The following is a 56,737-nucleotide window of genomic DNA, read 5'->3' on the forward strand; positions in this document are numbered from 1 at the left end:
TTTAGAGCCTCTTTTTCAAAAACAAGCTCTAAACGGATCTCCTTCTTAAGGAAAGAACGTCTTGTTTTCGCGAACCATTTTCCGGAGGAGCGGGCTGGCGCGGTAACGGTCTTCGTGGTACTCTTTGTACAGGGCATCCAGATTGGCCAGCACGTGCTCCGCTCCCAGTTCATCGGCCCAGGCTAGCAATCCTTTGGGGTAATTCACGCCTTTGGTCATGGCCAGTTCCAGGTCTTCTTTGGAAGCGACGTTCATGGCCAGCGCTTCAATCGCCTCGTTGATGAGCATGACCAAGATGCGGTTGAGGATGTAGTTACCCAGTTCCTCGTCTTTGGTGGGTTCCGGCGGCACGGCCCCTTCCTGGTAATTGAAAAAGCCCCTGCCCGATTTCCGGCCGAAGTACCCGGCCTCAAAAAGGCGCTTCTGGGTGAACGAGGGCTTGTAGCGGGGATCGAAGAAGAACGAAGCGAACACCGATTCGGTAACGCGGTAATTGACATCGTGCCCGATGAAGTCCATCAAGGTGAACGGTCCCATTTTGAAGCCGCCCAGCTCGGTCATGGCCCAGTCAATGGTGGCGGGATCGGCGATGCCTTCTTCGTACATCCGGATGGCCTCGCCGTAGTACGGACGCGCGACGCGGTTCACGATGAAACCCGGCGTGTCTTTGGTGATGACCGGCACCTTGCCCCAGGACTGCACCATCTGCTTGATTTCCTCCGCCAGGCCCTCGCGGGTCTGCACCGCCGGGATGATCTCCACCAGCGGCATCAACGGGGCCGGATTGAAAAAGTGAATGCCGATGCATCGCTCGGGCTTCTCACAGGCCGCCGCAATAGAGGCAATGGAGAGCGAGGACGTGTTGGTAGCGAGAATACAGTCCTCCGTCACCATCAATTCCAACTCTTTGAATAACTGCTGTTTCACCTGCAGGTCTTCTACCACCGCTTCCAGTAGCAGGTCACAGTTCCCGAACTCCTGGTTGTTCTCGGTGAAGTTCAGGCGGTCCAGAATGTCAGCCGCTTCGTTTTCGGAGATCCTGCCTTTTGAGGCCATTTTCCGCAACGTGTCCTTAATGGATTTGGCGGCCCGTTCCAGCGCCTGCGTGTTATTGTCCAGCAGATGCACTTTGTGTCCCGCCGTGGCGATGACCTGCGCAATGCCCGAGCCCATGGCTCCGCTCCCGATGATTCCTACAATCATTGTCCCGTGAAATTAGGTTTCCGCTTCTGAATAAAGGCTTCTACACCTTCCTTGAAATCAGTTGTCTGGCCGGCTTGTTGCTGGTACACGGCCTCCTGATCCAGCTGCTCGGCCAGGGTATGCTGAAACGAGACGTTCAGCAGTTGTTTGGTGTACGCTAGTCCTTTGGTGGGCATCTGCGCCATTCTCTGGGCCAGGGCCGCTACTTCGGCTTGGAAGGAATCATCCGTGAAAGTTTTGTAGATCATGCCCATCTGCACGGCTTCAGCGGCGCTTACCTTGTCGCCGGTCATCATCAAGGCCGAGGCGCGTTGCAGGCCGATGAGCCGCGGCAGGAAGAACGTTCCCGCGCTATCTGGAATCAGGCCGATTTTGCTGAACGCCTGGATAAACGATGCCGATTCCTTGGCAACTACCAGGTCACAGGCAAGAGCCAGGTTGGCGCCGGCTCCGGCGGCTACGCCGTTCACGGCCGCAATCACGGGCTTGTTCAGCTCGCGCAGCAGCAGCACGATGGGGTTGTAATGCTCCACCACAATCCGGGAGATTTCCATGCTCTCGGGGGCGGTGGCTTCGGCCAGGTCCTGGCCGGCGCAGAAAGCTTTCCCCTCGCCGGTGAGCACCACTGCGCGTACTTCGTCATTCTGGGCGCAGGCCCGCAGGTGTTCCTGCAACGCCAGGGCCATCTCGCGGTTGAAGCTATTGAAAACGGAAGGACGGTTCAAAGTAAGCGTCGCGACGCCGTTTTCCAGCGAATAAGTGATGTAGGTCGTTTGGGTCATAGGTTTATTTGAGGCACTTGAAATAGTCAAACGGCTCCAGGCAGTTCTCGCACTGGTAATGCGCCTTGCAGGATGTGGACCCGAATTGGCTGATCAGTTTCGTGTTTTCAGAGGTACAGAGCGGGCAGCGCACCACGGTATCCCGCCCGAAAAGCGCGTGAATATCTCCTTCCGGTTCTACGGGCGGCGCAATGCCGTAATCCTCCAGCTTCCGCTTTCCCTCAGGCGTGAGCCAATCAGTGGTCCAGGCGGGGCTGAGCTGCAGATTGACGGCAACGTCAGGGTACCCTTCTGCCAGGAGCTTCAGCTTGATGTCAGCGGCAATGGTGTTCATGGCCGGACAACCCGAGTACGTGGGCGTGATGGTGACCTGCACCTTGCCGTTTTCCTGCACCTGCACCTTTTTGAGCACGCCCAGATCCAGGATGCTCAGCACCGGGATCTCCGGGTCAGAGACCTCTTCCAGCAGTTTCCAGATGTTTTCTTCGGCAGTCACTTTGGTAGTATCAAGTAGCACGTATCAGGTAGCAAGACGAAGGATATTCTTGTGCTTGTTTTAGTAAGTTCTTCTAATAGCCTCTCCCCTTCTTGTCATCTTGGAAAGATCTTGTGGGCGAACTAGATTGGCTTTCATTCACCGCACCTGCCGTTCGCCCCTAAGATCCTTTTAGGATGAAAAAACGAGTTGAATTCAGTAGCTGTTTTAAAGCCGATTTTAGAAAAACAAGCCCAAAACAACCAGTTAATTTACCACTCCAGCCCCGGATAAGCGCGTTGCAGGTACTGCAGTTCGGTTAAGAGATAGCCCAGGTGTTCCGTGTGACGGCCGGTTTTACCGCCTTGCTGCATGAACACGTTTTGCGGCACCTCCAGGGTCGCTTCGGCGAAGACCCGGGCGACGTGCGCGTCCCATTGCGGTTGTAGCGTCGCGTAATCCGGGATGAATTCGGACTGGGCCAACTGCTGCTCGGTCTGAGTCATGGTGTAGAGCTCGCCGGAGTAGCGCCATAGATTCGCCAAGGCTTTCTGGATGCGGCGTTTGCTCTCCTCAGTGCCGTCTCCTAAACGAATGATCCATTCCGAGCTCCACTTGAGGTGGTAGCTGGCTTCTTTGAAGGATTTGGCTGCGATGGCGGCCAAGCCCGGATCAGGGCTGTTCTGGAGCTCTTTTAGCAAAAAGAGGTGAAAACCATCAAAGAGAAACTGGCGCATGACCGTATCCCCGAAATCGCCGTTGGGGAGTTCCACCAGCAGCGGGTTCTTGTAGTCCACGGCCTCGCGCAGGTACGCCAGATCATCTTCAGAGTGGCCTTTCCCTTCCAGCTCGGCGGCGTATTGGTACAGGCTGCGGGTCTCGCCTATCAGATCAAGGGCGATGTTGGCCATGGCCAGGTCCTGTTCCAGAATGGGCCCGTGCCCGCACCACTCAGACAGCCGATGCCCCAGAATGAGGCTGGTGTCGGCGAGTTGCAGGGTGTAGCCAAACAGCAGCGCCCGGAGCTCCGGCGAGTACGTCTGGACGGCGGCCGTGGGGGTATGGTGTAGATCCATGGCACTTACATATTTTTGATTTCGGCAGGAACCTCGTAAAAGGTTGGGTGCCGGTACACTTTGTCGTTGGCGGGGTCAAAGAAAGCGGCGGCCTCGTCTGGATTGGACGCGTGCACGTTCCTGGACTCCACCACCCAGATGCTCACCCCTTCCATGCGGCGGGTGTACACATCACGGGCGTTCTGGATCGCCATTTCGGCATCGGCGGCGTGCAGGCTGCCTACGTGTTTATGGTCAAGGCCCTGCTTGCTTCGGATGAAGACTTCCCACAGTGGCCATTCTTTCTGCTGACTCATAGTTGGTATTTTGATGGGGTGAATGAAAGAATCGTTTAGTTTAACTGCCCTGCTTTTCAGCTTCGCGCTGGGCACGTTTTTGGGCGTGGGCCAGTGCGGCTTCGCGCACCCAGGCGCCTTCTTCGTGCGCTTTCACGCGGGTACTGATGCGGTCTTTGTTGCAAGGCCCGTTGCCTTTCACAACGTTCCAGAACTCCTCCCAGTCCACATCCCCAAAGTCATAGCCGTTTTTGGCTTCGTTCCATTTCAAGTCTTTGTCGGGCACGGTTAAGCCCAGGAACTCAGCTTGTGGCACCATCATGTCCACGAAGCGTTGGCGCAGCTCATCGTTGGTGAACCGCTTGATTTTCCAGCGCATGGACTGCTCAGTGTTGGGCGATTCCTCGTCCTTCGGCCCGAACATCATGAGTGTAGGCCACCACCAGCGGTTGAACGCCTCCTGGGCCATTTTCTTCTGCGCCGGAGCGCCGTTGCACAAGGTCATCATGATCTCGAAGCCCTGGCGCTGGTGGAAACTTTCCTCTTTGCAGACCCGCACCATGGCGCGCGCATACGGGCCGTAGGAGGTCCTGATTAAAGGCACCTGGTTCATGATGGCCGCGCCGTCCACAAGCCAGCCAATCGCCCCTATATCGGCCCAGGACAGGGTTGGGTAGTTGAAAATGCTGGAGTATTTGGCTTTGCCCGAGTGCAGGTCCGCGATCATCTGGTCGCGCGAGGTGCCCAGCGTTTCGGCGGCGCTATAGAGGTACAAGCCGTGCCCGGCCTCGTCCTGCACTTTGGAGAGCAGAATGGCTTTGCGCTTGAGCGATGGGGCGCGGGTGATCCAGTTGCCTTCGGGCAGCATGCCTACAATCTCAGAATGGGCGTGCTGCGAGATCTGGCGCACCAGCGTTTTGCGGTACTGCTCCGGCATCCAGTCTTTGGGCTCTATCCGGACCTCGTTCGCGATCTTCTCCTCAAATGCTTCTTCCAGTGATTTTTCTATGATCGTTTCCATACCCTTTTAACAGTTGTGCTGATACTTACGTTTCAAATTCGCCCTGCGGCCGATGTTTCTGTTTTTCGCCTATTTCCTGAAAAATGGCTCTAAAACAGATTATTCCTTTGTAGGGGCAATCCCTTGTGGTTGCCCTTTACGATGGTTAGCTGTATGAGGGCAACCACAAGGGATTGCCCCTACGGTTTACTGATCAAAATCTACCACCACCCGCTCAGATAATGGCCGGGCCTGGCAGGTGAGAATGTAGCCGGCGGCCACTTCCTCGGGTTCCAGGGAGTAGTTCACGTCCATTTCCACTTCGCCTTCCAGCACTTTGGCGCGACAGGTGCTGCACACGCCGCCTTTGCAGGAATAAGGCACATCGGCTCCGGTCTCGGCGGCGGCGTCCAGAATGGTGTTGCCGTAGTACGACATCTCCAGGTTGAGGTAATTGCCGTCTAGCCGCACCTGCACCTGGCTTTTTTTGTCTTCAGAACCAATGGTGTTTTCGGCCCGTTTTTGGGATTTCTGCCCCGAATCAGCGGTGGTGAAAAGCTCGAAATGGATGCGCTCGCGGGACACACCTGCCTCTTCCAGCGCTTCCTTGGCGCCGAAGATCATTTCCTCAGGTCCGCACAGGAAGCATTCATCCACTTCCTCGGCTTTGATAAGTTTCTGGAGGAATAACTGGGTTTTCGGCTTGTCAATGCGCCCGAAGAGCAGGTCGGTGTCGCCGTGCTCTCTGCTTAAGATGTGGTAGACGCTGAACCGATCTAGGAATTTGTTTTTGAGGCCTTCGATCTCCTCCTTGAACATGATGGAGTTGCGGCCTCGGTTCCCGTAGAGTAGCAGCACCTGGCTTTTAGGCTCGGCCAGCAGCACCGTTTTGATGATGGACAAAATGGGCGTGATGCCGCTTCCGGCCGCCACCATCACGTAGCTCTTCTGACGTTCCGGGTGCAGATCGGTATAGAATCTTCCCATGGGCGGCATGACTTCCAGTTCTTCGCCGGGCTGCAGAGCCTCGTTGGCGAAAGAGGAGAAACGTCCTTCGGGCACTTTCTTGATGGCCACCTTCCAGATGTTCTCCAGGGGGCTGGAGCAGATGGAATACGACCTTCTGAGCTCCTCGCCGTTGTGGTGCCGCCGGAACGTGAGGTACTGCCCCTGGGTGTAGCGAAAAGTGTCTTTCAACTCCTCGGGCACATCCAGGGTGACGGTCACGCTGTCGTGCGTTTCGCGGTGCACTTGCTTTATCTTTACTTTATGGAATCTGCTCATGGTTGTTTTTTCTCCAGACCATTAAAAAGGATCGTTAGGATGGTGTTTTCCAGTTCCTCCAGCGTGATGCCCCGGTTGGGTTTCCACCACAGCTCCACCCACCTCACCGCCGAAAGAAGCGTGAACAAGGCCACGGATCGGTTCACTTCCTGTAATTCGCCCGCCTGAATGCCTTCCTCTATGAGACTGGCAAACCGTTTCTCGTAGTGGCTACGCAGGTCTTTGAACTCCTGCAGGGCTTCGGGTGACAAGTATTTCCAGTCATTGTTGGCCACCGACACCTCCGCGCCTTTGGTGGTCATCAGGTGCAGATGCAGCCGGACCAGGGCCTTCAGTTTCTCTATATAAGAGCTATCGGAACTTTCAATCTCCCCCAGTTGGGTGATGTAGGTAGTAGCAATGCCAAAGCAGATGGTTTTCAGAATCTCGTCCTTGGAACTGATGTAGTGGTACATGGTAGCCGCATCCATCCCGACTTGCTCCGCCAGATCCCGCATAGACGTACCGCTAAAGCCTTTCTGTTTGAAAAGCTGGGCCGCTATTTCTATGATGTTCTCCCGCCGGAGGTCTTTCTTTTTCTTGGCCATTAAACCGATGTCATCACAATGGCGCTGCCTTGTAAGCTTTGCTTCTGGTGGGCAGCAGCCGTTCATTGGTAGATCAATCTAACAAGTATACGAAGCTTCAAAGAATTTATCAAATGTTTGTTTGACTTTTAGCAAAATTAGGAAGGCATAGAAAAGCCCTGTGTCTTCTACTTATCAGCAGAAGACACAGGGCTTTCTTAAATGATTTAAATTAATGATTAACGGCCAGAGGTCCGCTTAGTCATTCTTCACCAGGAACTCGTAGCGCTTGTTTTCTTTCTCGTCTAACACGCACACAAAGTCACCGGTTTTCAGGGGTTGGGCTAACACGAGTTTACCTGAGGTTTTAAAGCCGGAAACTCCCGCCACAATGGCTGGTGTCACCACTCCTTCTAATTTGGTTCTCATCTTCTCAGCACCGGAAGGATCTAACACCAGAATGGTGAAGAGCTTGGCATCGGCTGAAGCGGCCGTGTACCGGGAAATGTCAAACTGCAACACTCCGCCCGCGGGCACTTTGGCAAGTTCTTCTTTTTTCATCGCCTCGTTCCACTTTTTCGCAAACGCGTCTTTTTTAACGAGGGCCTGCAGTTCTTTGGGTGTATTGTAGACCACGGCGGTGGTTCGGTTAGAAGTCACATCCAGGATGTTCACGTCTTTGGTAGGCTGTGGCTGGTGGTGTTTCTTTACCTCCTGCGCAGCTACGAACAAGGGCATCAGGAAAGCAATGGTGAGTAGAGTTCTTTTCATAAAGGGTTGGTTTAGGCTGGGATTCAAAATAGTATAGTTTTCTCATTCAAAAATAAGCAATAAAGCAGATAACTACAATTTAATGCAATCAGAAAAGCTGCTTAAGATATAAATGTCAATAATTGCACTATAATACTATAGATCTTAAGCTTGCTGTAAACAAGTTTTATGAACTAGCCAAGTAATAAAGATCGATTTTGCTTGTTTGTAGAAAAAATGGAGCACTTTTATTTTAACTCACCTTAAGTATCTTAATATTCCTTACTCTTGGAAGTGGCAAGTTTAAATAAGATTAAATTTTCTTTCTTACAAATAGATAAGCAAAAGCACCTGTAATATATTATTATCCTTTGTTTTCAGCTTCATCAAAGTAACAAGCAAAGAGGTTAAAATTGGCTTAAAGCAAAGCCATCTCTCAGGTAGAATACTGCAACAATATCAGGTGCCATGAACGCCCAGAGAATTGAAAAGACGGGACCTAAATCTATAGTTAGAGCTTTGTCACGACTGAAGCACAAAGCAGCGCCCGCCGGACGCTGGAAGTGGCTTCGTTCAGAAGCGTTACCCACCTAAAATGAAGTGGTTAAGATCATTCTACGCCCCCTCTAAATTGGTAAAGCGCCCGCAGACAGCTTTTTACAAAGTACTGCCTCATTAATAAAAAATAATTTTTTCTTTTAATAGATACATTTGAACGATTTTTTTACTTACTTGGTAGTACCTGTATAATCAAAAAACAATATGAACAACGGTAAAGTAAAATTCTTTAACACCGAAAAAGGCTTCGGATTCATTAAAGACAGCAATTCAAACCAAGAGTATTTCGTGCACGTGTCTGGTCTGGTAGACGAAATCAGAGAGAACGACGAAGTTACTTTTGAACTCAAAGAAGGCAAAAAAGGGCTAAACGCAGTAAACGTTAGACTCGCTTAGTCTTTGTAATAAAGACTTTTTGAAAAAAAGCCTCACCGTTTGGTGGGGCTTTTTTTATGGTGTTCCATTATGTTTTCGGCCTACTTTCTTGAAAACGCCCCTAAAACACGTGAAAGCCTTCTCTCTACATACTAATCAATAAATCACACGCCCCGTCTTCTTACCTCTTTGATCACGGCTACCATCTATGGCGCAACTTTTACCTGGCACGTGTTCAAAAGGGCTACTTTCCAGTGATCTTGCCTACCTTTGCCTAACAATTTAAATTACGCATTACACCCACAACCAACGTGCAGCACACCAAAGACAAAGAAGGCCTTCTTCATCTCTACAACAAAATTCTGCCGCAGCTGGCCGAGCGGATTCACCAGAACCTCACCGAGGTTTTCCCCCTGTTTGATGATTACCAACTGGAAAAGGTAGCGGACACCTGGACAAAAGACCCGCACTCTTCCTCAGACAAAGAGATCAGCCTGGAGAACGGAAACGTGCAACAGTTGGGGCTTAAGTTAAGGCTCTCGGGCTTTCAACGGGCGGGCACCCAAACCTTCGACCTGAACAAAGATCTGGTGTGTGTGCTGGAATATACGTCTTATGCTGTTGGCCCTGACAAGAACACACCTTGGCTAGAAAAGGCCTATCTGGCCCCTTGGACCAACCAAGAACTGGAGCAAATAGCCGAGCGCTGGAGTGAAGATCTAATTGAGGAGATTACCATGAAGGTGCAAACCCTGGGAAAATAATTTTAAAATCGCTCTGATTTATAACTATTTATGGCTATCTTTTTGCCTGCAGATTGGTTTGTGCTGTTAATAGGCCGCTGAAGCGGTGCTAACTCGTTTTAGATTCCTGCTTTTGAGAAAGGCTTTATAAAGTCTGTTGCCGTGTTTGATTCACTAAAAGGATTATGTCAAGTAGCTGATCTTCATATAAATACAAATAACCTAAAAAAACCATCATCATTTCTTTGAATCCTTATCTTTAATTTAGTATTTTCCGTATTGAGAAAAAGTATAAAACCATCCCCCCTCTGGATTTTACTAGATCATGTATGGAGCACATTTATGGTAGCAATTTAAAGGCGCATCAGTACTTCGGACCCACAGAACAAATGTCGGTTGCCAACCTGGTGCTTGCCATGCGTTTGAAAAAAATGGGGTACACCCCAGATTATATCACAGATTTCGTGACCGGCTCGTGGAGTCCCATGCCTTCTACCTCTCAGATGCAGGCTCCCTGTCCCGAACTTACCTTACCGGCCCGGAATAAACCTTAACTCCTCCTTCGGGAGTGCATCCAGAAGCCATCTTAGCTCCTGTCCCAGGGCGCAGCAGGATGGCGTTCACTTTCATCGTAACGCATCGGCACTTTTACGGAAAGGGCGTTTTCAACGTGTTTCCGTAAAAGAGGGCAAAAACAGAAACGTCTGTCAACGAAGAACCTCAGAATGAAGAGGTATTTCTTTGTTCCGCTTCCTTCTTCATCCATAGATCAGGCGCTAATTTACCTCAATATTCCAGCAGATTCAGTCAGCTGTTATAAGACAGCCCCCTAGAGAAAGGCTAAATCTCTCAGTGCAAATAGGACCTGAAGATTGCCCTCGTTTCCTGATTCTTTGGTAGATTTACTAAAACGCAATCGCTTATGCTTCCTCCCGACGACGACGAAGGCTTCACGGTACCCGAAAAACTTCCGTTGTACCTCAAAGGACGGGAGGTGTTTACCCTGACCAAAAAGATAGCGGACCTGATTGACGAAGAAGACGAAATCCTGACGTCGCTGAAGGACTGTATGTTGTTGGACGCGGCGTTCCTGACCGTGAAAGTGGCCGGCGCGGAAGCCGCCGATTTGTATGATCTGCGCATGGAAAACGCGACCCTCATCCGGAAAGCGGCCCAGGACCTTCTCTCCCACTGCAAAAGCCTGGAGATGTTCGGCTACAAAGACGTGCAATACCTCAGGCTCCTGCGCGAAGCCATAGAAGAATACCGGTTTCTGTTCGTGGAATGGGTGCAGGGCTTCGATCCGTGGAACTTCGTGAATGACCGGTGGGGCTTGTTCAATCCGCCCGGCGTGCAGGCTCAGGAAGAAGATTCAGACTAACCTTTCTTGAACGCTGCCGAAACGCACTTGCTTGCCGTCTTTCTGCTTAGCTACATTCTGATCAACCTTCCTAAATGGTAGACTTCCATACAGCCACTTAGCTAGTTGATCTATCCTATAAGGGCGGTGAAAAGAAAATAGTTACGGCCACAGAAAGCCATGCAACCTTCGCGCGACTGGAGGGCTCTACCTAGTAAAGCACCCGTTGGCTTATTCTTGGTTGTTCCTTCACTTTAACGTACCCGTATGCAGAAAAAACGTTTACTCCAACAACAGCTGGCTTATCTATTCATGCTTGTACTCGCGGGGCTGTTTCTTGGCTCCTGCACAGATGACTGCCAGTCTACCATCACGTACACGACCTATGAACCGGTGTACATGACTAAAACCGAGCTAAGGAGCTCTGTGCAGGTTGAACCCGCCCGGGCGCTTCAAAAACCCGGCAAGATCTATTCGTACGGTCACTACCTTTTCGTGAACGAACAGCAAGCCGGCATCCACATCATTGACAACAGCAATCCGGCCGCTCCTCAGCGCCTCAGTTTCATCTCCATCCCCGGCAACGTAGACATGGCGGTGAAAGGAAACACGCTGTACGCCGACAATTACATTGACTTGTTGGTGCTGGACATCTCCAACCCAAAAGCCGTCACGCTGGTGAGACGGGTGGAAGATATCCTGTCCGTCAACAATACTCCGGCCGCCCTGCAAGCGGAGACGTTTATCGCCACGTATCAGGAGAAGGTAGTGACCGAACCGTATCAAGGAACTGATTGCGACGGAAATGCACAGCCCGTTTTGTTTGCGGACGGAATTGGAAACGGCGCTTTTCAGTCCAGTGCTGCCATGCCCCGGGGTGCCGCACCCAGCGGGAAAGGCGGCTCCATGGCCCGCTTCACCATCACCGAAGATCACCTCTACACCGTCAGCAACTCTTCCATGCAATTGTTTGACATTTCCCAGGAAACCAATCCGCAGAAAGGCGCGCTCATTCAGTTGGGCTGGGGCATTGAAACCATCTTCCCTTACCAGGACAAACTCTTCATCGGGTCAACCACCGGCATGCACATTTATGACAACCGCAACCCGGCTAACCCCGTCCGCTTATCAACCTATGCGCACGTGAGAAGCTGTGACCCGGTAGTGGTGGAAGGCAATTTAGCCTGGGTGACACTACGCTCGGGGAATGCCTGCGCCGGGTTTACAAACCAACTGGATGTCATTGACATCAGCAATCCCGCAAGTCCGCAACTGGTCAAAACCTACCCCATGCAGCACCCGCACGGGTTGGGCATAGACGCCTCCACGCTTTTCCTCTGCGAGGGAGCCTTCGGACTAAAGGTGTTTAACATCAAAGACCCGCTGAAAGTAGCGGATAACCTGTTGAAACACATCAAAGACATCCATGCCTATGACGTGATTCCGCTGGGCGACATTCTCCTGATGATTGGCGATGACGGGTTATACCAGTATGATTACTCCAACCCGGCGGCCCTGAAGTTAATCAGCAAAATTCCCGTTACCCCAGCGCAGACGTAGATGAAGAAATCGTTTACGCTGCTCTCGCTGTTGCTCATGGTTTCTTTGAGCGCCCTGGCCCAGGACAATTCCGCCCCTGGCAATACCGCGGCTGATGCGCCCGCCCGCGGGTACGTGGGTGCGGCAGAAATAGGCTATCTGTACCAGAGCAATAAAAACAGTGCCCTCAATGGCGCCGGCTCCTCTCCTACGTTGACGTTCTTCAACGGCTACCAATTGCACCGCCTCTTCAGTGTGGGCGCAACCATTGGCCTGGACTTTTACAGCCAGGTATTGGTGACGCCCCTGGCCCTGGGAATAAGAGGAACCCTGCTCAAGTCCCGCATCAGCCCCATCTACGGAGTAGACGCGGGTTACGGCAGCACTTTGTTAAGTGACGAGTCCAACAACAGAGAGAACGAAGGAGGTTGGATGATCAACCCGGCCGTGGGCATGCGGGTCAAAGCGGGGAACAACACTGCTTTCCTGATGAGTATAGGCTACAAGGTCCAGAAGGCCACCACCACCCAAACGCTCACCTGGAACAACAACAGCTTCATCACCCAGGAACACTCCTTTAAAAGACTCTCCGCCCGGCTCGGTTTCATGTTCTAGCAAACCAACCATTTCCCTCTATTAGACGTTTTCGTAACCCAGCCCGGAACAAGGCGGCGTTTTAAGGCGATTTTTCTAAAATCAGCTTTGAAACGCCGCCTTTCTTTTACTTGTATGTAACGATCTGTTTCCTCTATAAAGCTAATTGACTGCTCACTTGTCCGGTTGTGCTGTTTTAAGGCTGTTTTCGCCAAATCGATCCCAAATCAGTTTTACTATGATCTTAGACCGTTGACAGCCGTAATTTAAACAGGAGAAGAAACTAGGGAGACAGGAAAAGAGTAGAAGCGATATCTTCGTTCTGTCTTTGCAGAGGATCTGGCGATGATAGGTGTAAACAGCATTTATGAAAGAGATTCAGGATATCGTGCGGGCGTATAGCCGGCATACGGCGGAGGGGAAGCAAACGGCTCTGGCCACGGTGGTGCATGTGGAAGGCTCCTCGTACCGGAGACCCGGTGCGCGTATGTTGGTGTCAGAGGACGGGCAATTGACCGGCGCTATCAGCGGAGGCTGCCTGGAAGGCGATGCGCTACGCAAAGCCCGTTTGGCCATGAGCCAGGGAATTCCGGCCCTGGTCAAGTACGACACCATGGACGACGACGATGCCAAACTGGGCGTAGGGCTGGGCTGCAATGGCATCATCCACATCCTGATAGAACCCATCTCCCAGGACCAGGCCCAGCACCCGCTCACGTTTCTGCAAAAAATCATCAGTCGCCGTGAAGTAGCCGTGGTGGTGACCTTGTTTTGCCTCCAGGACCGGAAAGCGCCCCAGCCCGGCACCTGTCTGCTCTACCACGCCGATGAGGAAATTCTCACTCCCGCTTTGCCGGATGATTTTCTTGATCAAATCCAGGCAGATGTACGGGAGGCTAGACAAAATCAGGTTTCCAGCACCAAATCGTATAAACAGGCCGAAAACACCTACACCGCTTTTCTGGAAGTGATTCAGCCCGCCCCGGCGCTGGTCATCTGCGGAGCCGGCAATGACGTGATGCCCTTGGTAAACATGGCCGTTCTGCTGGGTTGGCCCACCACCGTTATAGACGGCCGAGGCAACTATGCCACCGTAGAGCGCTTTCCGCAGGCCCAGCAAGTGCTGGTAGCCAAGCCCGAACGGGTGCTGGAAAATCTCGCCGTGGACCAGAATACAATTTTCCTGCTCTTCACGCATAACTACAACTATGACCTGGCCATGCTGCGCCTGCTGTTGCCGTTGCCTTTGCCGTACGTGGGCGTTTTAGGGCCCAAAACGAAAATGGACCGCATGTTAGCCGAACTTCAGGAGGAAGGCTATCCACTCCCAGAAGCGCAACTGGAGAAAGTCTTCGGACCGGTAGGCTTGGATCTGGGCGGGGAAACCTCGGAGGAAATCGCGCTTTCGGTGTTGGCAGAAATCAAAGCGGTGTTGGCGCACCGGAACGCCGGTTTCCTGCGGGAAAAGCAAGACAGCATTCACGCCCACTCTCCCGCACCTGTCCCTGAAATCCTCTCAACTGAATAGACCGATGATCGGAATCATTCTACTGGCCGCCGGTTCCTCCAGCCGTTTAGGGCACGCCAAGCAGCAAGTCTACTTTCAGGGGCAGACCCTGCTGCAACGCGCTTTGCACGCCGCCGTCGCCTCGCAGGGGAATCCGGTAATAGTGGTGCTAGGGGCTAACGCCGAGGCCATACTTCCGCAGGTGGAGACCACCCCGGCGGAAATTGTGCTGAACGAGGCCTGGGCCGAGGGCATGGCTTCCTCCATCCGGGCGGGGTTAACGCACCTGCAAAAAACAGCTTCCGCTTGTACAGCGGCCCTGTTCATGCTCTGCGACCAACCATACGTAACCGCCGATCTCCTGAACCAGTTGATCCAAGCGCATGGAGCAGAGGACCAGCACATGGTGGCCTGCGCCTATGAAGACACGTTGGGGGCTCCGGTTCTTTTCCCGCGCAAATTCTTCCCAGCGCTACTGCAACTGCAAGGCCAGGAAGGTGCCAAAAAGCTGCTTTCCCGCTTTCCTGAGGAAGTTATTTCCATCCCTTTCCCCGCCGGTGCCATTGACATTGACACCCCCGCCGATGTGGCTGCCTTACAAGCAAACAAAACGTAGACAGCTCCAGTCTTCGGCTTTCCTTCTGGTTTTCACCTGAATACGTCCCCTGAATGTTCTGATGATATAGAAAGGTGATGTCAGGGCAGTGCTACGTTTTTGAGGTACTTTTCTGAAAAGAGGCTCAAAACAACGGTCCAGCGTTTCACTGGTTTCTTTTAACTTTTCTTTTTCTGCTAACGCAACAGCGTATAAACCGTAAGAAAGACAGTTAAACAGCTTACACGTTTTCTGCGGGGTTCTAGTGACGCGTGAAAACCCTTCAAGGGTTGAGCCGATTCCCTTCAGACGTGACCGGCACCGCTAAACGTATGTTCCACCCGTTCAACCAGAACCCATGCACACAGAAAATTCTCCCGGCACAGAGACGGCAGTTCGGCCCCTGTTGCCCGAGACCCGCACCGTCACCCTTCGGGTAAACGGCACCTCCCATCAACTCCAACTTGCCCCCTGGACCTCGGTGCTGGATGCGCTGCGGGAACACCTTCACTTAACCGGCACCAAGAAAGGCTGCGACCATGGCCAGTGCGGCGCCTGCACGGTGCTGCTGGACGGGAAACGAATCAACTCCTGCCTTACCCTGGCGGTGATGCAGGAAAACAAAGAAATCACTACCGTAGAGGGCCTCGCGCAAAACGGAGAACTGCACCCCGTGCAGCAGGCCTTCATTGACCATGACGCGTTTCAGTGCGGTTACTGCACGCCGGGCCAGATCTGCTCGGTGATTGGAATGGTGAACGAAGGCAAAGCCAAAACCCTGGACGACATCAAAGACCTCATGAGCGGGAATATCTGCCGGTGCGGGGCTTACGTGAACATTGTAAAAGTGGCGCAGGAGGCCCTGGAGAAAAACACCGGACTATGAGACCATTCACCTTTACCCAAGCCCAAAATGTAGACACCGCCGTGCGGGAAGTTTCCAGCGATGGTGCCAAGTTCATTGCCGGCGGCACCAATCTGCTGGATCTTATGAAAATAGATGTCATGCAACCCAGCCATTTGGTAGACATCACCCAGATTGCCCTGGACACCATTGAAGAAACCGAAGCGGGAGGCCTCCGGTTAGGAGCCCTGGTCAAAAATGCCGATACCGCGTATCATGAACTGGTGGAAACCCGCTACCCGCTGCTCTCGCACGCCATTCTGGCGGGAGCCACCGCGCAGCTGCGAAACATGGCCACCGACGGCGGCAACCTGCTGCAACGCACCCGCTGCTACTACTTCTATGACACCCACACGCCCTGCAACAAGCGGGAACCAGGCTCCGGCTGCTCGGCCATCAAAGGCTACAATCGTGATCTAGCCATTCTGGGCACCAGTGAACACTGCATCGCCACGCATCCTTCTGATATGTGTGTGGCCTTGGCCGCGCTGGAGGCAACCGTGCACGTCACCGGCAAGAGCGGCGAAAGAGCGATTCCGTTTGCTGATTTTCACCGGCTGCCCGGCGACACCCCGCACCTGGACTCGAACCTGCAACCCGATGAAATCATTACCTCCATTGAGTTGCCGGCCCAGGGCTTTGCCCGAAACTACACGTACCTGAAACTCCGGGACCGGGCTTCCTACGCATTTGCCCTGGTGTCTGTAGCCGCGGCGCTGGAGTTGGAAGGTAATACTGTCAAAGAAGCGCGTATTGCGTTAGGTGGCGTGGCGCACAAACCTTGGCGGGTGCCTGAGGCCGAGGCATTGCTGCAGGGGCAAACTGCCAGCCGGGAAAATTTCCAGAAAGTGGCTGAAGCGTACCTGCAAGGAGCCCAGGGTTTCGGGCACAATAATTTCAAGATAGAACTAGCCAAGCGGGCCATTGTGCGGGCGTTGGAAAAGGCTACTAAAATGGAGGCAACAGCATGAAAGAGCATTATACAGGCACGGCCACCAATCGGGTAGACGGTCGGGCCAAGGTTACCGGCGAGGCCAAGTATGCCGCTGAATTTGAAGTTCCTGATTTGCTGTATGGCGTGGTGGTGAACAGCGCCATCAGCAAAGGAAAGATCACGCGCATTGATACGTCCGCCGCCCTGGCTTTACCCGGCGTGCACCAGGTGTTCACGCACGAAAACCGCCCCGGCTACACCTGGCTGGACAGTCACTACCAGGACGAAGACTCACCGCCCGGCTCTCCTTTCCGGCCGCTGTACAACAATGAGATTAAGTTCAGCATGCAGCCCATCGCGTTGGTGGTGGCCGATACTTTTGAGCTGGCCCGCTACGCCGCCCTTCTGGTACACGCAGAATATGAAAGCCAGCCGCACGAGACCGATCTGGAGGCAAACTTACCCAAGGCCTACAAACCAAAAAAATACAAGTCGCCCCCACCCTCCGATCCGCGCGGTGATGCTCCGGGGGCTTTCGCGGCCGCCGAAGTGAAACTGGAGGAAGCGTACGCGCATCCGGCCCACCACCACAACCCCATGGAGATGCACGCCTCCATTGCCATCTGGCAGGAAAGCGGCAAGCTCACCATCTATGATAAGATTCAGGGTGTGCAGAACAGCCAGAAGTATATCTCCAACGCCTTCGGGGTACCCCAGGAAGACGTGCAGGTGATTTCTCCGTTCGTGGGCGGGGCGTTCGGCTCCGGACTTCGGCCGCAATACCAGTTATTCTTGGCGGTGTTAGCCGCGAAGGAACTCAAAAGAGCCGTAAAGGTGGTACTCACCCGGCAGCAGATGTTCTCCTTCGGCCACCGGCCGTTTACCATCCAACGGCTGGCCATTGGCGCTTCCGCTGATGGCAAACTAGAATCGATCAGCCACAACGCGTTTGCTGAAACCTCACGGTTCGAGGATTACAACGAGGATGTAGTGATCTGGCCCGGCGTGCTGTACAACTGCGAGAACGTGGAAGTGAGTCACCAGCTGGTGGGGCTGGATGTGTACACGCCGCTGGACATGCGGGCTCCCGGCGGAACCACCGGAACTTTCGCGCTAGAAATCGCCATGGATGAGATGGCCTATAAGCTGAACATGGACCCGGTGGAATTCCGCCTGAAGAACTACACAGACAAGGACCTGAACAAAGACAAGCCTCACTCCAGCAAGGAACTGAAGGAATGTTACCGGCAGGGAGCTGAGAGATTTGGCTGGGCCAAACGCAAAATGGAACCCCGCTCCATGAAAGAAGGCCACCAACTGATTGGCTGGGGAATGGCCCACGGGGCCTGGGAGGCGCAACAGCAGGAAGCTGCCGCCAAGGCGGTCTTGAGCCCAACCGGTAAACTGACCGTCTCCAGCGCCACCGCCGATATCGGGACGGGTACGTACACCGTCATGTCGCAGATTGCCGCCGAAACCATGGGCATTGCCCTGGAGGACGTGACCTTTGAACTGGGAGATTCTACCCAACCTAAATCTCCGCTGGAAGGCGGTTCCTGGACCGTTTCATCGGTGGGCTCGGCGGTAAAACTGGTGTGCGAGAAGCTCCAGGAACAGCTCCTGAAATTGGCCCAGAAAATGGAAAACAGCCCATTTTCAGACGCTAAAATAGAAGATGTTTCGTTTGAGAACGGACAGATGTTCCTGACCCAGGCTCCGGCCACTTCTATTTCCCTCCAAGCGATTCTAGCCCAAGATGAAGGCCAGCCGCTGGAAGCCGAAGCCTCTCAGAAACCCGATAAAAAGCAGAAGAACTACTCCAGCTACTCTCATTCAGCCACGTTTGTGGAGGTGAAGGTAGACGAAGACTTAGGCACGGTGAAAGTTACTCGCATTGTGAGCGCGGTGGCCGCCGGCCGGATCATCAACCCCAAAACCGGCCGCAGCCAGATTCTGGGCGGAGCCGTTTGGGGCATTGGGGTGGCCCTGGAGGAACATACCGTACTAGACCACACCATCGGTCGTTTTATGACCCATGACCTGGACAAGTACCACCTGCCCGTCAACGCCGATGTGCATGAGACCGACGTGATCTTTGTGGAGGAGAAAGACGAGATCGTGAACCCGCTGGGAGCCAAAGGGCTGGGCGAGATCGGGATTGTGAGTGTGGCCCCGGCCATTGCCAACGCCGTTTTCCATGCCACCGGCAAGAGAATACGGGAATTGCCCATCACCTTAGATAAACTGATGTAGTAGTTTTGGCCCTGTTTTAGGAAAACAGGGCCAAAACGTAATACCTATTTGGCCTTCGTCTATTTGTGACGTAAATTTAAAATCAAGGTCTATTACATTAGCAGACTGGCCTTGACCCAAATAAGATTAGAACCATGGAAATACTCCTTTTCGGGATTACCCGGGAGATAGTGGGAAGCGCAACGTTGAAAGTTCATCCCGAGCAGCCGATCCAGACGGTAGGTGCCCTGAAAGCTTGGCTGGCAAAACAATATCCGGCCATCGGCAAACTCAGTTCGCTGGCCGTAGCGGTAGACAGCGAGTACGCCGAGGATACCCAAGCCCTTGCCCCTGGTCAGGAAGTTGCCCTCATTCCGCCCGTGAGCGGAGGTTAATCTTTACCGTATGTTGATTAAGATAGTTGAAGAGGTGGACCTGCAGGAGGCCTACCATTACCTGCAAGACCCGGCTGCCGGCGGAATTGACCTTTTTGTGGGCACCGTTCGCAACAATGCCCAGGGAAAACACGTGGTAAAGCTGGTGTTTGAGGCGTATGCCCCCATGGCCCTGAAGGAGATGCAAAAATTGGCCGCCGCCGCCCAGCAGCAGTGGCCCATTGAGAAGTTGGTGATGCTGCACGCCGTGGGCGAGAAACTGGTGGGTGAACCGGTGGTGATCATCGGGGTAGCCTCGGCGCATAGAGAGGCCGCGTTTACTGCCTCCCGGTTCCTGATTGACGAACTGAAGAAAACGGTGCCCATCTGGAAGAAAGAATTTTACGAAGACAACAGCGTGTGGGTCAACGCCCATCCGTAACCTTGACATGAGCAAACCACTATTAATAGATAAATACGGGCGGCAACTAACCTACCTGCGGCTTTCGGTCACAGACCGGTGCAACTTCCGGTGCTACTACTGCATGCCGGAGGAAGGGATGGACTTTGCCGCCCGGAAGGAATTGCTGTCGTTTGAGGAGATGTACCAACTGTGCTCACTTTTCTGCGGCATGGGCGTGAACAAGATCCGGATTACCGGAGGCGAACCTTTCGTGCGGGCGGGCATCATCCCGTTCCTGCGCAAACTCAGCCAGATTCCGGGCCTGGAGGAAATCACCGTCACCAGCAACGGCTCCCTTACCCCGAAACAGATCGTGGCCTTGCAGGAAATCGGGATCCGGAAAATCAACATCAGCCTGGATTCTCTGGACCGAGAACGGTTTCACCGCATCACCCGGCGCGATCAGTTTGACAGCGTGTACGCCAGTATTTTTCAGCTGCTCACCTCGGGGTTTGAAGTGAAACTGAACTGCGTAGTGGCCGAGAACAAAAACATCCAAGACATTCTCCCCTTCGTGGAGCTCACCAAAGAGTATGACCTGGCGGTGCGCTTTCTGGAGGAAATGCCCTTTAATGGCAGCGATTCCTTTGAAACGCCGCTCTGGAGCCACCGCGAGATTTACCAGCACATCCAAGCCCATCATCCGGTTCTAGAGAAACTGCAGAGCGAACCCTCGTCCACCTCGGTGAATTATCAGGTGCCGGGCTACAAAGGAACGTTTGGGATCATCCCCTCCTTCAGCCGGACGTTCTGCGGCACCTGTAACCGCATCCGGTTAGGGGCCACTGGTGAACTTCGCACTTGCCTGTACGGCCCACCGGCCACCAACCTCCGCGACCTGATCCGGCTGGGCGCCTCTCCTACCCAGTTGGAGGAAGAAATTCTCTTCGCGGTAAGCACCCGGGAAAAGGACGGCTTTGCCGCCGAAGCCAGTTACTTCCACGCCAAACATGAATCCATGTCTGTATTGGGCGGGTAAACGGGGCTCGTGAAAGATAGACCGATACTCCCCTTGTTTTGAGAGCGTTTCACGAAAACAGGCTTAAAACGACTAAGTTCTGATTGCGATCAGCTTCTTGAATCTGACAGAAGAGCGATGGGTTTCTACCCAAGCCTCTATCGCTTTTTCAGTACATAACTAGATACCACGTCCGGAGCTGTTTTAAGGCTATTTTTCTGAAAACAGCCTTAAAACGACGAAAGCATAACCAATAACATGAGTTCACTTTCCCATATCGATGAGCAGGGGCAGCCCAGCATGGTAGATGTGTCCGCGAAAGCGGTGACGACCAGAACTGCCATTGCCGAGGGCTTTGTCCATTTCCCCGAGGCCGTATATGAGCAACTGGCGGGGCAGAATTTTCTCACCAAAAAAGGCGCGGTGTTCCAGACGGCGATCATTGCGGGCGTCATGGCGGCTAAAAAGACCTCGGATATCATTCCGCTGTGCCATCCGCTGGCGCTTTCTACCTGTAAGATTGACATTGAACCAGCCCCTGATTTTAGCCTAAAAGTCACCTGCCTGGTGCGGTGCGAAGGCAAAACCGGCGTGGAAATGGAGGCGTTGACCGGCGTGTCGGCTGCGGCCTTGACCATCTATGACATGTGCAAAGCGCTTACCCACGATATCTCCATCACAGACATCCGGCTGGTGCAGAAAACCGGCGGTAAATCAGACCAGTATGCAGCCCAGTAAAAACTTGTTCGGACTTGTGTTGAGCGGCGGGCAAAGCTCCCGCATGGGCCAGGACAAAGGCTTGCTTCAATACCACGGCGTAACGCAGCGGGCGCATCTGTACTCTTTGCTGCAGCAGGTGTGTGAGCGGGTGTATCTGAGTTTACGCCCCTGCCAGGAAGCCGAGTTGGAAGGAGATTTCCAGTACCTGCTGGACGAACTGGACGTGCGCGGTCCGTTGAACGGTATTTTAAGTGCCCTGCAGCAACACCCGCAGGCGGCTTGGTTGGTGGTGGCGTGTGACCTTCCGTTGGTCAACGCCAGTACTCTTGAAAAACTGGTGCGGGAACGCGACAGCTCTAAAATTGCAACGGCGTACGCCACCACCGGCTCCCATTTACCAGAACCCTTGGTAGCCATCTGGGAACCAGCGGCCTTTGCGCCCGCCCTGGCCTTCACAGAAACCGGCAAAACCTGCCCCCGTAAGTTTCTACTCCACACCGACATCAAACTGATCCATCCGGCCGACGATGAGGAACTGTACAATGCCAACAGCCCCGAGGAATTCGCTTACATCACCCAAAAACTACATCATGGACAACAGATATAGCCGCCAACTGCAACTCCCCGGTTTCGGGCCAGAGGCACAGCAAAAACTTCGGGCGGCCAGGGTGCTGGTCGTGGGCGCGGGCGGATTAGGCGTGCCGGTGCTACAGTATTTGGCTGGCATGGGCATAGGGACACTTGGCATCGTGGACGGTGACACCATCAGCCTGACCAACCTGCACCGCCAGGTTTTGTACGGTACAGCCGAAGTGGGGCAATTGAAAGTGACGGTGGCCGTTCAAAAGCTCTCTTTGCTCAACCCCGAGATCCGGTTAGTTCCTTATCCCACGCACCTCACCCCGCAGAACGCGCGGGAGATCCTGGAAAGCTACGACCTGGTCATTGACGCCACCGACAACTTTGAGGCGCGTTATCTCATCAACGATGCCTGTGTGCTGATGGGCAAACCGTTCGTGTATGGGGCGCTGCACCAGTTTGAGGGACAGGTGAGCGTCTTCAATTTTGCCGGCGGCCCCACCTACCGATGCCTCTATCCTACCCCTCCCTCGGCTCAGGAAATCCCGGACTGTAACACGGCGGGCGTGCTGGGCGTTGTGCCCGGTTTAATTGGCCTCCAGCAGGCGCTGGAGGCGGTGAAAGTGTTAACCGGCGTGGGCAAATCGCTCTCGGGGTACCTGCTCATGGTGGATTACCTGAACCAGACCCAACACAAAATAAAGCTGAAGGTTAATCCTGAAAACCAGCAGATCACCACCTTGCAGGGCTCCTATGCCGTGGCAAGTTGCACCAAGGTGCCGGAAGTAACGGCTACGGAGTTGTACGACTGGTTCAAGGAAGGCAAGAAAATGCTGCTGCTGGATGTCAGGGAACAGAATGAATACATGACGGGGCATTTGCAGAAATCGCTGCTCACGCCTTTGTCGGTGTTCAGGAAGCAGATGGATCAACTACCCCAGCACCTTCCCATCGTGACCATCTGCCAGAAGGGAAGCCGCAGCCTCAAAGCCGCTGAAATGCTCCTGGAGAAAGAAGCTTCCACGGAAGTCTACAGCCTGACAGGCGGCATGGAAGCCTGGCTCTCACAGTTGCCCAACAAACTGGTGGTGAAATAATACCCATGGACTGGAACTTCGTTTTGCTCATCCTCAGCTTCTTTGTGATTGCCACGCTGTATTCTTCGGTGGGTTTTGGCGGAGGCTCCAGTTACCTGGCGTTGCTCGCGCTTTTCCTGCCCAACTTTCTGGAGATCAAATCCACGGCCTTGCTGTGCAATCTGGTGGTGGTGAGCGGCGGCACGTACCTTTTCATCAAAGAAGGCTTATTCAATTTAAAGAAGTTTCTGCCGCTGGCCTTATGTAGCGTGCCCGCCGCCTTTCTGGGAGCCATGGTGCCCCTAAAGCAGGCTTCCTTTTTCATTTGCCTGGGCGGAGTCCTGGCCTTCTCGGGTTTTCTGCTGGTGCTGCAATTCTTCACGCAGCCGGTGGCCCAGCGAATCCAGTACGGCCATCACTCCCGTCTTTTCAACCTCCTGCTGGGAACCGGCTCCGGTTTTGTATCCGGTCTGGTGGGGATTGGCGGCGGCATTCTGCTTTCGCCGGTGCTGCACCTGCTGCGGTGGGCCGATGCCCGCACCATCGCCGCACTGGCCTCCTTTTTCATTCTGGTGAACTCCATAGCGGGTTTACTGGGGCAAGTGGCCGGCGGAAACTTCAAAGCAGACCTTTCCTTATTGGCTCCGCTCCTGCTGGCGGTGCTGGTGGGCGGACAGCTGGGTACGCGGATCAGCCTCCGGAGAATCAAACCGCAGGCGGTAAAAGGCCTCACCGGCGTCTTTGTGCTCTTCATCGGGCTGAAGCTGGTTTTTAGTTATCTTTAACGTTCCGAACTCCCCACTATGATCTCCGTTGCCCAAGCGTTACAGTTGGTGCTGCAGCACAAAATCAGCCCCCAGACAGAAGAAGTAGAGCTGCTTCAGTCGCTAGGGCGGACACTGGCGCAGGATGTCACCGCCGACCGTGACTTTCCGCCGTTTCACCGGGTCACCATGGATGGCATCGCGGTACGCGCCTCAGATTTTGTGGCGGGAATCAGGGCTTTTCCGATAGAAGAGATTCACGCGGCCGGTTCTCCCCAGAAGACGTTACATCACCCAGGGCATTGCCTGGAAGTCATGACCGGGGCCGTACTGCCACAGGGCACCGATGCGGTTGTTCCTTACGAGGAGTGTACGATGCACGAAAATGTGGCAACGGTACTGGCCGAAAAAGTAAGAGCCGGGCAGAACATCCATCCGCAAGGCTCCGATAAGAAAGCGGGCGAAGTGCTGCTCACCTCCGGGGTAAAGATTACGCCCGCCATTCTGGGTACATTGGCTTCGGTGGGATACGCGCAGGTCCCGGTGTTTCAGCTGCCAAGTGTGGCCATCTGCTCCACGGGAGATGAATTGGTGGAGGTGCAGCAACAGCCATTACCGCACCAGATCAGGCGCTCCAATGCCTACATGCTGGCCGGTGCCTTGCAACAGGAAAACATCCAGGCCAGCCTCTTTCACTTACCCGATGAACCCGCCATCATGCAAAAGCGCCTGGCCAAAATTCTGGAAGCACATGATGTTTTGCTGCTGTCGGGCGGGGTCTCAAAAGGCAAGTTCGACTTTCTGCCGCAGGTGTTGGAAGAACTGGGTTTTACGCCTGTTTTCCATAAAATAGCCCAAAAACCCGGCAAGCCCATGTTGTTTGGAACTCTGCCTGAGCAGAAGGTGGTGTTTGGCTTACCCGGAAACCCGGTCTCCACGTTTGTGTGTTACCAGCTCTTCTTCCGGCCTTGGTTACATGCCTCTTTGCACCAAGACCACCAGCCAGCCTCGGCTCAATTAACGCAAACCCTCACGTTCAAGCCAGCCCTCACCTACCATGTCCCGGTAAAACTGCACCAAGACCAAGGCATCCTAAAAGCCACTCCCATTCCCACCACCGGTTCCGGTGATTTAACCAGTATTCTGGAAGCCGATGGTTTGTTAAGTCTGCCGCCTGAACAAGAAAATTTCGCGGCCGGGGAGGCTTTTCCTTTGACCTTGTTCACCTGAACAACGCTCATAAGAGTAGACCGTTAGCCGACACGTTTTTAGCTTGTTTTAGTTAAAACGAAGCAAAAACGTCTACCCTTAGCTGCTTCATCTTGAAGCAATTCACGTATAGAAATACGCAACATTAACATTTATATCATGGAAAATACCGCCTGGAATGCAGAACGTTACCGCGAATTGAACGGCTATTTCAAGGAGAAAATCAGGCAACGGTTAAGCTCTGATCCAAATCTGCTCCAGCAGGTTGCCGAAGGAAAAAGCCTGGAGTTGCAAGATATTGTGGCGAGTTTATCTATGGAGGATCAGGCGTTATGGAAAGAATTCCTGCACCTGGATCAGCTTAAAATGCACCAAGACTTACAAAACCACCTGGAGGGCAAAGGGACACCGCTACACGATGGCTCGGGTTTTTACCGTCAACCAAACACTGAAAACGAGCACGACAATCCTCTTTGGTAGTGTTCACGGAACAGAAATCGCTTCTTGACGATATTGCGATGTAGGCAACATTGCCCAACTCTGTTTTGATCAGGTTTGCTTGCTTATTTGAGCGAATCGAAACTGTACTGGGCATCGCTCCAGAATTCGTCCAAGGCAATGATCCGGGGTTTGAAAAAGGAAATGAGGGCGGGCCAGTCTTCCCGATTGAACACGTTCACCGGTTTTATCTCTTTGAAGATGCGGCTGATGGTTTCGCCAAACTCGTTAGTGGTGTGCAGTTCCCAGATCCACTCCTCGCCCAGGGTATCATGCAGATAGGTTTTCAGCTCCAGAAACTGCTCAAAGAAAAGCTCCTGAATACCCGGATCTGGGTGGGTCATCTCAATCCCGATGGAGGCATATTTGGTCTCCGCGCGCATTCGGAAGTAAACATGTTTGAAGCCCGTCTTGTAATTGGACCAGTTGATCTTCAACCCCTCGGCCGAGGGATGCGGCGCGATGTATTGTCCGAACGTGGTCCAAAAGGCTTGTCTCAGTTGGGAAGCTTGTTCTCTGGTGTACATGTTCAATGCTCTTAAGTGAAAGCGGTAATCACCCTGATTTTCTGCCTGTTAAAAGGCTAAAGCCGATCAGAAGATTCAGCCGCTTTGAAACGTCAAGGGTAGCTAAATCTCCCTCTGGAAAGACTTTTCTGAGGGAGTAAACCTACCTCTGCGCCTCTGCTGTTCAAAAGAAATGATAAAGGTAAATACCTAGTTTTAGGTATTTTTTTCAAGTATAGAAAATCAGTAATTTGTTTTTAGATGAGGTGTTCACAAAGCCTCATCAAAGGGTTTTTTATTTTGTTTGAAAAGGGGGCATCGGGGGACGCCCCCTTTTCGCTTTTTGTCCTTTCAGATAAATGATACTTTCTGAAAAGAGGAAATTAAAGCCCAAAATTTAACTGGAAAATCGATTTCCTTACCACTGCTGGTGCACCGTAGGTTTGATGTACTGATCATAGACGGCTCTTACGCCTTCCATTTGCTCCGGCGTAAGGGCCGGTAGCGCGGCGGCGGCCAAATTGGAGGAAACCTGCTCGGGCCGGGATGCCCCCGGAATAACGGTACTTACCTCGGGGAACATGAGCACCCACCGCAGCGCCCAGGCCGCCAATGGCTCCTGACCCGGGAACAGCTTCTTCAGCTCCTCTACCGCGTCTAAACCCAGGTCAAAGTCCACGCCGGAGAAAGTCTCGCCTTTGTCAAAGGCTTCGCCGTGGCGGTTAAAAGCCCGGTGGTCTTCGGCGTTGAACGTGGTTTGGTGTGACATCTTGCCGGTCAGCAAGCCGCTGGCAAGGGGTACCCTCACAATGAGGCCCACGTTGTTTTCTTTAGCGGCGGTGAACAGCTGCTCACTGGGTTTCAACCGGAACATGTTGAAGATCACCTGCACCGTGGTCACGTTGGGGTACTTCATGGCCAGCAGGGCTTCGTCTACCAGTTCCACGCTCACGCCCAAGTTTCTGATTTTCCCTTGCTCTTTCAAACGGTCAAATACCTCAAAGATTTCGGGACGGGTGTACACCTCAGTGGGCGGACAATGCAGCTGCACCAGGTCCAGGGTTTCCAGCTTGGTATTCTTTAGACTCTGCTCCACGTAGCCGGCCAGTTTCTCGGGGGTATAGCCTTCAGGCGTGTGGGGCTGTATCTGGCGGCCGCATTTGGTGGCCACAAACACTTCCTCACTGCGGCTTTTCACCACTTTGGCGACGGCGGCTTCACTTAGCCCATCGCTGTAGACATCGGCGGTATCAATGAAATTCACCCCGGCATCAATGGCGGAATGGATGATGGTTTCAGCGGTTTTCTCGTTGAAAGGCTCTCCCCAGCGGCCACCTACCTGCCAGGTTCCCAAAGAAATTTCTGATACGTTGAAGCCGGTTTTACCTAAAACTCTATAGTTCATGTGTCAAGGGATTTTTTGTTACGCAATAAAGGTATGTACTCCCCAAGCCTTGAAAAGGATGGTGTTCCTTTTCGTTTTCGTGTCTTGGAAAGTTGATTTGCTGTTTTGAAGGCAGTTATACAGAAAGAAGCCGAAAACCCAAACAAGCAACCTGGACATTTCGCGCCATTCCTGTCTTCTCGCCTTAGCGGTGTTGTTCATATACCCCGGCCGGAATCTGCCGCTTCAACGCCTCCAACGTTTCCTTCTCCAGTTCCGGGGCCGAGGCTGCTTCTATCGCCTGTGTCAGATGCGCCTCCGTTCTGATACCGATTACCGCCGAGGCCACCGCCGGATGGTGTAACACGTACCGCACCGAGGTTTCCTGCGTGTGGTTCTCGCCGGCAATGGCTTTCAGGGCTTCGGCGGTTTGGGTCACCTCTACGGCGGAGTGGCTCAGGTACGGTTTGGGTGCCTTGCCCAGCAGCAGGCCCTGCGCCAAACTGCCCCGGGCCAAAACGCCAATCTGGTGCTGGTGCAACAAATCCAGCACCTGCTCTTCGGGCCGACGGTCCAATAGGCTGTACTGCATCATGACACTCACCATGGAAGATCGGTTGATGTACTCCCGGATCACGTTGGGCCGGATGGACGAGATGCCGTAGTGCCTGATTTTGCCCTGCTGTTTCAGGAGTTCGAAGGCTTCAATGGTCTCGTCCATGGGGTCTTCCAGGGTGCCGCCATGCAGTTGGTACAAATCAATATAATCGGTTTGCAACCGGCGGAGGCTTTGGTTTACGGCTTCCAGAAGGTAGCTTTTGGAGGGGTTCCAGTCCCAGCCGCTACCATCGGGGCGCCACTGGTTTCCTACTTTGGTGGCCAGTATCACCTGCTCCCGCTTACCCCGAAAAGCTTTGCCCACCGTTTCCTCATTCTGGCCTTTGTCGTAGAGATCGGCGGTGTCAAAGAAATTGATTCCGCGCTCCAGCGCCTGATGCAAGAGCTGGCTATTCTCCTGATCAGACCCGTTCAAGGACATGCACCCAAAACTCACCTCGCTCACGGATAAGTCTGAGCTTCCTAAAGTATTATATTTCATACGTTCATGTTCCGCTTAAGAGCAGGCAATCACCGCTCCCTTCAAAGATAACACGAAACGGGTTTTAAGCTTGGTTTCCTAAAAGTAACCCTAAAACCCAGCCGCACCTCAAGGTTCTTCTTCGCCGCAACCCGCTCCCGTTTTAGAGCCGATTTTTAGAAATCGAGGTAAAAACAGCAGTACATCAGAATGTGGCGAATAGCCGATTCCGGTCTACAATTTCGCCCACGGCCGAAGCCCTTCGGCTTTCATTCTGGAGTACAGCAACAGGAGGTACACCACATCCAGCACGAATATGCCGCAGTACAGCAAGATCAGCAGGTAAGAATTGGGGAAATACAGATAGAACAAAACCGAGGGGAAAACAGTCCCGATCAGTTTACTCAGGCCAATGTACAGCGACTGCCCCGCCGAACTGTTCCGCTTCAGCAACATCCGGACAAAGAGCACCGACATCATCAGGTTCTGCGCGAAAGCCGCGTAAATCCCGATGTAATCATTGAACTCCCGGGCCATGAACGCGATGGTGAGCGCGCAGTACACCAGCGTGAAGAGAAAGGTGCCATAGAAGAGCTTCGGCGGAAGTTGCGTGGGGAACTCGCCTCGTCCGTACCGGAGGTACTGCACCAGAATGCCCACATCGAACAACAGCCACAGGTAATCTATGAAGAGTTGGGGCTGCGGGTGCGGGTACACGAAAGCGAAGGTAAACTCCCAGGAAAGGTTCGCACACAGCGCCACCATGGGCATGCCGTAGAGTTTGTCTTTGTAGCCGCGGCGCAGAATGAGCAGGTAGGTGATGGTCCAGAAAACGCCGCTGCCAATCATGAGAAAATGGCTTAACGCGGTATCTAGGTGAACAGGATTTTGCAACATATTTTACGCTAACAGTAATCAACCTTTTTTGTTGGAGAACCCTCCTGAACAAGCGCCTTAAAATAATAAGCGGACGCTAATTTCTGGTATTTATTCCCTTTACCCTTTCCTTCCGTTGTCGTTAAGATTTGTATCACCTTAATAATCAATTTCATGCCTTGGAAAAAGAAAAGCATGGGGTGGATAGCAGGATGGGCGTGCCTGACGCTTGGCCCGGTGGTGAGTTTTGCCCAGGGACTAACCGCCGAAGTATTTGCCGGCACCTCCTGGAGTTTGCCGCTGCCGCTCCGCATCAAGCAACCCAATGAGGCCGACATCCGGTTCAAGGCCCGGTACACGACCCGCCCTTGGACGGGCTCTCCCTACTATGCCTACCGGGTGGGCTATAACGGCTGGAGTGCCGAGCTGGTACACCATAAAGTATACCTGGAGAACCCTCCTGCGGAGGTAGAGCATTTTGAAGTATCTCACGGGTATAACTTGGCCATGGTGAGCAGAACCCTTCCGTTCAGGGAGACGCCTGGTATTTTCCGGATTGGGTTGGGCATGGTGATTGGGCACCCCGAGGGCCGGATCAGAGGCAAGGCCATCAACCCGGTGAAAAGTTTATTGGGCGGCGGTTACCACATCTCGGGCATTTGCCTGCAAGCGGCCGTGGGCCCCAGACTGGACGTTGCCGATCATTGGTTTTTCCGGCCCGAAGCCAAACTGACGGCCGCCTGGGCCAGAATGCCCTTAGCCGGAGGTGGGTCAGTGACGGTGCCCAACATTGCCGTTCATACGTTATTTGGGTTCGGGTACCGGAGGCAGCGGTAGCGGCTTTGGGGTACTCATCGCTGTTTTTAGGCTTGTTTTCAGAAATCGGCGCTAAAACGCAGAACGGCTGGGTGGCCACTTGCCCTGCTCCTACTATCCAGAAATCAGATCGAGTAGATATAAAAAAAATCAGCCTCCAGAGGGAGGCTGATTGCAAGATTTAAGAAGGTGTTTCAGTTGAAGTAAGCTCCGGAACAGACTGGAAATTACCCAAAGAGACGATGTGCTCTTTGCTACCATCGGTCACCCAGGCGTCCAACTGAGCCGGGTCTTTCATCTGTTGCCCCCGGTTACGCGGCACGGCAATGTATCCGCATTTGATATCCGGCAGCGCCGACATGTCGCTCCAGAGTTTCTCAATCTGGGCCACCGGGTAAATGTCTTCCTGGCCGTGTCCCCAACGGTATTTCACGTCTTTGATGGTCACGTAGGTAGGCATCCGATGGGCCACGCTCCGCACGGCTTTGGCCAGCAGCGCCTCGTCTCCTTTCAGATCTGCCCGAGTTAGCCCAAACAAGGCCAATAACGGATCGATCTGAATCCAGGTGGTCATGGTGTTGTAGTAGCTCAGGTTCAGCTCGTCTTCTTCACGCGGCTGAGCCAATCCTTCCAGCAACCGGACTTTCCCGTTGACGCGAGCCAATCCGCCGCCCCGGTCCTCAATGCGGCGGGGTACCACTTCAAACGTCAGCACATTGCCGGACTCCAGGTGGTGGCCCAAAGCAGCTGGGTGAAGGTCAGCTCCCAGGGTATCAATGTTGTGCAGCATGATGGTCTCCAGTTGCGGATTCTCCTCCAGAATCTGGGCTAGCACGCCGTTACGCAGCATGTTGGAAACCTCGTACCAGTGCCCCAGCGGGGAAAACCGCTGCGATGCGATGTTGTCTACGTAATCAGAACCTTCGCCTTTGGACTTGGCCCAGTTGATCATGGTCCTTCTCCCCGACTCGCGTACTTTCTGCTTGTTCTCATCCAGCGTTTCCTGCGGCATTTCCTCCCACAGGAAACGAAGGTCGCGGGCCATAGGTACGTACCGCTGCCCTATGGAACGACCCGTGGACAGGTACACCGGGCCTTCGTAGCCGTACTTTTTGGTGAGTTCCAGATGCTTCCGGATGGGTTCGTGCGTGAGGTAACTGGTGGCCACAATGTGCGGCAGCAAGGCTCCGTATTTCGCGGAAACAGCTTTGGTTTTAGCCAGGTGGATCTCCAGAAAGCTGCGGTGGACTCCGTCAACCTCTACAAACGGATTCAGGGCTTTGATGACCCCGGCCCCTTTGGTCCAGCGGCTGCCCACGCCGGCGGCTAGGCTAAGCACGCCCACCTTCCCGGCCTTGAGGGCTTCCTCGCCGGTCTTCTCAGCATGAGCAAGGCTTTCCAGGGTGGCAAGGTCATTGGGCTGAACGTCTTCAATAGTGGTTTCATTGGGCAAGCGGTTGCGGGACAGACCGATGTAGCCTTTCTGCAGCTGTTCCCTGATTTCCTCGTGCTGGATGAAGTCAAACCCGTTCTCTTTCTTGATACGGTCGGCTTTCTCGTTCTCGTTGCTACGGCTGCCCTGCACCGATGGATCGGACACTTTGAACAGATTGCTCACGATGGTACGCAGCAGCGGATACGCCAGGTTGTTCTCGTCGCAGTGCGTGGTGAAGAAATCGATCTCGGCCCGGCGCACATAGGAAATGGTCTGCGGATCTTTCTTCACCAAATCCGATACATGGATGGCGTAATATTGCTCGGGCATCATGGCATCGGTTCCCTGGTGCAAGTACGACCAGGAGCCTTTGTTATTGATGCTCCAGTTATAGACCACCGGCTCCATGGCAAACGGAAGCGAGTCAGAAAGCTCGTTTTTGGTGGCCCTGAGAATCTCCAGCACCTTCAGTTTGTAGTCTTCGTACTGCTCAGGGTTCACGAACATGCCCATGCCACCGCCAGACATTCCGCCCAGCATCAGGAAACCCAGGTAATTCTCCCCGAACGCCTTCTTCGCCCGCCGGATGATTTCCTCCGTAAAGTGCGTGGAAGCCCAGGGAATAATCGTTTTGATGGGGTTTTCGAAATTATAGGCTGTATTCGCCGCCAGTTTGCGGATGTCTCCTTCTTTGAGGGCCGCTAAGATGTTGTCAAACACCTGGTTCGTTTGCTGACGCGCCTCCCACTCTTTCTCGCCTCTTAGCAGGTACTTTTCAGAAACCATCTCCAAAATAGGACCCACGTTGGAAGCCATGCCTCCGTGCATGAGCACCAGCGAGTTCATAAGTTTATCGGCCATCTGCGGATGGATCTCCTCGCCCTGCAACACCCGGTGCCTCGGCAACAACGTACCGCGGCTGATGCCGGCTTCCGGGTCACCCTCCTGCGCAAACGTGCCCTGAATGGCTTTGATGCCGGGCCAAACGCCACCGGAATCCTGCCAACCGCCGCCGGAGCCGCCAATCCACTCACCCAGAATTGCCCGGGAAGCAACCAGCCGGCGCTCGCTTTCCTCCAGGCCGCCCACCAGGTTTCTGGTCTGGCCCGTCGCCCGCATCAGCAAGCTGATGATAGAGCCCAACAGGTTGGTGGAAACGGCAAAGCGTGATCCCTTGGGAATGTCATTCACTTTGGTCACCAGCTCAATTCCCATGCCCGGGGCCACAATGCGGGCCAGAATCTCGGTTAAAGACTGGTTTGTGCCCTCAAAGGAAGGCGGTATCAACCCAGAGGCAATTACCCCGGCTTTGATCAGACTCAGGTAATCATTCCCGAAATTGAACAGGTCATCCAGCTCCGTAATGTCCTTGGAGGTATTTAAGTCGATGCTGGTCAGGCGCAGCACCGGTTCCGGAATGACCCGCACATACGACTGCAACGGCGGCCGAATGTCTTTGTCGCGGCCAAACACGCCCAGGTCAATGGAGATGTTAAGCACGCGGGCTCCCTCGGGGTAATCCATGCCCAGGAAGAAAATATCAGACCACCCGCTGTGGGTTAAGTCCATGCGCACGGAGGTCTGCTCTTCCAGTACCGGGTAAAACAGGGAGTTCTCCTGCCGTTGCAACAAAGCCGGGTGAATTTTGATGGGGTGTTCCTCCTGATGCCCTACCCGGAACATCCATTGGTTGCCCTTACTGGAGCGCACGCTTTTCCGGACCTGATCGGCTAGGATCTGGAAGGAAAGGTGGTGGTAACTCTCGGCCAGACCACTAAACAAAGCCGCATTGGGGCCATGGTTGTCACTTTCCTTCAGGAACGTGGTGATGGCTTGTTCGAATCTTCTGGATAGTAAGTCCTCAAACCCGGCGTAAGGGATCTTGCCCGTGGAAGGGGTCTCCGCGGCCTCCATCAGGAAGAAGCGGTACCCGGCAAACAGGAAGAGAATGGCCCGTACCTTGTCGTATAGACTGGGGGTTGTCTTCCGGAAATCATCCAGCTCCCGTAACGCCTGAAACAACTCCCTGGAAGACATCTTCCGGCTCATCTGGAAAAACGAGCGGTTCCGTTCTGCGGGATCAGTGGATGTAATGGTTTGTATAAAAATGTTCATTTGCCTCTTTCAATTCAAGCTGGAAAAACCTTCAACGAAGCTCATTAAAAGCCTACTTCGCTCTGCGCTGATTCGCTTCGGCCAGGAGTTCTACCATGGAAGTGAGCGTCTCATCATGCGCCTGACCAGCCAGCCCCAGGGCTATCTGGGCCTGCAGTAAGCCTTGCTTTTTGCTTAGGTCATAGCGGTTTCCTTTTACTTCCAGCGCCAGGTATTTCTCAGTGGAGGCAAGCTCCTGCAAAGCCGGGGTAAGCTGCACATTCTGGCTTCCGCTTTCAATCTGCTGTTGCAAGATCCAGAAAACGGAGGGTGTGAGCACGTGCATCCCGAAGAAGCAGAGGTAATAGCCCGCCCGCAGTCCAGGGGTTTGCAACTCCAACTCGGCAGAACTGAGCGATGGTTTTTCAATGATACGGTCAATCTGGTACACCCCTTTCTGGGAAGGTATGTGTTTCCCGGTGACGGTTCCATAGCGGTGAATCTGGTGCTCAATGGTTGGGTTTACCGCTGATACAGCGCAACCTTCCTGCGTGGCTAGATGGATCAGTTGGGTAGTACAACGTTGGCTTTCATGGCCCGAAACATACAAGTGATCTCCCAGTAATAGCAGGAAAGGCTCCTCTTTCACAAACTCACGGGCGCAGTACACCGCATGCCCAAAGCCAAGCGGCTCCTGCTGTTCAATGAATTGGATACGGGTCCGGAGGTTATCTACCTTCTCAGCTTCTTCCTTCGCCCAATCGGTGTTTTCAAACGACTCCAGCAGATTAGTACGTAAAGAGGTAAAAGCCTCCAAGTACCTTGGACCATCACCGGGGGCGCAGATCACGCAAATTTCTTCTATTCCGCTGGCGAAAGCTTCTTCCGCGATTATCTGGATGACAGGCTTAGGTAGTCCGTCCAGATCCACCACCGGAAGCATGGCTTTCTGTACCGTATCAGCAACCGGGTATAGCCTTTCTCCGCGGGCGGCAGCTGTGATGACTGCTTTTCTTATTTTCATAGCTCAGTTCAAAATCGGTGAGGTGTGATTTTTGCAAGATATTCCAAATGCTAAATAAGCATTTTAAAACCTAAAAGCATGCACTCAGGCCAGGATATAAGCGGTACTGCTGAAGATTTCTTTCCCGAGCTTCTAAAAAGAAATGATTAGATCATCGAAGGAAAGAAAACAAGCCGATTTAAGGCTTCTTTAAGAAAATTGGGCTAAAAACGACTGCATACGGTCATAGTGCGAGCCTTTCCAGTAGACGCGGTGACAGCTCTGGCATTGGTAGAAAACATGGAAGTACAGCCTGGTTTTAGGCGGCAGCAGCGGGAGCACCGTTTCTTTGGAGACCTCTCCTATTTCGCCGTTGCAGGCCATGCAGCGGGTAAAAGGCTGTAGTTGATCTTTCAGGCCATACCTGATCATGACTTCCCGAAGTTGTTCTTCCCACTGCTGGGATCTCAGCCAATATCCCCACTGGATGATTTTCTGCTTGAGCAAGCCTATATCCCGTGTGAGTACAATGCGTTGCCCTTGCTGGGCAAGCCGTGCGATGGTCTGGTCATCATAGCTGGTCTCGTAGAGGGTGTCAAAGCCCAGCAGCCGTAGGTACCGGGCTAGTTTTCCCAGATGCACATCCAGCACGAACGTAGGGGGAGTTGGTACCGATACTTGTAATGGACCAGGCGTTTGGCTCCCCTTTTCCGAAACCACCGGAAAAACCTCTACCTGGGCATGCCGCAGCAAGGCTTCCTGAAAGCCGGCTTCGCTCCCATTCTGACAAATACGCCCGATCTCGGGGTGGGGAACTCCTACTGCTTCCAGCGCATCTTTCAGAGCCGGAGCCCCGGTAAAGGAATATGCCTGCCATTTACCTTTCTCATGCCGAGGTAAAAAGTCATTGAGGGAGCCATGAAAAAAGATCTGAGCAACATTCTCCATTCTTCCACCTACTTATCTGCCGGCAAAAAGTTGAAGCTCAACTTAAGAGCTGAGTAGTCAGACACGGAAAAGTGTCTGCGCTAATGGAACATTCCCCGGCTTTTCCTGTTGCAAAGACTAGCAATCAATTTAACCTAGTCTATTCCCGTTGCAAGTTCCTATCGTCCTTTTCTGGTTCCGCCGTGATTTACGTCTCACGGATAATGCCGGGCTTTACCACGCCCTCACCTCGGGGTTCCCGGTTCTGCCCATCTTTCTGTATGATGAGGATATACTAACGCAACTTTCTTCCAAGCAGGACGGGCGGGTGCAATTCATTCATGGGTCGGTGACAGCTTTGGACACCCAGTTGCAAGAACTTCAATCCTCTCTCCTGGTTCGGTACGGCAAACCGCTGGAGGTGCTAGAGGAACTTGTTCAGCAGTATGCCGTGCAGGCGGTGTATGCCAACCATGACTACGAGCCAGCGGCCATGAAGCGCGACCAGGAGATTGCTGCCTTCCTGGAAACGAAGGGTATTCCGATGCACACGTTCAAAGACCAGGTCATCTTCGAGAAAAATGAAATAGTAAAAGAGGATGGCACGCCGTACCGGGTGTTTGGCGCCTATAAAAAGAAGTGGCTCGCAACGCTCTCCGATGCCTCTCGTGCTTCTTACCCGACTGCGCGTTTTCAGGATCATTTTCTTAAAACAGTCCCTTTTCGCAGCCTTTCTCTGGAGGAGATCGGTTTTGAAGCCAGCCAGACCGTTTCCTTTCCAGCTTCCCTGGTGCCGGAAGAAATTATCAAAACGTATGACCAGACCCGCGACTTACCTTTTTTAGCTGGAACCTCACGGCTGGGACTGCACCTGCGGTTCGGGACGGTAAGCGTGCGCCAACTGGTGCAACAGGCGCTGCAACTCAATGCGGTGTGGCTGGGGGAACTCATCTGGCGGGAGTTTTTCATGATGATCTTGTTTCACTTCCCGCACGTGGAGCACCGGCCTTTTCACCTGGAGTACGAGCACATGCCGTGGCTCAACAATGAAGACCATTTTGCGCGCTGGTGCGCCGGCACCACAGGTTACCCGCTGGTGGATGCCGGGATGCGGGAACTCAATGCCACGGGCTTCATGCACAACCGGGTCCGGATGGTGGCCGCCAGTTTTTTGGTCAAACACCTGCTTATTGATTACCGCTGGGGCGAGGCGTACTTTGCCCAAAAGCTCCTGGATTATGACCTGGCAGCCAACAACGGCAATTGGCAATGGTGTGCAGGTACAGGTTGCGATGCCGCCCCTTACTTCAGGGTATTTAATCCGGAGGCGCAGACTAAAAAGTTTGACAAGCAGCAGGAATATATCAGAAAGTGGGTTCCGGAGGTTGGTACTGCCAGCTATCCTGCTCCTCTGGTAGATCACGCCCTGGCGCGGGATCGAGCCTTGAAAACCTACAAAGCCGCCCTCAGCACGGCCCGAGGCATCACCAGTCGTTGAGCCTGTTTTGAGGCTGTTTGTGCAAAAAGTGCCTGAAAACAGAAGTGGTTTCCCGAAGGTAACAGCCTGGGAACAACTTCTTTTCAGGGATGCGTACATGTAAAATCATCCACTTGTAACCACCATGGCCGAGACACCAAAAACCTATACCCCCACCTTCAGCTTAGGAGCCGATTTAACCGTTAACCGAATGGGTTTCGGGGCGATGCGCATCACCGGCGACGGCATCTGGGGACCTCCCAGAGACCAGGAGGAAGCCATCAGAGTACTGCAAAGAACCGTGGAACTGGGCATCAACTTCATTGATACCGCAGATTCGTACGGGCCTAATATATCGGAGGAACTCATCGCGCAGGCGCTTTATCCTTACCCCAAAGACCTGGTGATTGGCACCAAAGGCGGTCTGTTGCGCACCGGTCCCAATCAATGGCCCATCAACGCCAAGCCAGACCATCTCAAAGAAGCCTTGGCCGGCAGTCTGGAGCGCCTGAAACTGGACCGAATCGATTTGTACCAGCTCCACCGCGTGGATCCCGAGATCCCGTTCGAACAGACGCTGGAGTTTTTACAGGACGCCCAGGAACAAGGCCTTATCAAACACATCGGGCTGTCTGAGGTGACGGTGGAGCAGATTCAGCAGGCCCAGAAGTACGTAGAGGTGGTATCGGTACAGAACATGTACAGCTTCGATAACCGCAAATGGGAAGCGGAACTCATGTACTGCGAAGACAACGCCATTGCGTTCATTCCGTGGTATCCGCTGGGAGGCGGCAACCTCAAAGCCCAGGAAACCCTGCAGCAGGTCAGCGAAAAGTACCAGGCCACGCCGCATCAGGTGGCGCTTAGCTGGCTCCTGCACCGCTCGCCAAACATCTTGCTTATTCCGGGTACCTCCAAAGTGAAGCACCTGGAGGAGAATTACCAAGCGGCCTCCATCCAACTCTCCGACGAAGATTACGACGCGTTGCATCAGATCGGCTCAGATTCGTTCACCAGTTAAGTAAGAGCGTTGACCTCATTCGAGCTGATTGATTCCAAGTATAACCGAGCGGCAACGGACCAGTGCCGTTTAGGGGGTATTTTAATGAAAATGCCTCTAAAACGGCCTCGTTGTCAAGCTTTCGATAAAGCAGAAAGAAACTGAATTCTACATTATCCAAAACAGAAAGAGGAGCCGCAAATGGCTCCTCTTTCTGTTTAACTCCTTAATTGAATCACTCCGTTCCGCAGTGACAATCCATCGATCTTCAGTCTTTCCAGAAGGAAATCGAAGCCGATGGTTAATTGTCTTTTCTCCAGTTTCTTTCCAGGAAACCGGCGCGGCCGGAACCCACGAAGTAGCGTCCATAGTGGCCGGGATGTTTCTTGTAATAATCCTGATGGTATTCTTCGGCTGGATAGAAAGTAACGGCCGGGAGAATGGGCGTCACAATGGGGCTTTCGAAAGGACCGTTTTGCTGGATCTCTGATTTAGATACCTCGGCTTGCGCTTTCTGCTGTTCTGAGTGGTAGAAAATGGCCGTTTTGTACGAGGAACCCCGATCACCGAATTGTCCGCCGGCATCGGTGGGGTCAATGGATTCCCAGAAAATGTTCAGGATCTGGGGGTAGGAAATGACCTTCGGGTCAAAGGTCACCTGCACCGCCTCGTAGTGGCCGGTGGTTTCGGAACAGACCTGCTCATAGGTGGGGTTGGGCACGTGTCCGCCGGTGTACCCCGAGACCACTTCTATCACTCCTTCGTATTTGTGAAAGGGCTTGACCATGCACCAAAAGCAGCCGCCCGCAAACGTGGCTATTTCATATTGCTGTTCATTCTGGGTCGTGTTTTCCATGCTATATCTACGTTTTGGAGAGGAATGCGTCTTCAAATAAACTCTTTCCAGTGGCTTTTGTTGCACACCTTGTTTTAAGGCGCTTTTCCGAAAAATAGGCATAAAACGGCTTCGATGCATCTTCCCTTTCTATTTCCGCTGAGAACCAATTGCCTGAGGAAAACATGAAACAGCAGCATCAGCGATTTTTTCTGCGATCCGTTAAAGGAAAAGCTTTTCACTTAAAAACGTCTATGCGCTACCTTTTACAGAACCAACTGGACACCCCCGCAACAGAATCGCCGCTCGGCGGAATAGAGGAAACCATCATCCAGGGCGTGCAGGCGCTGAAGCTGTTCATCGAAACCATTGGCGCTTTGATCATTGGCGTGGGCGTGCTGATTGCCCTCTTCTACATCATCAAGGGACTTATTCCGCCGCAGGTGGAAAGCTACAATAAAATTCGGTTGGTGCTGGCGCGGTACCTGGCCCTGGCGCTGGAATTCCAACTGGGCGCCGACATTCTTTCGACGGCCATTGCCCCTTCATGGGACCAGATCGGGAAGTTGGGCGCGATTGCGGTCATCAGAACGGCTTTAAACTACTTTTTGGCGCAGGAGATGAAAGAGGAAAGGAAAGCTGAAACCGAAGGGTCTATTGATAAAACGATGGTACCGGACGCGAACCACGTCCAAAAAACAGAATAACCGCAAACTACCAGTAAAAAAGAGGGGCAATCCATACAGATTGCCCCTCTTTTTTGAAAATCGCCCTTAAAACGTTTCCCTTAAAAAACACCTGAACTTACCTTGGTTTACTTGTTTAGCGCCGATGCTTTGTCTCCCTTGGATAGCGCGGTATAGATGGCGTCCAGAATGCGTTGCCGGGTTTTCAGGGAGATCAGTTTATTGGACACTTTGGGGTGAACCCGGTTCGAAAGGAAAACATACACCAGTTCATTTTTGGGATCTACCCACACGCAGGTGCCCGTGTACCCGGTGTGGCCGTAGGTTTCTGGGGTCGCGAATTTAGCCGGATACTGTTGGGTGGTATCGGGGTCCCAGCGGTCAAAACCCAGTCCGCGGCGGCTCAGCGGCGACTGCTTGGTGGTGAACAGCTGTACGGTTTCGGGGTTCAGGTATTTTTCTCCGCCGTAGGTTCCGCCGTTTAGCAGCATCTGGTACAGAATGGCCAGGTCATTGGCCGTCGCGAAAAGCCCGGCGTGGCCCGAAACGCCGCCCATGCGGGCCGCTCCACCGTCGTGCACATAGCCTCTCAGCAGGGCTTTCCGGAAAGAAGCATCAAACTCGGTGGGCACTATGCGGCTCTGCGGAAACCGGTTCAGGGGCAGGAAACCGGCGGTCTGCATGCCCAGGGGCCGGTAAAAAGTTTCGGCCACAAACGTATCCAGCGAGGTTTTGGCCTGATTTTCTACCACTTCTTTGAGGTAGTACATGCTCACATCGGCGTACACGTATTTGTCTTTCGGGCCCATTTTCGCGTTCAGCATCCGGGGCCAGATCACCTCCTGGAAGTAGTCCTTGCGCAGATAGGCGCTGTCTGACGCTTTCACGGTGTACTTGCCCGTAGGCACCGGACTCACATCCTGCGGCTGCAGCGGCAGATGCACCCCGGCGGGTAAACCCGATTGGTGCAGCAGCAACTTCCTGATTTTGATGCCGGCCTTATTGGTGTTCCGGGCCGAAGGAACATAAAAGCTGAAGGAAGAGTCAAGCGCCACTTTCCGCTGATCATACAGATTCATGACCGCCATAGTGGTGGCCGAAATCTTGGTTACCGAGGCGACATCGAAAATATCGGTGATATGGGTGGGTTGGGTATTGTCATAGGTGTGCGCGCCGTAGGCTTTCTGGAAAATCACTTTTCCGCTTTTCGCCACCAGCACCACGGCTCCCGGCGTGGCCTGCTCTTTGATGGCCTCGGCCACCAGCGCATCAATGGACTCCTGCAATTCAGAGGTTTTCACGCCCACTTCCTCGGGCACGCTGTACTTGAGCCGGATGGGCGCGGTCTTGAACCCCTCTCCTTTCCTGAACTTAGCCGAATAGTCTTTTGATAATGTTTCAGAAGTGCCTACCCCTCCAAAAACGAGCTGCGCCGCAAAGCTGGCCGCTCCCGCTGATTCTTTCTCACTCCAGATGATGGGCGCCTTGAGAGCATCGGCGAAAGCCAGCGACTCCGCTTTCCCGAATAACACCACTACCAGCTGCTTCTGCCGCTCCAAGTTCAGGAGGAAGTCCAGGTTCTGTTTCTCTGCCATTGCGGAAACGGACGCCTGCACGATCACCGTCTGAAAAGAGGCAAGATCATCCTGTAAATTCTTCAGGCCACCAGCCTGTGTATAAGATGCGGCCGGAAAAGCCGTCACGGCGGTGTATTTGTTCAGGAGGCTGTCAAAGGGGGCGGTATGTTCTACCTTGAAAGACACGCTGGCCATCTTCTGCTCCAGGTTCTTCAGGGGCACTATACCTGCCTGGTTGTTGAGCAACACCGTGTTTTTGGCGGCCTCGTTGTGCTGCTGCAGCCAGGTCTGGCTTTTCTTGTTTTCCTTCCGCTGCGCCGAGGTACCGCAGGAGAAACTGGTCACTAAGACTAAAACGAGCAGAAAACGGAAGCTGTAGTTTTTTAAAGCTGTTGAATACATAATTTTTGGGGGCGGGAGATTACGTTCTTACTTCTGCGCAACGGAAAACGCTACCGGTTGCCGAATTAGTTAAAATTTAAAAGGTACATTAAACACGGTGCTTGCCGGCCAATTGCCAAAAGTCTCATCCTTTTCTTCATGAAACAAGCAAAGCCCGTTCTTATTGGTCTGGCGCCTAAAAGTAAGTAGAAAGAACTAAACCCGTTTAACTCCTGCCCTGCTCCGCCTTTGCGGTCTTGCGCTAAATCTCATCGGCTTCCGTATATCTACTAGAATCAGTTTAAACCAAACCGAAGAAGATATGCAACTCACTCCTTCCACCACCAACCAGAAGGCCTTTGCGCTTGGGGCAATTGCCGGCATGCGCGCCATGACCGCTCCCGCCATTCTATCAGACTATTTATCCGATTCCAACTCTCTGTTCCTGGACGGCTCCCGATTGGGGTACCTGCAGAAATCTGGGGTGGCGACGGGCATGAAGATTCTGGCCGTGGCCGAGCTCATCGGGGACAAGTTACCGCAGACACCCAAGCGGATCAAACCCATTCAGTTGGCTCCACGCGTATTCTCCGGGGCTTTGGTGGGCGCCACCATCGCGGAGGCTAATGGCGACAGCAAAATCACCGGCGGCTTACTGGGCGTGGTGGGTGCGCTGGCCGGGTCCTATGCCTTTTATCACCTCCGGAAGAGACTCCGCAAGATGACGGGCTTACCTGATGCCACTTTCGCCTTGATGGAAGATGCTCTGGCGCTGAAGGCGGGCACCGCCATCATGAAGCTATAACCGGCAAGTAGCCGCATTCATTCACAAAAGAAAAGCTCAGCAGATCGTGTTCCTGGAACCGGGTTTGCTGAGCTATTCCTATTAGTGATACAACTTTATCGATGAGAGGTTCAGCCCAACCCGGCTTCTTTGGCCAGAACCACCAGATCAGCGACGTTGGACGTGCCCAGCCGGTTCTGGATGTTGCGCCGGTGCGTGTTGACGGTGTGAATGCTAAGGAACAGTTTCTCCGCGATGGCTTTGGAGCTATACCCCCGGCATACCCAGGTCAGAATCTCCGTTTCGCGCTTGCTTAAGGTTTTCAGCAGGAGCTGGTTTTTGTGTTTCAGGTTTTCCTGCAGGGCGGCGATCAGTTGCTTTTCGGTGTTCATGCGCGGACTCATGTCCACGTCTACGCAGAGGATCTGCTTCACCTGGCCTTCTTTCCGGTGCAAGAACGCCTTCGCCCAGCCAATAAACCAGTTGTATTCTTTGCGGGCTTTGTGTTTGGCCCGGAAAACGCCCCCGAACTCGGCGCCGGTAAATTCCTGGTAATGCGAAATGCTGTCATCGGGGATGTGCAGGTCCTCGGGGTGTACAATCTGCCGCAGGTACTCCAAACCTCCCATGTTCCGGATCTCCTCCAGGGTGAAGCCCAGGGTTTCCTCGTTCGTTTTGTTGCACCAGATCACGCCTTCTTCTAAATCAGATACGTAAATGTTGGCCGGCACCTCATGGATGATTCTTTCCAGAAAGGCACACTTTTCCTCCAGCGCTTTCAGCTTCATTGAAAGCTCCGTTTCTTCTGCCGTTCTGTTGCGGGTCTCCTCCATGGTTTGGGTAAGTAACAGGTGAATGATGGTGCTATACTGCCTCTTGCACGCCTTTAGCCCATAAGGCCTCCTCAGGAACCTCCAGCACCTCTCCGGAGGCCATTTGGCCCAACTGTATTCCCCCAATTCGCACCCGGATGAGCCGCAGCGTGGGAAACCCAACGGCTGCCGTCATTTTCCGGACCTGCCGGTTTTTGCCCTCGGTGAGGGTGATGGACACCCAGCTGGTGGGGCCGTGCCGGTCATCGCGCACCCGTCTGGACCTTTCGGGGAACTGCGGGGCGGGTTCCAGCAGATGGGCGGCGCAAGGCAAGGTGAAGTACGGCTGCTTTTCATGCGAAATTTCAATGCCGCCCTGCCGCAGGCGGTCCAGCGCCTCGGGCGTGATCAGGCCGTCTAGCTGGGCGTAGTATTCTTTCTCCACTTTCCGGCCGCGCACGAACTCACTCACTTTGCCGTTGGTGGTGAGCAAAAGCAACCCCTCGCTGTCCTGGTCCAGCCGACCGATGGCCATGGTTCCGGCCGGGAAATCATACAGATGCCCCAGCAACTTCTTGTTTTTCGGATTCCCGATGAACTGGCTTAGGTAGCCGAACGGCTTGTGCAAAATGAAGTGGCGGTGGCGGTTTTCTGAAACGTCCAAAGGGTAAAAGTCTGTTTTGGGGCCAATTTCAGGAAAACTGGGCAAAAACGCATATAGAAAGAAAGCAAATGCCGGCGCAGGTCATATTACTTTTTTGTTAAGTGCCATTACGTTGAAGAAAGTCACTTCCTCCTTCTCTGCTGAGCAGGAAGTAAACTGCGTTTCCTTAAGGAAGGAAAAGCGAACTGGGTGAGATGAGTTACAACCTGGCCAACCCTTACCCGTTTTAAGCTTCGTTTCTGGAAAACAGGCCAAAAGCAGCCATTTGTCTTTCATCCAAGATGAGCAGTAGCGTTACGGGGTTCCCAACTGGAATTCTTCCACCACCGTGTAGATGGGATGTGGTGAGGCCAACTGCGACTGCCAGAGCGCAATGGAAGATACCGGGAACAGGATTTCCTCTGACGGCGTGATGAGCGGCAGATCCCGGGGAACGGGTCCCTCCTTTTTAAAACGGCACAAAGTCACGTGCGGAATGAACTTCTCCTGTTTGGGGGGAACGGACGAGAGCACGTTCGTCAACTCCTGACTGAGTCTTGAAAATGCCTCGTTTTGCTGAAAACGGGCCCAAATCAGCCGCGGGGAAGACGGCTTGGGACCGGGCTCCAACCGGTCCAGCGTGAGGGTAAAGGTTTGGTGCTTCTGGGAGACCTGCGCCAGCGTCTGCCGGATGTACGTGTCTTCTGTGGCCGGTACGTTCCCGAGAAAGTACAGCGTGAGGTGCAGGTTCTGCTCGGGCACGGCCCGAATGGCGGGGTTTTCGTAGGCCTGACGGGCCTGTCCTAGATACGTCTTTACCTCATCGGGTAACTGGGCGGCAACAAATAATCGGAGGCTGTCTTTCATGGTGCAAGGGAGAAGAATCAGGCTGCTTTATTTTCCCTCATACGGCATCTTCCCAAAAGGGAGCGACTGAAGCTTCTCTTTTCTCCCTCTAACACGGACTGTCATTTCTATCAGGTGAAGCTTTTCTCAGGAAGTACCCTTATAAACAAGCGGCGTTTTGCGGGTGTTTTTCAGAAAAGGCAGGTAAATCAAAGGTGAGTTAACCCGATGCTCCGCTACTTAGCAAGTGGCATTGTTCTATCCTTTTCTGAAATTTAAGAAAGTAAGGAGCGTGAATAATCCTACTTACTTTCATCAAATATCAATTGCTACTCGCTATTGTTCTGGGATAAAATGCAAGCAGAAACACGGCTAGTAGTTCAAAACAAAGCATCGTCTATGTAAATATCATCTTTCTGGTTTTCTGCTGCTTTTTAAGAAGAGAGATATAATTCTGTTTTAGGCCTGTTTTCCGGAAACAGCAAGTAAATGTAAACTTTCAATTTGGGCCTCTACCTGGGAGGTAAAAACAAGATTAAAGGCTAGGCAAGAATTGTTATTTTCCTTTAAAATCATATTTTATATAAAAATGATTAAATAACTGAAATCCAGGCTTCTAGCGCTTGTCGTAGGTTTTTGGAGTCAAGCTTACTGAGTAGTAAGTGATTATCCATCACCTAACATTTCAAGCTTATGAAAATTTTTACCGGATTTCAACCTAAGATATGGGTGACCGGGCTGGCAGTTGCTGGCCTCTTTACCGTGGGGGTGACCAGCAATTACCTGGAATCTTCCAGCCACCGCGAAGCCCCGATCATTGCCAATGACCCGCTCGCCGACAACACCGATGTATATGCGTTCCGGAGCCCGACCAATCCGGAGAACATGGTGATCATCGCCAACTTCATTCCGTTCCAGCTGCCGCACGGCGGACCCAACTATTACAATTTCGGGGAAGATATCGCCTATGATATCCACGTGAAGAACAACGCCAGAACCACCCGCGATGACATCATCTATCGGTTCGAATTCAAGAAAGTGAACGAAGACCCCACCACTTTCTTTAAGATCCGGCTGGGTAAGGAAAACGAGAAAGCCACCTACACCGTCAAGAAAAGCCTGGACGGCGGTACCACCTGGGACATGATCCTGGGCAACGGCAAAGTGGCACCCTACAACGTGGGCCCTCGGTCCATTGAAGGCGCGGTGGGCTTAAACAAAAGCTACGATGCCCTGATGCGCGCCTCCATCATGAGTACTTCGGATAATTCCAAAGTTTTCTGCGGGCCGATAGACGATCCGTTCTTTGTAGACCCAGGCGGAATCTTTGATTTAGGCAACCTGCGGCCGCAGATGGCCCCAGATGGCTTGGCCAAACTGAACGTGCACACCATCGCCATGGAAATCCCCTCTTACCGGTTGGCAGACTACAAACGCAGCGTTAATCGGGCCTTTAACATCCTGGATTCGCGGTTCGTGATTGGGGTGTGGGCCTCGGCCAGCCGCAAGCAGATGACCGTACGCAACACCAACGGAACCGTGACCAGTTCAGGTCCCTACGTGCAGGTTTCGCGTTTAGGCATGCCGTTGACCAATGAAGTGGTAATTCCTATCGGGAGAAAAGATGAGTGGAACGCGACTCCGTCTACAATGGAGAACGGCAAGTACGATGAATATTTCGTGAACCCCGAGCTGGCCTTGTACATGGATGACTCTAAGTTTGGAGGTGCCGTACCGGGCTTGGCGCCTTTGCGCATCCAAACCAATTCACTGGGTACCTATGATTTCCGGAACGGAGCCCAAGGGTTGTATGGCCTGAAAGGAAATCCGGCGGTGCGCGGCACAGCCCTGGATGACAAACTATACGGCAACTACCTGCTGCGCCCCAACGCGCCCCGGTCCGTGGATTTATTGCCCATCTTCATGACGGGCGTTCCCAACCTGGCCCCGTATCAGTTAGCCACCGGCAAAGGCGGCAATCCATTGGCCAAAGGCAAACCGTTCATCAACAACTTCCTGCCCACCTTTGGGGATATGCTGCGGGTGAACATGGCCGTCCCAGCTACTCCGCGGAACTCGCCGGACTTCAGCAGTTTAGGACTGGTGCAAGCGGCCGTTCTGGGCTTAACTGATCCTCGGTTCAACACCAACACCAACCTGGAGTTCATTCCCAACATGGACGGTTTCCCCAACGGCCGTCGGCTGGAGGATGACGTGACCCGCATTGAGCTGCAGGCCGTGAGCGGCGTGGTGCTGGCGGCCATAGGCCTGTGGTACGATGATTACATGCCGGGCCAAAGCCCCGTAACGCAGGATCTGGTGGACGTACTCAGCTTTACCACCGGGGTGGAGAAAAACGACAAAGCGTTCCAGACCCAGTTCCCGTACGTGGCAGAACCCTGGAACGGCTTCACCGACGGCCACATCGCCATTAACTGCGACCTGAACGGCAATCCTATGTCGCTTACGCCTAGTCTGCAGGGCAAAGGCATGAACCTGGCGGCGCCTGAAGTGATGCTGCAACAGGTAGAGAATTACCCAAATCCGGCCCGAGACGTGACCACGTTCCGATACAAAATAGGCCAGCCAGGCCAGGTTAGTCTTCAAATCTACAATGAAGCGGGCGTGTTAGTGGCCTCTCCCATGAAAAACGCCCAGAAAACGGTTGGCATCCATGAAACGGTGGTAGACGTGAAGAACCTGAAAAGCGGCCTTTACATTGCGCGCATCCAAACCGGAGATAACACTTACCAGACCATCAAATTTGTGGTGAACAAATAACGGAGCAAAGACCGGTGCCGCTGATGCCGGTCTTTTTTCTCTTTTCTCTACCCTTAACTTCCTCTTGATATGAAAAAAAACTACCTCTATACGCTTGTTCTGGTTTTCTCCCTGGTGACGGCAGTGGCCTTTCTTTATCAGTATAAAGGCAAACAGGAAGCCGTTCCGCCCCTGAAAGAACGTCACGGGCCCATTTCCACTTCCAGCGAGTGGCTGAACACCAAAGCCGCCATCCAGGGTTTGCAACGGAACCTGCGCGAAAAACCCAATGACCACCGCAGCAAACTGTTTCTGGCGCTGGCCTACATGCAGGAAGCCCGCATCACCGGCGATCACCCCTATTACTACCCGGCGGCCTTGAAACTGATAGACGAGGTGCTGGAAGATAACCCCGAAGAACCGGTTATGGAATACGAAGCCACCGTGGCCAAAGCCTCCATCCAGCTCTCATTGCACCAGTTTGACAAGGCCTTGGAAACCGGCAAAGCAGCGCTGGCAATCAACAACCGGGGCGCGGCCGTGTACGGCGTGCTCTGCGATGCCTACGTGGAGTTGGGCCAATATGAAGACGCCATTGCCATGGCCGACCAGATGACCGCCCTTCGCCCGGACCTGAAATCATATTCACGGGTGTCGTACTTACGCGAGATCCACGGAGATTTGCCCGGGGCCATAGAAGCCATGGAAGCCGCCGTACGGGCCGGTTTTCCGGGGCTGGAGCAAACCGCTTGGAGCCAGGTGACCCTGGGCCACTTATATGAAAAGACCGGCGACCTGACCAAAGCCGAATTCCAGTACCAGAAAGCCCTGTCACAATACAACCAGTACGCCTTCGCGCTGAGCGGCCTGGGCCGGATTGCCCTCAAAAAAGGCCAGCGCAAAGCAGCGCAGGAGCTGTTTGTGCAAGCCGCCAACACCTTGCCCGAGTTTACCTTCCAGGAAGAATTGGTGCGGATTTACGTAAAACAGGGCCAAAACGCCAAAGCCGCAGAAACCCTGGAGGAGCTGATAGCGGGGATGGAAGAAGACCAAGAAGCTGGCCACATCGTGGACCTGGAGCTGGCCAACATCCACCTGGAGCTGAAGAAAGATTACGCAACCGCCCTGGAGTATGCCCTGAAGGAGTACGAGCGCAGGCCCGATAACATTGACGTGAACAAGACGCTGGCCAATATCTACTACCACCAGCAGAATTACGCTAAGGCATCGGCCCACATCCAGAAAGCCACCAGAACCAACAGCCAGGACGCGGAGCTCCTTTGCCTGAACGGCCTCATCGCTTATAAAACGAACAAGTTAGCCGATGGGCAGCACCTGATCCGTAAATCGTTTACCATTAACCCTTACCAACTTACGCCGCTGTCTGTAGAGGGAAAAAGTCTGCTGAGTTCTTCTTTGTCCAAAATCTAAGATATTTGGGCATGAAAAAACTTAGGCTGTTCCTGTGGCTGTGCCTGCACCTGACCCTGAAAGCGAATGCGCACGAAATCTCCATCAAGGGCGTGGTGTACAACAAGACCACCCAAACTCCGCTGGAAGGCGCGGTGGTATCCATTGCGCAACTGGAAAAAACCTCCGTCACTGACCGCTTCGGGAAGTATGCGTTTCATGGGCTCAAGGCCGGGGAATACGAGTTGCGCGTTTCCTACCTGGGCTTTCTGCAGGAAGTGAAAACCGTATCGGTGAACCCCGGAATTCCCGCGGAACTCACCTCCCACCTGGAGACCAGCCACCTGGAGTTACAGGAGGTATCGGTGGTGGCGCCGCGCGAGAACCCGCTGCAGTTGATCAGCGCGGTGGATGCGCAGCTGCGTCCCATTCAGAACGCGCAGGAGATGCTCCGGATGGTGCCGGGCCTGATCATTGCCCAGCACGCGGGCGGCGGCAAAGCCGAACAGATTTTCCTGCGGGGCTTTGATATTGACCATGGCACGGACATCAGCTTAACCGCCGACGGTTTGCCGGTGAACATGGTCTCGCACGCGCACGGCCAGGGCTATTCTGATCTCCACTTCCTCATCCCCGAAACCATTGAAGCGGTAGATTTCGGGAAAGGGCCTTATAACGCCGAGAAAGGCAACTTTGCCACCGCCGGCTACGCCGATTTCAGGACCCGCAGCGTACTGGACCAAAGTATGCTCAAAGTAGAAGCTGGCCGGTTTGACACGTACCGCGCCGTGGGCATGGTGAACCTGCTGGGCCAGAACGCCCGCAGCCAGCAGCAGAACGCCTACCTGGCCTCGGAGTACCTGTTCAGCAACGGCTATTTTGAATCGCCGCAGGGTTTGAACCGGTTCAACGTGCTGGGCCGCTACCAGGGCATCTTCCGACAGAACACCATTTTGACCGCTTCTTTGTCGGCGTTCAGGAGCAGCTGGGATGCCTCGGGGCAGATCCCGGAACGGGCCGTGGCTGAGGGCCGCATCGGGCGGTTTGGGGCCATTGATAACACCGAAGGCGGTTACACCTCGCGCTACAACGCCAACCTGACACTGGATAAAACCCTGGGCAACGGGGCGCTCCTGAAAAACCAGGCCTATGCCGTGAAGTACGGCTTTGAGCTGTACTCCAACTTCACCTTCTTCCTGAACGACCCCGAAAACGGCGACCAGATCCGGCAAAAGGAAAACCGCATGATCTATGGCTACCGCAGCAGCTACGAGCAGGATTTCACCTTCCTAGGCTTTCCGCTGCGCCACAAGATGGGTCTCGGGTTTCGGTATGATGACATCCGGGACTCTGAGTTGTCGCGGACCAGAAATCGGTCTACCGCCCTGTCAGAGGTTCAGAAAGGTGATATTGACGAGCTGAACGCTTTTACTTACGTAAGCGAAACCTGGGAGCTGACGCCCCGGTTCACCGTGAATGCCGCCCTGCGCGCCGACCGGATCTTTTTCACCTATAGAAGCGCCCTGGAGCAGGAAGGCGTGGCCGCCGTGCAGAAGAACGCGCAGAACCGCTTCAGCCCGAAACTCAACCTGACCTACGCGGTATCGCCGGTGGTGCAGGTGTATCTTAACTCAGGCATGGGCTACCACTCCAACGACACCCGCGTGTCGGCGGGCGCCAGTGGCCGGGCCGCCTTGCCCGCCGCGCGGGGCACTGACCTGGGCCTTACGGTTAAACCCGCCAACCGCTGGTTCCTGAACACGGCGCTTTGGTTTCTGGACCTTGACCAGGAGTTGGTGTACGTGGGCGATGAAGGCGTGGTGGAGCCCTCGGGCAAATCGCGCCGCTACGGACTGGATGTCTCGGTACGCGGCCAGTTAACCGATTACCTGTTCTTGGATACGGACCTGAATTTAGCCAAACCGCGGGCCCGCGAAGAGGAAAATGGCCAGGATTACATTCCCCTGGCGCCTACCGTCACCAGCACGGGCGGCCTGAGTTACCAGAACAAAAAAGGCCTGAAGGGCAGCCTGCGGTACCGCTTTGTGGGCGACCGGGCGGCCAATGAAGACTACAGCGTGACCGCCAGCGGCTATTTGTTGCTGGATGCCGTGGCCAGTTATACCTACAAGAACCTGGAGTTTAAATTAAGCGGCGAAAACCTCTTGAACAGCAACTGGAAGGAAGCCCAATTTGATACAGAATCCAGGTTGGCCCATGAAGCCGAGCCCGTTTCGGAAATACACTTCACGCCTGGCACTCCCTTCTTCCTCAAGTTTGGCGTTTCGTATAGCTTCGGCTTGTAGGACAACGGCATTTCGGCGGCTACTTTGGGGCTGTTTTGGTGAAAACAGCCCCAAAATGCAAAGCCTAATGGATGTAATTGGCCAGGATCTTCCGCTTCTTGCCGGAGAACTAGCTGGCCGGGAGTAGCGGATGAACGGAAACCTGACTAGCTTTGGGCCCTCCACCGTAAGTACCAGACAATAGCAGGCCTTGAAGAACATCAGATTTCATAAAACGCAGTGCGGGGTTGAGTTACTCCTCAATGTTGGCACGGGGCATGAACTGCAACAGATCAATCCTGGGTTCAATATCCATGATTCTGGCGTGTACACCACCGACTCGTTTGAAATCTACTTTTTCAAAAAGGCGAGCGGCTCTGTGGTCCTCAACCAGCGCAAGATTCAGGTACGGGACAATACCATCCTGTTTATGAGCCCTTTTCAGAAAAGGCAATGGAAACTGGAGGAGAGAGATTTGGACTTCACCTTTCTCATCTTCCAGGAAGATTTTCTGAATGACTTTTTCGCCGACAAACTCTTCACCTATCGGCTGCTGTACTTTTACCAACTGGATTATCCGCTGGACTTACCGGTAACGGGGGCCGAGATGGCAAGCATCTGCGAGAAACTGACCGAGATCAAATCGGAACTCGTTTACCCCAAAGTAGACAGTGAGCACCTGGTTCGGTCGCTGTTGTACTATATCCTCCTGAAACTTAACCGGCAGTACGCCACCCAGCACCACCTGCCGCTGGAGAAACCCGAGAACAACTATGCCTATCAGTTCAAGAAACTGATAGAACAGCACGTGCGCGAAAAACAACGGATCAATGAATACGCCGCGCTCTTAGGCATTAGCCGGATTACGCTGAACAAAGCGGTGCAAGCCCAATTCAATGTTACGGCTACGCATCTATTGAAGCAGCGGTTGGTATTCGAGATCAAAAATTACCTGATCCATGCCGAATTCACGGTCCATGAAATCGCGCAAACCCTTCATTTCTCTGAGCCCAACCACTTGATGCGGTTCTTCAAGGCGCAGACCGGCCTCACCACCTCTCAGTTCCTGGCAGATTATCAAAATGGTACCATTGCCTGAAGCTTTGGTAGGGCTACTTCCTTCCGTTCTCCAGACCTTTGTCCTGCGTTCACCTTCTCATTGATCAGAAATTAGAGCGGGTGAGACGCCGTCAGAATTTAAAAAGAACAGAAATGAAAAAAGCACTTTTAGCGGTAGCGTTCACCGTATCAGCTACCTTTTCTTTTGCCCAAGGCAAAGCAAGCACTAAACCAAGCCTCCAATTAGTTAGGAATGCCACCTTGATCCTGGAGTATGGCGGTCATAAAATTCTGGTGGACCCAATGTTGTCCGCGAAAGGCGCGATTGAGTCCTGGGGCGGGGTGGAAAGAAACCCCACGGTGGACTTGAAAATGCCTGTTGCGGAAATCACCAAAGACCTGGATCTGGTCCTGGTCACCCATACCCACGCCGATCATTTTGATGAGGCCGCCAGTAAGCTTCTGCCTAAATCCATCGAGCTGATCAACCAACCCGCCGACAAGGATTTCTTCACGAAGGAAGGCTTCACCAACGCCACGGCACTGGAAGACAACAGAACCTGGCAGAACCTCAGCATTCATCGGGTAGAAGCCCAGCATGGCACCGGCGAAATATTGAAGATGATGGGCAAAACCTCGGGCTATGTGCTCAAAGCCAAAAACCAGCCGACCATCTATGTGGTGGGAGATGCGATCTGGACCGAGGAGATCAAAAAGAATATCAAGACCTTTCAACCCGACTATATCATTGTTAACTCCGGAGGGGCAGCCGTGAAAGGATATGAGCAATCCCCTATTCTCATGGAGGAAGTCCAAACTATGGCTCTGATCAAGGAAAGTGGCAAGGCGAAGGTGATTGCCGTTCATATGGATGCCCTGGACCATTGCCGCACCACCAGAGCTTCACTTCGGAAGAAAGCAGATGAGTTAAAGATCAGCCGTAAAAAGCTGCTGATCCCGCAAGATGGGGAAACGATAGCGTTGTAACAGGAAAATAGTAGTACCCCTTCCCTTTTACTGAGCAATGAGGTTGATGGAGGCCCCGCGAAGGCTGCTGCTGTCAACCTCTTCTCTTTTCCGGCTGATCAGGTTATTCCTGGGCTTGCTCAACTACTGGCGTACGCGTTCGTAAAAAGAGGATCCTTTTGGAAAAACACCCCCTAAACGGAAACGACCATGGAAGAGAACCATAACAAAGAGCAGGACCAGAACCCTACTCCGGGCAAGAAAAGCGAAGCAGATCCGCACGCCACCTATACGCCAGACGCCGAGGAACTGCGGAACAGCGCGTCTTCTTCTACCTATGACGCGGGTTCCTCGGGCAATACCGGGCACGAAGGCTTCCTTTCCCGCCAGGACGAGGACGACCTGAAAAGCCGCACCGACGAGCCGGAGAACCGCTAAGCCATAATCGGCACATGATACCAAAAGGAAAAGCCATAGAGAACTCTATGGCTTTTCCTTTTATCTAAGTGGGTGGATAGAAACAGATGGTAAAAGCAACAGCGGGCAACACGCAAGTTCAACCGCTCATCATTCTGCTGAAAAGAAAGAGAGGCTGTTTTAAGGGCGTTTTCTGTAAAACACCTTTAAAACAGCCTCTCTTCTATGAGAACCGTTCTGGTTCTTTCTTATGCTATTTGATGGCTACCGGCACTTCCAGGTTCTCCCACATTAGAGAAAAACCTTTTGGCGTTACGTTATACGCTAAACGCTCGCTCATTTTGGCAGACTTCTTAGGCTTCACGTTCACGGTGAGCACATTGTTGGCGGGGTCAAAGTTGGCACCTTCGCGGGTGGTTCCCCACTGGCCGGTTTGCGAGTTGAAGATGATTTGCCATTCGCCTTCGGATGGTACCATGAACAGGCTGTACTTGCCCGCCTTCAACGCTTTGCCTTGTACCATGATGTCTTTGTCTGTGGTAAAAGTGGTGGCTTCATTGGCCCCCGCTCTCCAGGCTTTGCCATACGGCACCAGCTCGCCCCAGATTTTCCGCCCTTTCACGGCCGGGCTGCTGTAGGCAATGGAAATGTTAGCCTGACCCACTTTGCCCGAAGCCGTTGCGGCCGGACTTGCTTTTGGTTTAGGAGCATCCTGGGCGAACACCGAGGCGGTCATGGTGAACAGGAACAGGACGGTGAGGAGGAAGATGTTTTTCTTTGGTGTGTTCATAAAAGTATTTGTTTTTTATAAATTTATAAAATTTTTCTTCTAAAGTAAAATAGCACTTACACACTTATATATAAATCTTCTTTTCTATAATGAAAGATAAAGGATTAGAAATTAGCAACAATCATATTTGGGCTATGCCCAAATTAAATAAGACACAATTTTTAAAAGGCATATTAAATATAGTTAAAGATTTAAAGACTTTTGATATTCTTAGTTTACCTTCTAATACGATAGACACATTACAATCCATAAAAATTGAGGATAGTGCAAGTAAAATTGGCTGAAAGCTTATTAGTAGAGCATTAATTGACTCAATAATAAATATTATAATTGAAAATAAATTAGCCAATTACAAAGAAGATATAGTTACAGAACATTTAGATAATGAATTAAATAAGTTATTAGAAACCAATACTTTAATAATTGACACAGATTTCTTCAACCAGCCTTCTAGTATAAGCTTTTTTGAAAATGCAAAAAGCGTCTTTCAGGAATTCTTCATGCTTTTTGGTCTGAATAAGGTAGACTCATTAAATCTTGTAGATAGGCTTCCAAGCTATTTTACATTTTCGCTGGTTTCTGAATGGAGAAATAATTATAAATATTATGTAATATTAAATGACAGTTTAAAGACACCCTTTGATAACGCAGCAAAAAAGGAAAGCGAATGGTATGTATATGCTAAGTATCTAGAAAAATTAGTAGATCTACCTATACTAACAGAAAGTTTTAGCCTAAGACAAATATATATTCCGACAAGAGCATATTATTCTATAAAAAACAATGACGACACATCTACATATGAACCTGACTCCACTTCTAATAATACATTAAATAATTATGTTGTCAATTTAGAAGACTCATTGATCGAATGGATAAATAATGGAGATAAAAACGATAGTTTAAGAATTATAAAAGGTGGACCAGGATATGGTAAATCATCTTTTATAAAAATTTTTGCTTCAAATCTAATTAAACTTGGTAAAAAAGTTTTACTTATTCCTCTTCATAGGTTTGAAATTAAAGAAGATTTAGAAATAGCTATTTTAAACTTTATCAAATATGACAAAATAATTAATTATAACCCCTTAAATGAAAATAGATTAATAATCCTGTTTGATGGTTTAGATGAATTATCAATGCAAGGATTACATTTAACCGAAGCAGCAAATCAATTTATAAGAGAAATCGAAAAGAAACTTTCCAACTACAATCACCGAAACATAAAAATACAAGTAATAATAAGTGGAAGAGATGTAATTGTTGAACAGAATAAAAATGAATTAAGAAAAGATTGCCAAATATTAACCATTTTACCTTTCTATTTAAATCGCATTGACAAACTCAATTTTATTGATAAAAACAATTTATTAGAAGTAGACCAAAGAAAGGTATGGTGGCAAAAATATAGTATTGTAAAAGGTCTCATTTATACAGATATACCTTATGAATTAAAAAAAGGAGAACTTGAAGACTTGACATCTCAACCACTCCTTAATTATCTAATAGCCCTCAGCTTTCAAAGAGGCAAGCTTGACTTTTCTAAATCAACAAACCTAAATGAAATTTATTACGATTTATTAGAGGCGGTTTATTACAGAAATTATGCTGAAGGTGAGATTCATCATACCATTAAAAAAATAGATATTGTTCATTTTGTTAGAATGCTAGAGGAAATTGCAATCTCATCTTGGCATGGAAACGGAAGAACAACATCTGTATCAGATATTGAAAAACATCTCTTAAACAGCGGACTAGAAAAAATTTTTGAAGCCTTTATTAAGAATTCAGAAAAAGGTATGGTTTCATTACTAGCAGCTTTTTACTTTAGGCAAGCAACCACAAGTAATTTAGGAACCCCGACTTTCGAATTTACACACAAAAGTTTTGGTGAATATTTGACAGCTAGAAGAATTATGAATACTATTTTACAGATTCAAAGAAAACTAGATGAAAATGATCAAAACTTTGATGAAGGATGGAATATCAAACAATGTTCTTTAGCATGGATAAAACTATTTGTAATTAAAGAAATTGATTTAGATATACTTAGGTTTGTTGACAATGAATTAAAACTTTTATACAACAAAAACATTTTAACATTTAATAGTTGCCAAGTTACAATTGAAAGACTAATTGAATATACTTTAAAAGATGGTCTACCTTTTGAGAATATTTCTCCTAGACCTTCCTACTTTCAAGAAAACATCCAATCAATTCATTCAGAAAAAGCATTATTAGCCTTATTAGGTACCATTACAAATATTTCAGGAGTTATAACTAAAATAAAAATGGAGTTCTACAACTTCATTCGGCGATTGGATATCACGTTTAATGGGTCAAAGAACTTCCCCAAGAGAGTTTATATTAAATTTTATTCATCACTTAAATTTAGATTCGGCCATTTTACACATTAAAGATTTATATAAGGCTGATTTACGAAAATGCAGGCTATCAGGTGCCTCATTATATTATGCTGATTTACAAAAATCAAATT

At 52.2% G+C, this 56,737-nt stretch carries 56 protein-coding genes (1 of these 56 cut by a window edge); 34 read left to right on the top strand and 22 right to left on the bottom strand.

All coding sequences use genetic code 11. The annotated features are described in order from the left end of the window. Positions 1-45 precede the first annotated feature (45 nt). The 9 genes from H7U12_RS17930 to H7U12_RS17970 form a co-directional block, all read right to left on the bottom strand. Positions 46-1,203, bottom strand: coding sequence for a 3-hydroxyacyl-CoA dehydrogenase NAD-binding domain-containing protein (locus H7U12_RS17930; RefSeq protein ID WP_186640603.1), 1,158 nt, complete (start codon positions 1,201-1,203; stop codon positions 46-48). Continuing rightward, positions 1,200-1,985, bottom strand: a complete 786-nt coding sequence (locus H7U12_RS17935; protein ID WP_186640605.1) for an enoyl-CoA hydratase-related protein — start codon at positions 1,983-1,985, stop codon at positions 1,200-1,202. Before H7U12_RS17935 ends, H7U12_RS17930 begins: the two co-directional genes overlap by 4 nt. A 4-nt stretch (positions 1,986-1,989) precedes the next feature. Then, positions 1,990-2,502, bottom strand: coding sequence for a 1,2-phenylacetyl-CoA epoxidase subunit PaaD (gene paaD / locus H7U12_RS17940; protein ID WP_255896921.1), 513 nt, complete (start codon positions 2,500-2,502; stop codon positions 1,990-1,992). A 230-nt stretch (positions 2,503-2,732) separates the two neighbouring features. After that, on the bottom strand, positions 2,733-3,536 hold the full coding sequence (gene paaC, locus H7U12_RS17945) for a 1,2-phenylacetyl-CoA epoxidase subunit PaaC (protein ID WP_186640607.1): 804 nt from the start codon (positions 3,534-3,536) through the stop codon (positions 2,733-2,735). A 5-nt stretch (positions 3,537-3,541) separates the two neighbouring features. After that, complete coding sequence (paaB, locus tag H7U12_RS17950; RefSeq protein ID WP_186640609.1) at positions 3,542-3,832, bottom strand: 1,2-phenylacetyl-CoA epoxidase subunit PaaB; 291 nt, start codon at positions 3,830-3,832, stop codon at positions 3,542-3,544. A 40-nt stretch (positions 3,833-3,872) separates the two neighbouring features. Further along, positions 3,873-4,832, bottom strand: a complete 960-nt coding sequence (gene paaA / locus H7U12_RS17955) for a 1,2-phenylacetyl-CoA epoxidase subunit PaaA (RefSeq protein WP_186640611.1) — start codon at positions 4,830-4,832, stop codon at positions 3,873-3,875. 186 nt (positions 4,833-5,018) lie between these two features. Further along, entirely contained in the window at positions 5,019-6,095 is a 1,077-nt protein-coding gene (gene paaE / locus H7U12_RS17960; RefSeq protein ID WP_186640613.1) for a 1,2-phenylacetyl-CoA epoxidase subunit PaaE, read from the bottom strand. Further along, entirely contained in the window at positions 6,092-6,682 is a 591-nt protein-coding gene (locus H7U12_RS17965; protein WP_186640615.1) for a TetR/AcrR family transcriptional regulator, read from the bottom strand. The genes paaE and H7U12_RS17965 overlap by 4 nt, the downstream gene beginning before the upstream one ends. A gap of 237 nt (positions 6,683-6,919) precedes the next feature. Beyond that, on the bottom strand, positions 6,920-7,432 hold the full coding sequence (locus H7U12_RS17970; RefSeq protein ID WP_186640617.1) for a hypothetical protein: 513 nt from the start codon (positions 7,430-7,432) through the stop codon (positions 6,920-6,922). 741 nt (positions 7,433-8,173) lie between these two features. Between H7U12_RS17970 and H7U12_RS17975 the strand changes: the two genes are divergently transcribed. The 20 genes from H7U12_RS17975 to H7U12_RS18070 all read left to right on the top strand — a co-directional run bounded on the left by H7U12_RS17975 (position 8,174) and on the right by H7U12_RS18070 (position 25,375). Then, positions 8,174-8,365 (top strand): cold-shock protein, encoded by a 192-nt coding sequence (locus H7U12_RS17975; RefSeq protein WP_123125815.1) that lies wholly within the window; start codon positions 8,174-8,176, stop codon positions 8,363-8,365. Positions 8,366-8,655: 290 nt separating this feature from the next. Continuing rightward, on the top strand, positions 8,656-9,108 hold the full coding sequence (locus H7U12_RS17980; protein ID WP_186640619.1) for a hypothetical protein: 453 nt from the start codon (positions 8,656-8,658) through the stop codon (positions 9,106-9,108). Positions 9,109-9,416: 308 nt separating this feature from the next. Then, positions 9,417-9,641: a hypothetical protein gene (locus H7U12_RS17985; RefSeq protein ID WP_186640621.1), complete on the top strand. Its 225-nt coding sequence runs from the start codon at positions 9,417-9,419 to the stop codon at positions 9,639-9,641. 368 nt (positions 9,642-10,009) lie between these two features. Beyond that, the gene (locus tag H7U12_RS17990) at positions 10,010-10,468 is read left to right on the top strand and encodes a hypothetical protein (RefSeq protein WP_186640623.1); all 459 of its coding nucleotides are present in this window, start codon (positions 10,010-10,012) and stop codon (positions 10,466-10,468) included. Between the two features lie 291 nt (positions 10,469-10,759). Further along, positions 10,760-12,007 carry an LVIVD repeat-containing protein gene (locus H7U12_RS17995; protein ID WP_186640625.1) on the top strand — a complete coding sequence of 416 codons (1,248 nt, stop codon included), beginning with the start codon at positions 10,760-10,762 and terminating at the stop codon, positions 12,005-12,007. Then, positions 12,008-12,601, top strand: a complete 594-nt coding sequence (locus H7U12_RS18000) for a hypothetical protein (RefSeq protein ID WP_186640627.1) — start codon at positions 12,008-12,010, stop codon at positions 12,599-12,601. Positions 12,602-12,947: 346 nt separating this feature from the next. Next, positions 12,948-14,108, top strand: a complete 1,161-nt coding sequence (locus H7U12_RS18005; RefSeq protein ID WP_186640629.1) for an XdhC family protein — start codon at positions 12,948-12,950, stop codon at positions 14,106-14,108. Between the two features lie 4 nt (positions 14,109-14,112). After that, positions 14,113-14,703: a nucleotidyltransferase family protein gene (locus H7U12_RS18010; RefSeq protein WP_186640631.1), complete on the top strand. Its 591-nt coding sequence runs from the start codon at positions 14,113-14,115 to the stop codon at positions 14,701-14,703. Between the two features lie 337 nt (positions 14,704-15,040). Then, positions 15,041-15,568, top strand: coding sequence for a (2Fe-2S)-binding protein (locus H7U12_RS18015; protein ID WP_186640633.1), 528 nt, complete (start codon positions 15,041-15,043; stop codon positions 15,566-15,568). Beyond that, complete coding sequence (locus H7U12_RS18020) at positions 15,565-16,557, top strand: FAD binding domain-containing protein (protein WP_186640635.1); 993 nt, start codon at positions 15,565-15,567, stop codon at positions 16,555-16,557. Before H7U12_RS18015 ends, H7U12_RS18020 begins: the two co-directional genes overlap by 4 nt. Continuing rightward, positions 16,554-18,773, top strand: a complete 2,220-nt coding sequence (locus H7U12_RS18025; RefSeq protein ID WP_186640637.1) for a xanthine dehydrogenase family protein molybdopterin-binding subunit — start codon at positions 16,554-16,556, stop codon at positions 18,771-18,773. The genes H7U12_RS18020 and H7U12_RS18025 overlap by 4 nt, the downstream gene beginning before the upstream one ends. Positions 18,774-18,907: 134 nt before the next feature. Beyond that, on the top strand, positions 18,908-19,147 hold the full coding sequence (gene moaD, locus H7U12_RS18030; protein ID WP_186640639.1) for a molybdopterin converting factor subunit 1: 240 nt from the start codon (positions 18,908-18,910) through the stop codon (positions 19,145-19,147). 10 nt (positions 19,148-19,157) lie between these two features. Then, positions 19,158-19,568 carry a molybdenum cofactor biosynthesis protein MoaE gene (locus H7U12_RS18035; RefSeq protein WP_186640641.1) on the top strand — a complete coding sequence of 137 codons (411 nt, stop codon included), beginning with the start codon at positions 19,158-19,160 and terminating at the stop codon, positions 19,566-19,568. A 7-nt stretch (positions 19,569-19,575) separates the two neighbouring features. Then, a complete protein-coding gene (gene moaA, locus H7U12_RS18040) occupies positions 19,576-20,568 on the top strand; it encodes a GTP 3',8-cyclase MoaA (RefSeq protein WP_186640642.1) in 993 nt (330 codons plus the stop codon). A 237-nt stretch (positions 20,569-20,805) separates the two neighbouring features. Next, complete coding sequence (gene moaC / locus H7U12_RS18045; protein WP_186640649.1) at positions 20,806-21,285, top strand: cyclic pyranopterin monophosphate synthase MoaC; 480 nt, start codon at positions 20,806-20,808, stop codon at positions 21,283-21,285. Further along, positions 21,272-21,874, top strand: coding sequence for a molybdenum cofactor guanylyltransferase (gene mobA / locus H7U12_RS18050; RefSeq protein ID WP_186640651.1), 603 nt, complete (start codon positions 21,272-21,274; stop codon positions 21,872-21,874). The genes moaC and mobA overlap by 14 nt, the downstream gene beginning before the upstream one ends. Further along, positions 21,858-22,943 (top strand): HesA/MoeB/ThiF family protein, encoded by a 1,086-nt coding sequence (locus tag H7U12_RS18055; RefSeq protein ID WP_206683950.1) that lies wholly within the window; start codon positions 21,858-21,860, stop codon positions 22,941-22,943. The genes mobA and H7U12_RS18055 overlap by 17 nt, the downstream gene beginning before the upstream one ends. Positions 22,944-22,948: 5 nt before the next feature. Further along, positions 22,949-23,707, top strand: coding sequence for a sulfite exporter TauE/SafE family protein (locus H7U12_RS18060; protein WP_186640653.1), 759 nt, complete (start codon positions 22,949-22,951; stop codon positions 23,705-23,707). Positions 23,708-23,725: 18 nt separating this feature from the next. Beyond that, positions 23,726-24,916, top strand: coding sequence for a molybdopterin molybdotransferase MoeA (locus tag H7U12_RS18065; protein ID WP_186640655.1), 1,191 nt, complete (start codon positions 23,726-23,728; stop codon positions 24,914-24,916). 138 nt (positions 24,917-25,054) lie between these two features. Further along, positions 25,055-25,375: a hypothetical protein gene (locus H7U12_RS18070; RefSeq protein WP_186640657.1), complete on the top strand. Its 321-nt coding sequence runs from the start codon at positions 25,055-25,057 to the stop codon at positions 25,373-25,375. An 83-nt stretch (positions 25,376-25,458) separates the two neighbouring features. On the opposite strand, the gene H7U12_RS18075 is transcribed toward H7U12_RS18070, so the two are convergent. From H7U12_RS18075 to H7U12_RS18090, 4 genes are all read right to left on the bottom strand, one after another. After that, positions 25,459-25,920: a DUF4268 domain-containing protein gene (locus H7U12_RS18075; protein ID WP_186640659.1), complete on the bottom strand. Its 462-nt coding sequence runs from the start codon at positions 25,918-25,920 to the stop codon at positions 25,459-25,461. Between the two features lie 397 nt (positions 25,921-26,317). After that, positions 26,318-27,304 carry an aldo/keto reductase gene (locus H7U12_RS18080; protein ID WP_186640661.1) on the bottom strand — a complete coding sequence of 329 codons (987 nt, stop codon included), beginning with the start codon at positions 27,302-27,304 and terminating at the stop codon, positions 26,318-26,320. Between the two features lie 184 nt (positions 27,305-27,488). Next, complete coding sequence (locus H7U12_RS18085) at positions 27,489-28,382, bottom strand: aldo/keto reductase (protein WP_186640663.1); 894 nt, start codon at positions 28,380-28,382, stop codon at positions 27,489-27,491. 213 nt (positions 28,383-28,595) lie between these two features. Continuing rightward, on the bottom strand, positions 28,596-29,258 hold the full coding sequence (locus H7U12_RS18090) for a transmembrane-type terpene cyclase (protein WP_186640665.1): 663 nt from the start codon (positions 29,256-29,258) through the stop codon (positions 28,596-28,598). Positions 29,259-29,432: 174 nt separating this feature from the next. Between H7U12_RS18090 and H7U12_RS18095 the strand changes: the two genes are divergently transcribed. Continuing rightward, positions 29,433-30,074, top strand: a complete 642-nt coding sequence (locus H7U12_RS18095) for a hypothetical protein (RefSeq protein ID WP_186640667.1) — start codon at positions 29,433-29,435, stop codon at positions 30,072-30,074. 160 nt (positions 30,075-30,234) lie between these two features. On the opposite strand, the gene H7U12_RS18100 is transcribed toward H7U12_RS18095, so the two are convergent. From H7U12_RS18100 to H7U12_RS18110, 3 genes are all read right to left on the bottom strand, one after another. Further along, positions 30,235-33,603: a UTP--glucose-1-phosphate uridylyltransferase gene (locus tag H7U12_RS18100; protein ID WP_186640675.1), complete on the bottom strand. Its 3,369-nt coding sequence runs from the start codon at positions 33,601-33,603 to the stop codon at positions 30,235-30,237. Between the two features lie 52 nt (positions 33,604-33,655). Continuing rightward, complete coding sequence (locus H7U12_RS18105; RefSeq protein ID WP_186640678.1) at positions 33,656-34,606, bottom strand: UTP--glucose-1-phosphate uridylyltransferase; 951 nt, start codon at positions 34,604-34,606, stop codon at positions 33,656-33,658. A gap of 189 nt (positions 34,607-34,795) precedes the next feature. Then, positions 34,796-35,533: a Mut7-C RNAse domain-containing protein gene (locus H7U12_RS18110; protein WP_186640680.1), complete on the bottom strand. Its 738-nt coding sequence runs from the start codon at positions 35,531-35,533 to the stop codon at positions 34,796-34,798. Between the two features lie 148 nt (positions 35,534-35,681). Between H7U12_RS18110 and H7U12_RS18115 the strand changes: the two genes are divergently transcribed. Together H7U12_RS18115 and H7U12_RS18120 are read left to right on the top strand one after the other, a co-directional pair. Beyond that, positions 35,682-37,010, top strand: a complete 1,329-nt coding sequence (locus tag H7U12_RS18115; RefSeq protein WP_186640682.1) for a cryptochrome/photolyase family protein — start codon at positions 35,682-35,684, stop codon at positions 37,008-37,010. A 124-nt stretch (positions 37,011-37,134) separates the two neighbouring features. Continuing rightward, positions 37,135-38,010, top strand: a complete 876-nt coding sequence (locus H7U12_RS18120; RefSeq protein ID WP_186640683.1) for an aldo/keto reductase — start codon at positions 37,135-37,137, stop codon at positions 38,008-38,010. 280 nt (positions 38,011-38,290) lie between these two features. Here the strand turns inward: H7U12_RS18120 and msrA are convergent, their stop codons facing one another. After that, the gene (gene msrA / locus H7U12_RS18125) at positions 38,291-38,845 is read right to left on the bottom strand and encodes a peptide-methionine (S)-S-oxide reductase MsrA (RefSeq protein WP_186640686.1); all 555 of its coding nucleotides are present in this window, start codon (positions 38,843-38,845) and stop codon (positions 38,291-38,293) included. A 233-nt stretch (positions 38,846-39,078) separates the two neighbouring features. Between msrA and H7U12_RS18130 the strand changes: the two genes are divergently transcribed. Then, positions 39,079-39,531 (top strand): DUF1622 domain-containing protein, encoded by a 453-nt coding sequence (locus H7U12_RS18130; protein ID WP_186640688.1) that lies wholly within the window; start codon positions 39,079-39,081, stop codon positions 39,529-39,531. Between the two features lie 107 nt (positions 39,532-39,638). Here H7U12_RS18130 and H7U12_RS18135 read toward each other — a convergent pair whose 3' ends face one another. After that, positions 39,639-41,489, bottom strand: a complete 1,851-nt coding sequence (locus H7U12_RS18135; protein ID WP_186640690.1) for a serine hydrolase domain-containing protein — start codon at positions 41,487-41,489, stop codon at positions 39,639-39,641. Positions 41,490-41,790: 301 nt separating this feature from the next. Between H7U12_RS18135 and H7U12_RS18140 the strand changes: the two genes are divergently transcribed. After that, positions 41,791-42,273: a DUF4126 family protein gene (locus H7U12_RS18140; protein WP_186640692.1), complete on the top strand. Its 483-nt coding sequence runs from the start codon at positions 41,791-41,793 to the stop codon at positions 42,271-42,273. Between the two features lie 110 nt (positions 42,274-42,383). Here the strand turns inward: H7U12_RS18140 and H7U12_RS18145 are convergent, their stop codons facing one another. The 3 genes from H7U12_RS18145 to thpR form a co-directional block, all read right to left on the bottom strand. After that, positions 42,384-43,085, bottom strand: a complete 702-nt coding sequence (locus tag H7U12_RS18145) for a LuxR C-terminal-related transcriptional regulator (RefSeq protein ID WP_186640700.1) — start codon at positions 43,083-43,085, stop codon at positions 42,384-42,386. A 31-nt stretch (positions 43,086-43,116) separates the two neighbouring features. After that, complete coding sequence (locus tag H7U12_RS18150) at positions 43,117-43,728, bottom strand: pseudouridine synthase (RefSeq protein ID WP_186640702.1); 612 nt, start codon at positions 43,726-43,728, stop codon at positions 43,117-43,119. Between the two features lie 294 nt (positions 43,729-44,022). Beyond that, positions 44,023-44,574 carry an RNA 2',3'-cyclic phosphodiesterase gene (thpR, locus tag H7U12_RS18155; RefSeq protein WP_186640704.1) on the bottom strand — a complete coding sequence of 184 codons (552 nt, stop codon included), beginning with the start codon at positions 44,572-44,574 and terminating at the stop codon, positions 44,023-44,025. A gap of 672 nt (positions 44,575-45,246) precedes the next feature. Here thpR and H7U12_RS18160 point away from each other — a divergent pair. The 6 genes from H7U12_RS18160 to H7U12_RS18185 all read left to right on the top strand — a co-directional run bounded on the left by H7U12_RS18160 (position 45,247) and on the right by H7U12_RS18185 (position 53,471). Next, the gene (locus tag H7U12_RS18160) at positions 45,247-47,334 is read left to right on the top strand and encodes a DUF4331 family protein (RefSeq protein ID WP_186640706.1); all 2,088 of its coding nucleotides are present in this window, start codon (positions 45,247-45,249) and stop codon (positions 47,332-47,334) included. A 69-nt stretch (positions 47,335-47,403) separates the two neighbouring features. Further along, positions 47,404-48,744: a tetratricopeptide repeat protein gene (locus H7U12_RS18165; protein ID WP_186640708.1), complete on the top strand. Its 1,341-nt coding sequence runs from the start codon at positions 47,404-47,406 to the stop codon at positions 48,742-48,744. Between the two features lie 11 nt (positions 48,745-48,755). Continuing rightward, the gene (locus tag H7U12_RS18170) at positions 48,756-51,029 is read left to right on the top strand and encodes a TonB-dependent receptor (RefSeq protein WP_186640711.1); all 2,274 of its coding nucleotides are present in this window, start codon (positions 48,756-48,758) and stop codon (positions 51,027-51,029) included. A 190-nt stretch (positions 51,030-51,219) separates the two neighbouring features. After that, the gene (locus H7U12_RS18175; RefSeq protein ID WP_186640713.1) at positions 51,220-52,107 is read left to right on the top strand and encodes a helix-turn-helix domain-containing protein; all 888 of its coding nucleotides are present in this window, start codon (positions 51,220-51,222) and stop codon (positions 52,105-52,107) included. Positions 52,108-52,220: 113 nt separating this feature from the next. Then, on the top strand, positions 52,221-53,054 hold the full coding sequence (locus H7U12_RS18180) for an MBL fold metallo-hydrolase (RefSeq protein ID WP_186640715.1): 834 nt from the start codon (positions 52,221-52,223) through the stop codon (positions 53,052-53,054). 189 nt (positions 53,055-53,243) lie between these two features. Beyond that, positions 53,244-53,471 (top strand): hypothetical protein, encoded by a 228-nt coding sequence (locus H7U12_RS18185; protein ID WP_186640717.1) that lies wholly within the window; start codon positions 53,244-53,246, stop codon positions 53,469-53,471. A 232-nt stretch (positions 53,472-53,703) separates the two neighbouring features. On the opposite strand, the gene H7U12_RS18190 is transcribed toward H7U12_RS18185, so the two are convergent. Next, positions 53,704-54,240 (bottom strand): DUF2911 domain-containing protein, encoded by a 537-nt coding sequence (locus tag H7U12_RS18190; protein WP_186640719.1) that lies wholly within the window; start codon positions 54,238-54,240, stop codon positions 53,704-53,706. A gap of 89 nt (positions 54,241-54,329) precedes the next feature. On the opposite strand from H7U12_RS18190, the gene H7U12_RS18195 reads away from it, so the two are divergent. The 3 genes in view from H7U12_RS18195 to H7U12_RS18205 are tightly spaced (at most 6 nt apart) and all read left to right on the top strand, a layout consistent with a single transcriptional unit that may run on beyond the window. Then, positions 54,330-54,524, top strand: a complete 195-nt coding sequence (locus H7U12_RS18195) for a hypothetical protein (RefSeq protein ID WP_186640722.1) — start codon at positions 54,330-54,332, stop codon at positions 54,522-54,524. Between the two features lie 6 nt (positions 54,525-54,530). Beyond that, positions 54,531-56,657, top strand: a complete 2,127-nt coding sequence (locus H7U12_RS18200) for an NACHT domain-containing protein (RefSeq protein WP_377163359.1) — start codon at positions 54,531-54,533, stop codon at positions 56,655-56,657. Next, positions 56,575-56,737: the beginning of a pentapeptide repeat-containing protein gene (locus tag H7U12_RS18205; RefSeq protein WP_186640726.1), read on the top strand. 428 nt of this gene lie beyond the right edge of the window; 163 of the gene's 591 nt are visible here — the first part of the coding sequence; the start codon lies at positions 56,575-56,577; its stop codon lies off the right edge, out of view. The genes H7U12_RS18200 and H7U12_RS18205 overlap by 83 nt, the downstream gene beginning before the upstream one ends.

The organism is Rufibacter sediminis, assembly GCF_014269285.1.
In the GTDB taxonomy this organism is placed as follows: domain Bacteria; phylum Bacteroidota; class Bacteroidia; order Cytophagales; family Hymenobacteraceae; genus Nibribacter; species Nibribacter sediminis.

Excerpts from the sequence above, each read along its gene's own strand:
- H7U12_RS17930 (WP_186640603.1), bottom strand. The coding sequence starts at position 1,203 with ATGATTGTAGGAATCATCGGGAGCGGAGCCATGGGCTCGGGCATTGCG.
- H7U12_RS17935 (WP_186640605.1), bottom strand. The coding sequence starts at position 1,985 with ATGACCCAAACGACCTACATCACTTATTCGCTGGAAAACGGCGTCGCG.
- paaC (WP_186640607.1), bottom strand. The coding sequence starts at position 3,536 with ATGGATCTACACCATACCCCCACGGCCGCCGTCCAGACGTACTCGCCG.
- paaB (WP_186640609.1), bottom strand. The coding sequence starts at position 3,832 with ATGAGTCAGCAGAAAGAATGGCCACTGTGGGAAGTCTTCATCCGAAGC.
- paaA (WP_186640611.1), bottom strand. The coding sequence starts at position 4,832 with ATGGAAACGATCATAGAAAAATCACTGGAAGAAGCATTTGAGGAGAAG.
- paaE (WP_186640613.1), bottom strand. The coding sequence starts at position 6,095 with ATGAGCAGATTCCATAAAGTAAAGATAAAGCAAGTGCACCGCGAAACG.
- H7U12_RS17965 (WP_186640615.1), bottom strand. The coding sequence starts at position 6,682 with ATGGCCAAGAAAAAGAAAGACCTCCGGCGGGAGAACATCATAGAAATA.
- H7U12_RS17970 (WP_186640617.1), bottom strand. The coding sequence starts at position 7,432 with ATGAAAAGAACTCTACTCACCATTGCTTTCCTGATGCCCTTGTTCGTA.
- H7U12_RS17975 (WP_123125815.1), top strand. The coding sequence starts at position 8,174 with ATGAACAACGGTAAAGTAAAATTCTTTAACACCGAAAAAGGCTTCGGA.
- H7U12_RS17985 (WP_186640621.1), top strand. The coding sequence starts at position 9,417 with ATGGAGCACATTTATGGTAGCAATTTAAAGGCGCATCAGTACTTCGGA.
- H7U12_RS17990 (WP_186640623.1), top strand. The coding sequence starts at position 10,010 with ATGCTTCCTCCCGACGACGACGAAGGCTTCACGGTACCCGAAAAACTT.
- H7U12_RS17995 (WP_186640625.1), top strand. The coding sequence starts at position 10,760 with ATGCTTGTACTCGCGGGGCTGTTTCTTGGCTCCTGCACAGATGACTGC.
- H7U12_RS18000 (WP_186640627.1), top strand. The coding sequence starts at position 12,008 with ATGAAGAAATCGTTTACGCTGCTCTCGCTGTTGCTCATGGTTTCTTTG.
- H7U12_RS18005 (WP_186640629.1), top strand. The coding sequence starts at position 12,948 with ATGAAAGAGATTCAGGATATCGTGCGGGCGTATAGCCGGCATACGGCG.
- H7U12_RS18010 (WP_186640631.1), top strand. The coding sequence starts at position 14,113 with ATGATCGGAATCATTCTACTGGCCGCCGGTTCCTCCAGCCGTTTAGGG.
- H7U12_RS18015 (WP_186640633.1), top strand. The coding sequence starts at position 15,041 with ATGCACACAGAAAATTCTCCCGGCACAGAGACGGCAGTTCGGCCCCTG.
- H7U12_RS18020 (WP_186640635.1), top strand. The coding sequence starts at position 15,565 with ATGAGACCATTCACCTTTACCCAAGCCCAAAATGTAGACACCGCCGTG.
- H7U12_RS18025 (WP_186640637.1), top strand. The coding sequence starts at position 16,554 with ATGAAAGAGCATTATACAGGCACGGCCACCAATCGGGTAGACGGTCGG.
- moaD (WP_186640639.1), top strand. The coding sequence starts at position 18,908 with ATGGAAATACTCCTTTTCGGGATTACCCGGGAGATAGTGGGAAGCGCA.
- H7U12_RS18035 (WP_186640641.1), top strand. The coding sequence starts at position 19,158 with ATGTTGATTAAGATAGTTGAAGAGGTGGACCTGCAGGAGGCCTACCAT.
- moaA (WP_186640642.1), top strand. The coding sequence starts at position 19,576 with ATGAGCAAACCACTATTAATAGATAAATACGGGCGGCAACTAACCTAC.
- moaC (WP_186640649.1), top strand. The coding sequence starts at position 20,806 with ATGAGTTCACTTTCCCATATCGATGAGCAGGGGCAGCCCAGCATGGTA.
- mobA (WP_186640651.1), top strand. The coding sequence starts at position 21,272 with ATGCAGCCCAGTAAAAACTTGTTCGGACTTGTGTTGAGCGGCGGGCAA.
- H7U12_RS18055 (WP_206683950.1), top strand. The coding sequence starts at position 21,858 with ATGGACAACAGATATAGCCGCCAACTGCAACTCCCCGGTTTCGGGCCA.
- H7U12_RS18060 (WP_186640653.1), top strand. The coding sequence starts at position 22,949 with ATGGACTGGAACTTCGTTTTGCTCATCCTCAGCTTCTTTGTGATTGCC.
- H7U12_RS18065 (WP_186640655.1), top strand. The coding sequence starts at position 23,726 with ATGATCTCCGTTGCCCAAGCGTTACAGTTGGTGCTGCAGCACAAAATC.
- H7U12_RS18070 (WP_186640657.1), top strand. The coding sequence starts at position 25,055 with ATGGAAAATACCGCCTGGAATGCAGAACGTTACCGCGAATTGAACGGC.
- H7U12_RS18075 (WP_186640659.1), bottom strand. The coding sequence starts at position 25,920 with ATGTACACCAGAGAACAAGCTTCCCAACTGAGACAAGCCTTTTGGACC.
- H7U12_RS18080 (WP_186640661.1), bottom strand. The coding sequence starts at position 27,304 with ATGAACTATAGAGTTTTAGGTAAAACCGGCTTCAACGTATCAGAAATT.
- H7U12_RS18085 (WP_186640663.1), bottom strand. The coding sequence starts at position 28,382 with ATGAAATATAATACTTTAGGAAGCTCAGACTTATCCGTGAGCGAGGTG.
- H7U12_RS18090 (WP_186640665.1), bottom strand. The coding sequence starts at position 29,258 with ATGTTGCAAAATCCTGTTCACCTAGATACCGCGTTAAGCCATTTTCTC.
- H7U12_RS18095 (WP_186640667.1), top strand. The coding sequence starts at position 29,433 with ATGGGGTGGATAGCAGGATGGGCGTGCCTGACGCTTGGCCCGGTGGTG.
- H7U12_RS18100 (WP_186640675.1), bottom strand. The coding sequence starts at position 33,603 with ATGAACATTTTTATACAAACCATTACATCCACTGATCCCGCAGAACGG.
- H7U12_RS18105 (WP_186640678.1), bottom strand. The coding sequence starts at position 34,606 with ATGAAAATAAGAAAAGCAGTCATCACAGCTGCCGCCCGCGGAGAAAGG.
- H7U12_RS18110 (WP_186640680.1), bottom strand. The coding sequence starts at position 35,533 with ATGGAGAATGTTGCTCAGATCTTTTTTCATGGCTCCCTCAATGACTTT.
- H7U12_RS18120 (WP_186640683.1), top strand. The coding sequence starts at position 37,135 with ATGGCCGAGACACCAAAAACCTATACCCCCACCTTCAGCTTAGGAGCC.
- msrA (WP_186640686.1), bottom strand. The coding sequence starts at position 38,845 with ATGGAAAACACGACCCAGAATGAACAGCAATATGAAATAGCCACGTTT.
- H7U12_RS18130 (WP_186640688.1), top strand. The coding sequence starts at position 39,079 with ATGCGCTACCTTTTACAGAACCAACTGGACACCCCCGCAACAGAATCG.
- H7U12_RS18135 (WP_186640690.1), bottom strand. The coding sequence starts at position 41,489 with ATGTATTCAACAGCTTTAAAAAACTACAGCTTCCGTTTTCTGCTCGTT.
- H7U12_RS18140 (WP_186640692.1), top strand. The coding sequence starts at position 41,791 with ATGCAACTCACTCCTTCCACCACCAACCAGAAGGCCTTTGCGCTTGGG.
- H7U12_RS18145 (WP_186640700.1), bottom strand. The coding sequence starts at position 43,085 with ATGGAGGAGACCCGCAACAGAACGGCAGAAGAAACGGAGCTTTCAATG.
- thpR (WP_186640704.1), bottom strand. The coding sequence starts at position 44,574 with ATGAAAGACAGCCTCCGATTATTTGTTGCCGCCCAGTTACCCGATGAG.
- H7U12_RS18160 (WP_186640706.1), top strand. The coding sequence starts at position 45,247 with ATGAAAATTTTTACCGGATTTCAACCTAAGATATGGGTGACCGGGCTG.
- H7U12_RS18165 (WP_186640708.1), top strand. The coding sequence starts at position 47,404 with ATGAAAAAAAACTACCTCTATACGCTTGTTCTGGTTTTCTCCCTGGTG.
- H7U12_RS18170 (WP_186640711.1), top strand. The coding sequence starts at position 48,756 with ATGAAAAAACTTAGGCTGTTCCTGTGGCTGTGCCTGCACCTGACCCTG.
- H7U12_RS18180 (WP_186640715.1), top strand. The coding sequence starts at position 52,221 with ATGAAAAAAGCACTTTTAGCGGTAGCGTTCACCGTATCAGCTACCTTT.
- H7U12_RS18185 (WP_186640717.1), top strand. The coding sequence starts at position 53,244 with ATGGAAGAGAACCATAACAAAGAGCAGGACCAGAACCCTACTCCGGGC.
- H7U12_RS18190 (WP_186640719.1), bottom strand. The coding sequence starts at position 54,240 with ATGAACACACCAAAGAAAAACATCTTCCTCCTCACCGTCCTGTTCCTG.
- H7U12_RS18195 (WP_186640722.1), top strand. The coding sequence starts at position 54,330 with ATGAAAGATAAAGGATTAGAAATTAGCAACAATCATATTTGGGCTATG.